The 57120-nt window shown below is 58.1% G+C and carries 54 protein-coding genes (1 of these 54 cut by a window edge); 32 read left to right on the top strand and 22 right to left on the bottom strand.

Annotated elements, in window-relative coordinates; genetic code table 11:
• From ACIOMO_RS06085 to ACIOMO_RS06060, 6 genes are all read left to right on the top strand, one after another.
• Positions 1–1168 carry the end of a glycosyltransferase gene (locus ACIOMO_RS06085; RefSeq protein ID WP_401239008.1) on the top strand. Its footprint begins 4214 nt before the window's first position, so only the last 1168 of its 5382 coding nucleotides appear in the window; the start codon falls outside the window, past its left edge; the stop codon is at positions 1166–1168.
• Entirely contained in the window at positions 1165–1968 is an 804-nt protein-coding gene (locus ACIOMO_RS06080) for a DUF6270 domain-containing protein (protein ID WP_053121073.1), read from the top strand. Before ACIOMO_RS06085 ends, ACIOMO_RS06080 begins: the two co-directional genes overlap by 4 nt.
• A gap of 91 nt (positions 1969–2059) precedes the next feature.
• On the top strand, positions 2060–2449 hold the full coding sequence (locus ACIOMO_RS06075; RefSeq protein WP_053121071.1) for a hypothetical protein: 390 nt from the start codon (positions 2060–2062) through the stop codon (positions 2447–2449).
• A gap of 79 nt (positions 2450–2528) precedes the next feature.
• Entirely contained in the window at positions 2529–4262 is a 1734-nt protein-coding gene (locus ACIOMO_RS06070) for a hypothetical protein (protein ID WP_401239005.1), read from the top strand.
• 12 nt (positions 4263–4274) lie between these two features.
• Positions 4275–5522 (top strand): glycosyltransferase family 4 protein, encoded by a 1248-nt coding sequence (locus ACIOMO_RS06065; protein ID WP_401239003.1) that lies wholly within the window; start codon positions 4275–4277, stop codon positions 5520–5522.
• Positions 5519–6712 (top strand): glycosyltransferase family 4 protein, encoded by a 1194-nt coding sequence (locus tag ACIOMO_RS06060; RefSeq protein ID WP_401239000.1) that lies wholly within the window; start codon positions 5519–5521, stop codon positions 6710–6712. The genes ACIOMO_RS06065 and ACIOMO_RS06060 overlap by 4 nt, the downstream gene beginning before the upstream one ends.
• 13 nt (positions 6713–6725) lie before the next feature.
• On the opposite strand, the gene ACIOMO_RS06055 is transcribed toward ACIOMO_RS06060, so the two are convergent.
• Positions 6726–7502 (bottom strand): NAD(P)H-dependent oxidoreductase, encoded by a 777-nt coding sequence (locus ACIOMO_RS06055; RefSeq protein WP_401238997.1) that lies wholly within the window; start codon positions 7500–7502, stop codon positions 6726–6728.
• Between the two features lie 85 nt (positions 7503–7587).
• On the opposite strand from ACIOMO_RS06055, the gene ACIOMO_RS06050 reads away from it, so the two are divergent.
• The gene (locus ACIOMO_RS06050) at positions 7588–8481 is read left to right on the top strand and encodes a LysR family transcriptional regulator (protein ID WP_401238995.1); all 894 of its coding nucleotides are present in this window, start codon (positions 7588–7590) and stop codon (positions 8479–8481) included.
• A gap of 254 nt (positions 8482–8735) precedes the next feature.
• Positions 8736–9521: a DeoR/GlpR family DNA-binding transcription regulator gene (locus ACIOMO_RS06045; protein ID WP_401238992.1), complete on the top strand. Its 786-nt coding sequence runs from the start codon at positions 8736–8738 to the stop codon at positions 9519–9521.
• A 110-nt stretch (positions 9522–9631) separates the two neighbouring features.
• On the opposite strand, the gene ACIOMO_RS06040 is transcribed toward ACIOMO_RS06045, so the two are convergent.
• From ACIOMO_RS06040 to ACIOMO_RS06025, 4 genes are all read right to left on the bottom strand, one after another.
• Entirely contained in the window at positions 9632–10915 is a 1284-nt protein-coding gene (locus tag ACIOMO_RS06040; protein ID WP_401238990.1) for an NAD(P)/FAD-dependent oxidoreductase, read from the bottom strand.
• 145 nt (positions 10916–11060) lie between these two features.
• Positions 11061–12425: a glutamine synthetase family protein gene (locus ACIOMO_RS06035; protein ID WP_401238987.1), complete on the bottom strand. Its 1365-nt coding sequence runs from the start codon at positions 12423–12425 to the stop codon at positions 11061–11063.
• Positions 12426–13006: 581 nt separating this feature from the next.
• Positions 13007–13891, bottom strand: coding sequence for a LysR family transcriptional regulator (locus ACIOMO_RS06030; RefSeq protein WP_401238984.1), 885 nt, complete (start codon positions 13889–13891; stop codon positions 13007–13009).
• 342 nt (positions 13892–14233) lie between these two features.
• Complete coding sequence (locus ACIOMO_RS06025) at positions 14234–15130, bottom strand: bestrophin family protein (RefSeq protein ID WP_401238982.1); 897 nt, start codon at positions 15128–15130, stop codon at positions 14234–14236.
• Positions 15131–15769: 639 nt separating this feature from the next.
• On the opposite strand from ACIOMO_RS06025, the gene ACIOMO_RS06020 reads away from it, so the two are divergent.
• Entirely contained in the window at positions 15770–16228 is a 459-nt protein-coding gene (locus ACIOMO_RS06020; protein ID WP_401238979.1) for an REP-associated tyrosine transposase, read from the top strand.
• Positions 16229–16663: 435 nt separating this feature from the next.
• Here ACIOMO_RS06020 and ACIOMO_RS06015 read toward each other — a convergent pair whose 3' ends face one another.
• Positions 16664–17506: a CAP domain-containing protein gene (locus tag ACIOMO_RS06015; protein ID WP_401239448.1), complete on the bottom strand. Its 843-nt coding sequence runs from the start codon at positions 17504–17506 to the stop codon at positions 16664–16666.
• 208 nt (positions 17507–17714) lie between these two features.
• Between ACIOMO_RS06015 and ACIOMO_RS06010 the strand changes: the two genes are divergently transcribed.
• Positions 17715–18335, top strand: a complete 621-nt coding sequence (locus tag ACIOMO_RS06010) for a cell wall hydrolase (protein WP_053121048.1) — start codon at positions 17715–17717, stop codon at positions 18333–18335.
• On the opposite strand, the gene ACIOMO_RS06005 is transcribed toward ACIOMO_RS06010, so the two are convergent.
• Positions 18332–19219, bottom strand: coding sequence for a LysR family transcriptional regulator (locus ACIOMO_RS06005; RefSeq protein ID WP_401238976.1), 888 nt, complete (start codon positions 19217–19219; stop codon positions 18332–18334). The two genes, ACIOMO_RS06010 and ACIOMO_RS06005, sit on opposite strands and share 4 nt — an antisense overlap.
• Before the next feature lie 103 nt (positions 19220–19322).
• On the opposite strand from ACIOMO_RS06005, the gene ACIOMO_RS06000 reads away from it, so the two are divergent.
• Positions 19323–20735 carry an MFS transporter gene (locus tag ACIOMO_RS06000; RefSeq protein WP_401238973.1) on the top strand — a complete coding sequence of 471 codons (1413 nt, stop codon included), beginning with the start codon at positions 19323–19325 and terminating at the stop codon, positions 20733–20735.
• Between the two features lie 28 nt (positions 20736–20763).
• Here ACIOMO_RS06000 and ACIOMO_RS05995 read toward each other — a convergent pair whose 3' ends face one another.
• From ACIOMO_RS05995 to ACIOMO_RS05980, 4 genes are all read right to left on the bottom strand, one after another.
• A complete protein-coding gene (locus tag ACIOMO_RS05995; RefSeq protein WP_401238970.1) occupies positions 20764–22179 on the bottom strand; it encodes a heavy metal sensor histidine kinase in 1416 nt (471 codons plus the stop codon).
• Positions 22176–22847: a heavy metal response regulator transcription factor gene (locus ACIOMO_RS05990; RefSeq protein WP_159812423.1), complete on the bottom strand. Its 672-nt coding sequence runs from the start codon at positions 22845–22847 to the stop codon at positions 22176–22178. The genes ACIOMO_RS05995 and ACIOMO_RS05990 overlap by 4 nt, the downstream gene beginning before the upstream one ends.
• A gap of 9 nt (positions 22848–22856) precedes the next feature.
• Positions 22857–23114 carry a DUF2790 domain-containing protein gene (locus ACIOMO_RS05985; protein ID WP_401238966.1) on the bottom strand — a complete coding sequence of 86 codons (258 nt, stop codon included), beginning with the start codon at positions 23112–23114 and terminating at the stop codon, positions 22857–22859.
• A 219-nt stretch (positions 23115–23333) separates the two neighbouring features.
• Positions 23334–24047, bottom strand: coding sequence for a murein L,D-transpeptidase catalytic domain family protein (locus ACIOMO_RS05980; RefSeq protein WP_053121034.1), 714 nt, complete (start codon positions 24045–24047; stop codon positions 23334–23336).
• 150 nt (positions 24048–24197) lie between these two features.
• Between ACIOMO_RS05980 and ACIOMO_RS05975 the strand changes: the two genes are divergently transcribed.
• From ACIOMO_RS05975 to ACIOMO_RS05965, 3 genes are all read left to right on the top strand, one after another.
• On the top strand, positions 24198–25814 hold the full coding sequence (locus tag ACIOMO_RS05975; RefSeq protein ID WP_401238963.1) for a murein L,D-transpeptidase: 1617 nt from the start codon (positions 24198–24200) through the stop codon (positions 25812–25814).
• A 184-nt stretch (positions 25815–25998) separates the two neighbouring features.
• Positions 25999–26907 (top strand): glutaminase B, encoded by a 909-nt coding sequence (glsB, locus tag ACIOMO_RS05970; RefSeq protein ID WP_401238960.1) that lies wholly within the window; start codon positions 25999–26001, stop codon positions 26905–26907.
• A 182-nt stretch (positions 26908–27089) separates the two neighbouring features.
• Positions 27090–28592 (top strand): aldehyde dehydrogenase family protein, encoded by a 1503-nt coding sequence (locus ACIOMO_RS05965; protein ID WP_401238957.1) that lies wholly within the window; start codon positions 27090–27092, stop codon positions 28590–28592.
• A 117-nt stretch (positions 28593–28709) separates the two neighbouring features.
• Here the strand turns inward: ACIOMO_RS05965 and ACIOMO_RS05960 are convergent, their stop codons facing one another.
• Both ACIOMO_RS05960 and cynS read right to left on the bottom strand, forming a co-directional pair.
• A complete protein-coding gene (locus ACIOMO_RS05960) occupies positions 28710–29369 on the bottom strand; it encodes a carbonic anhydrase (protein ID WP_401238954.1) in 660 nt (219 codons plus the stop codon).
• 60 nt (positions 29370–29429) lie between these two features.
• Entirely contained in the window at positions 29430–29897 is a 468-nt protein-coding gene (cynS, locus tag ACIOMO_RS05955) for a cyanase (protein ID WP_401238951.1), read from the bottom strand.
• A 120-nt stretch (positions 29898–30017) separates the two neighbouring features.
• On the opposite strand from cynS, the gene cynR reads away from it, so the two are divergent.
• Positions 30018–30905, top strand: coding sequence for a transcriptional regulator CynR (cynR, locus tag ACIOMO_RS05950; protein ID WP_401238948.1), 888 nt, complete (start codon positions 30018–30020; stop codon positions 30903–30905).
• 231 nt (positions 30906–31136) lie between these two features.
• On the opposite strand, the gene ACIOMO_RS05945 is transcribed toward cynR, so the two are convergent.
• The 3 genes from ACIOMO_RS05945 to ACIOMO_RS05935 form a co-directional block, all read right to left on the bottom strand.
• Positions 31137–31466 carry a hypothetical protein gene (locus ACIOMO_RS05945; protein ID WP_212545945.1) on the bottom strand — a complete coding sequence of 110 codons (330 nt, stop codon included), beginning with the start codon at positions 31464–31466 and terminating at the stop codon, positions 31137–31139.
• Positions 31467–31975: 509 nt separating this feature from the next.
• The gene (locus ACIOMO_RS05940) at positions 31976–32479 is read right to left on the bottom strand and encodes a GNAT family N-acetyltransferase (RefSeq protein WP_401238944.1); all 504 of its coding nucleotides are present in this window, start codon (positions 32477–32479) and stop codon (positions 31976–31978) included.
• 174 nt (positions 32480–32653) lie between these two features.
• Positions 32654–34573 carry a DNA topoisomerase III gene (locus tag ACIOMO_RS05935; protein WP_401238941.1) on the bottom strand — a complete coding sequence of 640 codons (1920 nt, stop codon included), beginning with the start codon at positions 34571–34573 and terminating at the stop codon, positions 32654–32656.
• Between the two features lie 380 nt (positions 34574–34953).
• On the opposite strand from ACIOMO_RS05935, the gene ACIOMO_RS05930 reads away from it, so the two are divergent.
• Positions 34954–35322: a DUF427 domain-containing protein gene (locus ACIOMO_RS05930; protein WP_159815188.1), complete on the top strand. Its 369-nt coding sequence runs from the start codon at positions 34954–34956 to the stop codon at positions 35320–35322.
• Here ACIOMO_RS05930 and ACIOMO_RS05925 read toward each other — a convergent pair.
• The 3 genes from ACIOMO_RS05925 to ACIOMO_RS05915 form a co-directional block, all read right to left on the bottom strand.
• Complete coding sequence (locus ACIOMO_RS05925) at positions 35319–37532, bottom strand: C1 family peptidase (RefSeq protein WP_401238939.1); 2214 nt, start codon at positions 37530–37532, stop codon at positions 35319–35321. The two genes, ACIOMO_RS05930 and ACIOMO_RS05925, sit on opposite strands and share 4 nt — an antisense overlap.
• Positions 37533–37824: 292 nt before the next feature.
• Complete coding sequence (locus ACIOMO_RS05920; protein WP_053121012.1) at positions 37825–39447, bottom strand: MFS transporter; 1623 nt, start codon at positions 39445–39447, stop codon at positions 37825–37827.
• Positions 39448–39606: 159 nt separating this feature from the next.
• Positions 39607–41253 (bottom strand): GMC family oxidoreductase, encoded by a 1647-nt coding sequence (locus ACIOMO_RS05915; protein WP_401238936.1) that lies wholly within the window; start codon positions 41251–41253, stop codon positions 39607–39609.
• 133 nt (positions 41254–41386) lie between these two features.
• On the opposite strand from ACIOMO_RS05915, the gene ACIOMO_RS05910 reads away from it, so the two are divergent.
• The 7 genes from ACIOMO_RS05910 (at position 41387) to dapF (ending at position 46566) form a co-directional block, all read left to right on the top strand.
• Positions 41387–42274, top strand: a complete 888-nt coding sequence (locus ACIOMO_RS05910) for a LysR family transcriptional regulator (RefSeq protein WP_212545940.1) — start codon at positions 41387–41389, stop codon at positions 42272–42274.
• A gap of 138 nt (positions 42275–42412) precedes the next feature.
• Complete coding sequence (locus ACIOMO_RS05905) at positions 42413–42760, top strand: metalloregulator ArsR/SmtB family transcription factor (protein ID WP_159815183.1); 348 nt, start codon at positions 42413–42415, stop codon at positions 42758–42760.
• 20 nt (positions 42761–42780) lie between these two features.
• Positions 42781–43251, top strand: a complete 471-nt coding sequence (locus tag ACIOMO_RS05900) for an arsenate reductase ArsC (RefSeq protein ID WP_401238932.1) — start codon at positions 42781–42783, stop codon at positions 43249–43251.
• Between the two features lie 9 nt (positions 43252–43260).
• Complete coding sequence (arsH, locus tag ACIOMO_RS05895) at positions 43261–43959, top strand: arsenical resistance protein ArsH (protein ID WP_401238930.1); 699 nt, start codon at positions 43261–43263, stop codon at positions 43957–43959.
• Positions 43960–44074: 115 nt separating this feature from the next.
• The gene (locus ACIOMO_RS05890) at positions 44075–45337 is read left to right on the top strand and encodes an MFS transporter (protein ID WP_401238927.1); all 1263 of its coding nucleotides are present in this window, start codon (positions 44075–44077) and stop codon (positions 45335–45337) included.
• Positions 45338–45492: 155 nt separating this feature from the next.
• Entirely contained in the window at positions 45493–45708 is a 216-nt protein-coding gene (locus tag ACIOMO_RS05885) for a DUF4287 domain-containing protein (RefSeq protein ID WP_401238925.1), read from the top strand.
• A 42-nt stretch (positions 45709–45750) separates the two neighbouring features.
• Complete coding sequence (gene dapF / locus ACIOMO_RS05880; protein ID WP_401238923.1) at positions 45751–46566, top strand: diaminopimelate epimerase; 816 nt, start codon at positions 45751–45753, stop codon at positions 46564–46566.
• A gap of 110 nt (positions 46567–46676) precedes the next feature.
• Here dapF and ACIOMO_RS05875 read toward each other — a convergent pair whose 3' ends face one another.
• Entirely contained in the window at positions 46677–47150 is a 474-nt protein-coding gene (locus ACIOMO_RS05875; RefSeq protein ID WP_401238920.1) for a GNAT family N-acetyltransferase, read from the bottom strand.
• Positions 47151–47518: 368 nt separating this feature from the next.
• Between ACIOMO_RS05875 and ACIOMO_RS05870 the strand changes: the two genes are divergently transcribed.
• The 9 genes from ACIOMO_RS05870 (at position 47519) to ACIOMO_RS05830 (ending at position 54551) form a co-directional block, all read left to right on the top strand.
• The gene (locus ACIOMO_RS05870) at positions 47519–48118 is read left to right on the top strand and encodes a hypothetical protein (RefSeq protein ID WP_401238918.1); all 600 of its coding nucleotides are present in this window, start codon (positions 47519–47521) and stop codon (positions 48116–48118) included.
• 61 nt (positions 48119–48179) lie between these two features.
• A complete protein-coding gene (locus ACIOMO_RS05865) occupies positions 48180–48713 on the top strand; it encodes a GNAT family N-acetyltransferase (RefSeq protein ID WP_401238916.1) in 534 nt (177 codons plus the stop codon).
• 437 nt (positions 48714–49150) lie between these two features.
• Complete coding sequence (locus tag ACIOMO_RS05860; protein ID WP_401238913.1) at positions 49151–49510, top strand: DUF6124 family protein; 360 nt, start codon at positions 49151–49153, stop codon at positions 49508–49510.
• Between the two features lie 139 nt (positions 49511–49649).
• Positions 49650–51191, top strand: coding sequence for a DUF2235 domain-containing protein (locus ACIOMO_RS05855; protein WP_401238910.1), 1542 nt, complete (start codon positions 49650–49652; stop codon positions 51189–51191).
• Positions 51191–51850 (top strand): DUF2931 family protein, encoded by a 660-nt coding sequence (locus ACIOMO_RS05850; RefSeq protein ID WP_401238908.1) that lies wholly within the window; start codon positions 51191–51193, stop codon positions 51848–51850. The genes ACIOMO_RS05855 and ACIOMO_RS05850 overlap by 1 nt, the downstream gene beginning before the upstream one ends.
• Positions 51851–51861: 11 nt before the next feature.
• A complete protein-coding gene (locus ACIOMO_RS05845; RefSeq protein WP_401238905.1) occupies positions 51862–52518 on the top strand; it encodes a DUF2931 family protein in 657 nt (218 codons plus the stop codon).
• Positions 52519–52525: 7 nt separating this feature from the next.
• Positions 52526–53182 (top strand): DUF2931 family protein, encoded by a 657-nt coding sequence (locus tag ACIOMO_RS05840; RefSeq protein WP_401238903.1) that lies wholly within the window; start codon positions 52526–52528, stop codon positions 53180–53182.
• Between the two features lie 28 nt (positions 53183–53210).
• Positions 53211–53867, top strand: coding sequence for a DUF2931 family protein (locus ACIOMO_RS05835; protein WP_401239446.1), 657 nt, complete (start codon positions 53211–53213; stop codon positions 53865–53867).
• Positions 53868–53894: 27 nt separating this feature from the next.
• Positions 53895–54551, top strand: a complete 657-nt coding sequence (locus ACIOMO_RS05830; RefSeq protein WP_401238900.1) for a DUF2931 family protein — start codon at positions 53895–53897, stop codon at positions 54549–54551.
• A gap of 592 nt (positions 54552–55143) precedes the next feature.
• Here ACIOMO_RS05830 and ACIOMO_RS05825 read toward each other — a convergent pair.
• Together ACIOMO_RS05825 and ACIOMO_RS05820 are read right to left on the bottom strand one after the other, a co-directional pair.
• The gene (locus ACIOMO_RS05825) at positions 55144–56247 is read right to left on the bottom strand and encodes a DNA alkylation repair protein (RefSeq protein ID WP_401238898.1); all 1104 of its coding nucleotides are present in this window, start codon (positions 56245–56247) and stop codon (positions 55144–55146) included.
• A gap of 2 nt (positions 56248–56249) precedes the next feature.
• A complete protein-coding gene (locus tag ACIOMO_RS05820; protein WP_401238895.1) occupies positions 56250–56855 on the bottom strand; it encodes a glutathione S-transferase in 606 nt (201 codons plus the stop codon).
• Positions 56856–57120: the final 265 nt, after the last annotated feature.

The following is a 57120-nucleotide window of genomic DNA, read 5'->3' as shown; positions in this document are numbered from 1 at the left end:
ACACCGGGATCTGCAGCCTTCGGACATGTTGACCAAAGCCGAACATTTGCTGGTAACGAATCACTATCCCGCTTATGACGACTTGTACCGCAATGGCTTCGTTCACACTCGCGTCCGTGCTTATCAGGAGCGCGGGCTTGAGGTGGATGTGTTCCGCCTGCGCAAGAACGAGTCGGTCAGTTACCACGAGTTCGAAAACATCAACGTGACGACCGGGTCGAAGTCAACGCTGGCGAAGATGCTCGACAAGGGTCAATACAAGTCCGTTCTGGTGCACTTCCTTGACGCGGACATGTGGAAAATCCTGAGTCAGTACTTGCACCAAACCAAAGTAATCGTCTGGGTGCACGGTGCTGAAATTCAACCGTGGTGGCGTCGTGAGTACAACTACAACACCGAAGAACAGCTGCAGCTGGCGAAACTTGACAGCGAAAAACGCCTGGGCTTCTGGCGCGACCTGCTGCAGCCGATGCCGGCGAACCTGAAACTGGTATTCGTCTCCCGTTACTTTGCCGAAGAAGTAATGGAAGACCTCGGTTTCCGACTGCCAGAGGAGCAGTACGAGATCATCCATAATCCGATCAACACAGAGGTGTTTTCCTATCAGGAAAAACCGGTCGAACAGCGCAAGAAAATCCTTTCGATCAGGCCTTATGCGTCGCGCACCTACGCAAATGATTTAAGCGTTAAAGCCATTCAGGAACTCGCCCTTAAACCTTGGTTTAACGAGCTTGAGTTTCTAATGATGGGCGACGGCCCACTGTTCGAAGAGACCCTTTCGCCACTGCGTAAATACCCCAACGTACGCATCGAACGCGGTTATCTGAAACAGGCGGATATCGCCAAACTCCACAAGGAGTACGGCCTGTTCTTCTGCCCGAGTCGAATGGACACACAAGGTGTTTCGCGCGATGAGGCGATGTCGTCGGGACTCGTTCCCGTCACCAATGCGATCGCCGCGATTCCGGAATTTTTGGACAGTAATGCCGGCGTATTGGCTCCGGCAGACGATTACCTGGCCATGGCTGAAGGCGTAACGCAGCTTATCGAAAGGCCTGAGCTGTTCGCTGCGATGTCGAAGTCAGCGCGTCAGCGTGTTGAACAACAGACGGCAATGATGAAAGTTGTTGCGCGTGAGCTGGTTGCCATTGAAGAGGGCGTGCAGTGACTGAGGTCAACGCCCATCCAGCAGTCAGTGCCAAGGCTGCAAATGAGGCCGTGAGGCTTATGATTTTTGGCAGTTGCGTTAGCCGCGATGTGCTGAATTTCGACGTCGAAAAAGCGATTGCATTGGTGGGCTATTACGCGCGCAGTTCTTTTGCAAGCGCGTTTGCAGCGAAGCCTGGTGTTGATACCTATAGCGCGAATTTGCAATCAGGCTTTCAGGCGGCGATTGTCAAAGCAGACTTGGAGAAAAGCCTTCAGCATTCGATACGGGAGCAGTCATTCGATCTGTTTCTGATTGACTTGATTGATGAGCGATTCAATGTCTTTGTTACAGACGAAGGTGCGTTGTTCACGGTTTCCAACGAGCTACGCAGTGCTGGTTTTGATCCGCAGGCTGAAACCGGAACCTTGGTAAAGTCGGGGTCTGAAGAATTTTTTGCTCTTTGGGAGGCAGGGTGGGAACGATTTGTCAGTATTTTGAAAGAGACCGGGCAGCTCAATAAAGTCGTCGTTAATCGAACGCTGTGGAGTTCGCAAACAAGCGCTGGGAATGACTTCAGTCCCCAGTTTCAAGCCGCGTATATCGCTGAGTCCAATTCATTTCTGATGCGCCTGTATGAGCGAATGGCCTGTGACTTGTCTGCGCAGCAGTTTGTCAGCCCGCCTTCAAGCATGATCTGCGGAAACGAACAGCATAAGTGGGGGATCAGTCCGTTTCACTACGTGGATGATTATTACTTGTTTATGTTGCATGAATTGAGGGCGGCTAAATCGAGTCAGTGCTTGCGGGTTGAAACCTAAAACATAAAACAGCCAGCGCTGTCCTGTTGGGCACAGTGGTTCTATAAAGAAATGATGTTTGCATCAATAGTGGAATTATCGAGTTAACAATATGAAGATTAAATGTGTGATTTTGGCGGCCGTGTTGACGCTGACAGGCTGTGGCAATAGTAACTCCGTTGACGTGGCGCTGGGCGAGGGGATTAATTTAAGCGTTGATGGAACCCTGGTCAGGGAATACAGCAAGCCGGGTGAGCAGGGCGCATTGAAAGTCAATAACATCGCGCTGGACTACAGCACGAAAGACGCCGAAAAAATGATCACCAAGGAACTCAATAAACTGGGCTATCGCCGTAAAATCGTCGAGCAGTCTGAGGCCGTGTACAAAGTTCACTACTACAAGAAAAACTGGCCGGTTATCGGTGCGCTCTACACCGCTCAGGCAGACGCCAAGGCGCCAGGCTCGCGAGTTTCCATTTATTGGAAAGTTAACGAGTCTTGAGAATGACTGACGGAATTTCCCGCTCCGGCGATAGGGTGGCAGCGAATATGACCATTTTTTCAAGCCTGGAAACGCTCGAGTGATGGCGAGTCTCCAGAGCCTTATAAAAACTGCGTTGGGCTGGTGTTATTCGCTGGGCGGGAAGTTCGTCAGGGTGGTGCCGTTTACCACCTTGACCGTTCAGGCTGCGCATTTGTTTTCACAAGTATTGTTGCTGCTGACGTTTTTCTTGCCGTTGAAGGTTTTGATTCTTCTTGGCAGCGAGAAAATACCGCACTACTTTCCGCTGTATTTGCAAAATCTGAAAAAAACCCATCTGATCATCGCCTTCAGTGTGTTGGCGTTGATCTGCTACGTTCTGTATGTGATCGCCTGTTTTGTGATTTCCTACTATTCAAAACGCGGCGCCAACAAACTGTTGAAGAACAGTGCCAAACTGAGTCTGTTTGACAATCAGCGCAAAATCGCCGCGCAAGCGTACTCGAAGTTTACACGGGGTTTGGCAGCGGGAACGTTCGTTGCCATTGTTTTCGTTATCTTGCTGTTTATCTATCCTTCGTTGGTCTTCGTGGTGTTGCTCTACAGTGCGGCGGCAGGAAGCGCATTGATTGCCTTGTACAATCGCAAACCCACCGTGCGCAAACTGATTCAGCTTCATCATTCGGACGTCCTGACTACGCTGTCATCCATCGGCTTTCTGATCGCGTTTTTCTGTATGGTCGCCGATTATCTTTATTTCAATCCGCCGAAGATATTTGCCGCGTTAATCGCGCTTTTGTTATTGCGGCAGGGGTTGTCCCGACTGACGACAATGATTCAAGACGTGATTTCGCTGCGGTCGCAGTATCGTCAGATCAATGCGATGTTTTTTCATGATAAACCTTTGGTTTCGACGAGCAGCGTTTATACCCCGGAAATAAAACGCTTATTGACGGAAGATAGTAGAAAAGTCTGGATGGCTGAGGCGATGACGTCGCTTCAAGGTGATTTTCAGAGAATGGTGTCCAGTGCGTGGAGCCAATTGGCGCAGCCCAATATTTATTCTTTTGAAGCGGTGTTCTCCAACGATGACGGTGAACAGAAAAAATTCCTGTTCAAGCTATTCGACAGTTCTACGGTTTTTCTGGCCAAACGCGAACGTGTGCTGCTGCAGAATATGACGGCTATTCCCTCGTTGCGCTTCGTCGGTGCAACCACCGTGCATGAATTCAACTGCCATGTATTCGAATGCGATGGTTTCCGTAAAGTGCTGCAGCACGAACAAGGCCCCGGGTTGATCACGCTCGCGCGAAAACTTATGTCCCTGGAACCGGAAGAAGGGTTGGTTCAGCAGTTTGGCCGTTCGCACACTTATCTTGAGCAACGACTGACCGAGGAGTTGCTGGCCAATTTCTGCATGGTGGTCTCCAAGGACAATGCACCGCTGGTGCGCCAGTTCCAGCATCACTACGCCGGTATCGTTTCACTCATTGCAGGTTTGCCGAGGCAGTTGGTCTGCACCGATATCAATCCCAACACGCTGTTGCTCTCCGACTCGGGCGAGGCGTGCGCCAGTCATTGGCCGAACTGGAAGATTGAGCCGACCGGGGCTAACTGGCTGGTGATTGATCGCGTGAAGTTCCTGCGGGCAATCAATCAGGCGAAGGCATCCCGCGAATCGCTGGCCGACGTGCCCAGTGCGGCAATCATGGTGTGTGCGTTGGCGTATGCCTTTGAGCGCTTGTGCGCGCGGGGCAGCTATGACGATGCATTGGCGCTTCTACCTGACCTGCTTGAACACTTTCAATCGCTTGAAACCACTACTGCCGAGTAAAGGAATTCGCCCGTGTCACGCATTGCAATGATCGTCTGGAACGAATTCCGCAACGACGCCCGAGTGCTCAAAGAAGCACAGACGCTCCAGCGTGCCGGCCATAACGTCACCGTGTTCGCCTTGCACACCCCCGGCGTTACTCAGGAACAGGAAATTCTCGACGGCGGAATTGCGGTTTCGCGAGTGGCCCGCAGCCCGTTGTGGAAATGGCGCAAGGGCAGGGCGGTGTCATCGGCGGCGACCAGCTCGGCGGGTCATACGGCAAAGATCGGTCGCCTGAGCCCGACCAAACAAGTACTGCGCATAGTTGCGCGTTTGTGGACGCACGCGGTGTTGTTCACCCGCATGGCTTTGCACCGCGCCGACGTGGTTCACGCACATGACGTAAATACCTTGCCGACAGCCTGGCTTGCGGCCAAGGTCAGCGGCGCCAAGGTGATCTACGACGCGCACGAAATCAGCACCAGCCGTGAGGGTTACAACAGTTTTCGGCGACTGGTCGGTGTGGTCGAAAAGCTGTTGATGCCCCGGGTTCAGGGGACGATCACGACGACGGATGCGCGGGCGAAGTTTTTCGCCCGGGCTTACTCGATACCACGTCCGGTGGTGTTGCAGAATCGTCCGCGTCTGACCCCTTCGCGGCCGTCGCAGCGAATTCGCGATCAATTGCAGCTCGCCGAGTTGTGGCCAATCATTGTCTATCAGGGTGGTTTGCAGCAGGGCCGCGGGCTGGAACGGCTGGTGAGAATTGCCGCGAAGGTGCCGAATGCCTACTTCGTGCTGATCGGTGGTGGACGTTTGACGCAGTCGCTGATTGCGCTCAGTGAACAACTTGCGCTGACGGAGCGGGTGCATTTCATTCCGACGGTGGCGTTGGCAGACCTGCCGGATTACACCGCCTCGGCGGACATCGGTGTGCAGCCGATCGAAAACACCTGCCTGAATCACTTCACCACCGACTCCAACAAACTGTTCGAGTATTTGATTGCCGGGTTGCCTGTGGTCGCGTCCGATCTGCCGGAAATTCGCCGGATCGTTCGTGCGCATGACAATGGTTTGCTGGTGCGCGAAGGCGATGACGAGGCGCTGGCCAGCGCGCTGCAACGGCTGGTCAACGATCCTGAGCTTCGTGCCGCGCTGGCGGCCAATTCGGCGAAAGCCTCGGCGCACGCCAACTGGGAAGAGCAGGAAGTCTTGCTGACGGATCTCTATCAGCGTGTCTGGTGCGATGAATTGCGCAGCGTCACGGCGCGACCATGACCGTTCGCATTCTGGTTCTGAGCTTTTATTACCCGCCGGATCTGGCCGCAGGTTCGTTCCGTATCGATGCCTTGGTCAAGGCATTGCTGGCCAATGCTGGCGACAATGTTCAGGTCGACGTCGTCACGACTCAGCCCAATCGCTATCACTCGTTCGGTGCTGCAGCGGCGCAACTGCAAGAGTCTCCGCGCCTGTCGGTTCGCCGCATACCGTTGCCGATGCATGAAAGTGGTTTGCTGGATCAGGCCCGGGCATTCGCCTTTTATGCGCTCGGGGTGCGTAAGGCTGTTCAGGGCAAGGATTACGATCTGGTGGTGGCATCGTCTTCGCGGTTGATGACTGCCGCGTTGGGCGCGTGCGTCGGATACTTTATCAAGACGCCGCTTTACCTGGATATCCGCGACATTTTCGTCGATACCTTGCCGGAGCTTTTTCCCAGCCGTTTCGGGCAATTGGCCGCGTGGATTTTCTCCCGAATCGAACGCCTGACGATTGGCCAGGCGTCGCGGGTCAATCTGATTTCTCCGGGGTTTCTGAGTTATTTCGCAGCGCATTATCCCGCGCGCGATTTCTCGACGTTTACCAATGGCGTCGACGAGATGTTCTTCAAACAGTTGCCCGGCAACGTCGCCGTGGCACCGAGCGGGCAACTGATCCGTGTGGTCTACGCCGGCAATATTGGCACCGGGCAAGGGCTGCACCTTATTCTTCCGGAGATGGCGAAAAGGCTTGAAGGGGTGGCGCGCTTCACGATCATCGGCGCCGGCGGTGCGTTGGAAAAACTGCAGATGACGCTAAAGCTTCGTGGTGTCACCAACGTCGAGGTTATTGCGCCGGTCGAGCGCAAGGCGTTGCTTAAGTTTTATCAGGATGCCGACGTGCTGTTTTTGCACTTGAACTCGTTCAAGTCGTTCCGTCGAGTCATCCCTTCGAAGCTTTTCGAATACGCCGCCACCGGCAAGCCAATACTTGCCGGATTGGCGGGGTATTCGGCGCGGTTTACTCAAGCGAAGATTTCCAACGCCTCGGTCTTTGAACCCTGCGACATCGAAGGCGCGGTTCAAGCCTTGCTCAGTTTGAGCCTTGCGCCAGTCACGCGTGAAACGTTCATGCAGGACTATTCACGCGTATCGATCCAGAAGCGGATGGCGATCGATGTACTGGAGACATTGCGACGACGTCCCGCTTAGGCTGTCGAGCAGGCTAGCGTCTGTGCGCGGCAAAACCGTCGATGCCAGGCGCGATATCATCCTTCAACGTCAACGCCGGAATCTCGTACTCTCCGGCATTCTGCTGGCGAAACGTAATCGGCCGTGTACTCCACAATTCATCCAGTCGACGGCCCAATTCGTCGCACGTCTCGGCATAGCGCGCCTTATCCATGCGGCTGGTGCGATACACCACGAACGGCGGCACCACTTCAAAACCGGGGTAATACAGAATCCCGTGCTGGATCGGAAACAGCAGATCGTCCATCGGGCCGTTGATCCCGCGTGGAGCGTAGTGCGATTCCCAGCCGCCGGTGGTGACCATCAACATCGCCCGTTTGCCTTGCATTTTCCCTTCGCCATAACGCTCACCCCAGCGGCTGTCGGAATGTTCGCCAACGCCGTAGGCAAAGCCGTAGGCGTAGACGCGTTCGACCCAGCCTTTAAGGATCGCCGGCATCGAAAACCACCACATCGGGAACTGCAGAATCAGCGCGTCGGCCCACTGCAGTTTTTCCTGTTCGCGAGCGATGTCGGCGGCTTGGCTGCCTTCGGCGTACGCCACTTTTGAGTCGAGCGAGGCGTGGAACGGTTTTGTGGTGTCGCGCTCCGGGGCGTCGTTGGCGTCAAGGGTGGTTTTCCAATTCATCGCGTAGAGGTCGGAGACCTGCACGGTGTGGCCGGCGGCTTGCAGGCGCTGGACGCTGAAGTCGCGGAGCGAGCCGTTGAGGGAAGTCGGTTCAGGGTGGGCGTAAACCAGTAAGACATTCATGTTGTAGCTCCGTTGGCTGAATGACGGCAGGATCGGCGTTCAAGCGGTATATTGGAAATGAATGTCTGATATGTCTGGTATAGCCATGAATAATTTGAGACGCCTCGATATCAATCTGCTGCTCACCCTCGACGTGTTGCTGTCCGAGCACAACGTCACCCGCGCGGCGCAGCGGCTGAACCTGTCGCAGCCCTCGGTGAGTGTGCATCTGGCCAAGTTGCGCGACATTTTTGGCGACCCGTTGCTGCTGCCCGGGCCGCGCGGGATGCGCCCGACGGTGCGCGCCGATGAATTGCGCGAGCCGTTGCGCGAAGCGTTGGAGGCGTTGGAAAGGGCGGTCGCGCCGGCCAGCGCGTTTGATCCGGCGCAGGCGATGCACACCTGGAAAGTCGCTGCCACCGATTACGGTGAAACGACGGTGGTGCTACCGGCGCTCAGCGGATTACGTAAACAGGCACCGGGCACGCGATTGGCCGTGATCGATCTGACACCTGCGCAGTTGGTGAAACAGGCGGAGCAGGGCGTCTTCGACATCGCCCTGCACATCAGCGAAGACGCGCCGCTGGAGTTGCACTCGCGGCCATTGTTCACCGAACGCTATGTGCTGGCCGGTCGCGTCGGTCATCCGGATTTGCAGCGCGTGCCAACGCGCAAACAGTTCTGCGCGTTGGAACACGTCCTGGTGTCGCGGGAGGGCGGAGGGTTTTTCGGGGTGACCGACAAGGCGTTGGCCGAGGTCGGTTTGCAACGAAAAGTGGTGCTGTCGGTGCCGCATTTTCTGATGGCGATGTCGGTGCTGGTCAGCACCGATCTGGTGGCGATGTTGCCGTCACGTCTGGTGCGCGGCAATCCGGCATTGCAAGTGGTCGACGCACCGCTGCCAGTGCCCGGTTACGAAATGGCGATGTTCTGGGGCGAACGCGCGCATCGCGATCCGGCGCACAAATGGCTTCGTGAACACCTGTTGGCGTCGGTCTGAGATGCTGTCAGGCGTGACCGAGAGCCACCGCAAACGACACGACGATCATGCACGCAAACGCAAAATTGAGATTCATGAGGTGTTCATCCTGAGCCTTTTAAAGTCGGGCCATTCTGAACAGGCTGAAAGCAAAGAAAAAATTCGCCTTGTTGATTGCAATGATCGAAGTAATTGATACCCGCCGGTTTGTGTTTGCTCGAGGGTTTCGCTAGTCTCGCAGAAACCTGCAACTACAAGCATAAACAGGCAAATACATGCACGATCATTCCGCAGCCGAACTGCCTTCATTGCGCCGGCAAAAAATTCTCCTGCTGCTCGAACGCGACGGCAAAGTCATGGCCTCCGAGTTGAGCCAACACTTCGCCGTCTCCGAAGACACCATCCGCCGCGACCTCGCCGAGCTGGATAACGCCGGCCTCGTGCAGCGGGTTCATGGAGGGGCGTTGCCGCGTCCGAAAGATTCCGGCAAGGATTACTTCACGCGGCTGGATGAGACCGATGAGGTGAAAATCCGTCTGGCGCAACTGGCGGCGCAGCAGGTCGAGGACGGGCAGATTGTGCTGTTTGATTCCGGTTCGACGACGTTGCAGGTCGCGCGGTCGCTGCGCGCGGATATCCAGATCACGGCAGTGACGGCTGCGCCGATGACGGCGATTGCGCTGGCGGAATTCAAGGGTGTGAAAGTGATTCTGGCAGGCGGGACGTTGAATCCGCGAACGATGTCGGCGGGTGGGCATGAGGCGCTGCGCTTGCTGGCGGGGATCAAGGCGGATCTGGCGATTACCGGCGTCTGCGCGATTCATCCGGAGGTGGGGATTACTTCGCTGCATTTTGATGAAGTGCCGGTGAAGCAGGCGATGCTCGATGGCGCGACGCGGGTGATTGCCGTGACTACGGCGGACAAGTTGGGCGCGGTGGAGCCGTTTGTGGTGGCGCCTTGTACGCGCCTGCATACGCTGATTACCGAACGGCATGTGGCGTCGGGGAGTGTTGAGGATTATCGACGGTTGGGGATTGTTGTGGAGCAACTACAAGACTGAAGCCGCCTCCTGTAGGAGCTGCCGAAGGCTGCGATCTTTTGATTTTGATTCTAAACAACAAGATCAAAAGATCGCAGCCTTCGGCAGCTCCTACAAGGGAAGGTGTTGGTTCAACGCAACTTTTCGAGCATCTGGTAGTACCACATCCCCGCAGCCAGCATCGGGTTCCCGAGCAAATCGCCCATCGGCACACGAATGTGCTGGCAACCCGCAAACGTGTCGAACTGCTCCATCTGCCCGGTGATCGCGCGGCTCATGATTTCGCCCATGATGTGCGTGGTCGCGATGCCGTGGCCGGAGTAGCCCTGGCAGTACCAGACGTTGTCCGAGAGTTTACCCAGTTGCGGAATGCGGTTGATGACGATGCCCATCGCGCAGCTCCACTGGTAATCGATCTGTACGCCTTTGAGCGCCGGGAAGGTTTGCTCGATGCACGGGCGCAGTTCGCCGGCGATGTCGCGTGAGTCCTTGCCGCTGTAGTTGGCGCCGCCGCCGAACAGCAAGCGACCGTCGGCGGTGAGGCGGTAGTAGTCGAGGACGAAGCGGCAGTCGTAGACCGCGAGGTCTTCGGGGTTGATCTGTTTGGCCAGATCACCGAGCGGCGCGGTGGTGACGATGCCGCCCATCGCCGGGAAAATCTTGCCCTTGAGCTTGCCCGGTTCGAGCTTGTGGTAGACGTCGCCGGCGAGCATCACTTGCTTGGCGTCGATCTGGCCGTGAGCGGTTCTTATGCCAGGCTTATCGCCATGAATGATCTCCAGCACTTCGCTGTTTTCGAAGATCAGCGCGCCGAGACATTCCGCTGCCCGCGCTTCGCCGATGCACAGATTGAGCGGGTGCAGGTGCATGTTGCGAGTGTTCTTGATCGCGCCGTGATAGAGGTCGCTTTGCAGCAGATCGCGCACCTGGCTACGGTCGAGCAGGCTGACTTCATCGCCGAGCCCGCGCCGCACGGCTTCTTCGTAGTCGTTGCGCAGATCGGGCATGTGGCTCGGCTTGTAGGCTGCGTGCAGATGACCGTGTTTGAGGTCGCACTGAATGGCGTATTTCGCCACGCGTTGCTTGATGATTTCGTGTCCGCGCCAACGCAGGTGCCAGATGAAATCGTCGACGTCATCGCCGAGTTTCGCGTGCATCTGTTTGCGCATCGCACCGTCGCCGGAGAGGCTGCCGGTGACTTGCCCGCCGTTACGTCCGGTGGCGCCCCAGCCGATTTTGTTGCTCTCGACAATGGCGACTTTGAGGCCTTTTTCGGCGAGCTCGACGGCGGTGGCAACGCCAGTGAACCCGCCACCGATGATCACCACATCGACCGTGTGCCGACCTTGCAGTGTCGGGTAGTCGGTGTCCTGGTTGAGGGTGGCGGTGTAGTAGGAATTGCAGCGTTCGGTCATGTCAGTGTCCACAAATTTCAAGGTCGGTACGCGATCCCTTGTAGGAGTGAGCCTGCTCGCGAAAGCGGTGTGTCAGGCAAATCATTGTTAACTGACAGGTCGCTATCGCGAGCAGGCTCACTCCTACAGGGTTATGGGTGAGGGTTTAGGCTTCGGTCAGGTACCAACGCCAATCCTGCTCACCCACTTCAGCCATGAACTGCCGATACTCGGCACGCTTCACCGCCAGATACACGCCAAGAAACTCCTGCCCCAAGGCATCCCGCGCCCATGCCGATTTCTCCAGCGCCTGCAACGAGGTCAGCCAATCGGTCGGCAGCAATTCCTTCGCCTGCGCATAGCCGTTGCCTTCAACCGGTGCGCCCGGATCAAGGTTCTCGCTAATGCCGCGATGAATGCCGGCAAGGATCGCCGCCGCTGCCAGATACGGGTTGGCATCGGCGCCGCAAATGCGGTGTTCGATGTGGCGGGTATTCGCCGGGCCGCCGGGTACGCGCAGGCTGACCGTGCGGTTGTCGACACCCCAGGTCGGCGCCAACGGCGCGTAACTATTGGCCTGAAAGCGGCGGTACGAGTTGGCGTTCGGGCAGAACATCAACAGCGTGTCGAGCAACGACGCGAGCATGCCGCCAATCGCCGTGCGCAGCAGCGGCGTGCCGGCCGGGTCTTCGGAAGCGAACAGATTGCGCCCCTCGGCATCCGCCAGACTGACGTGCATGTGCATGCCGGTGCCGGCCAGATCATCGAACGGTTTAGCCATGAACGTCGCTTGCATGCCGTGCTTGTGTGCGACCGCTTTGACCAGACGCTTGTAGCGCACCGCTTGATCCATCGCTTCCAGCGCGTCGCCGTGTTCGAGGGTGATTTCCACCTGTCCCGGCGCATATTCGGAGATCGCCGTGCGCGCCGGAATACCGTGCAGTTTGCAGGCGCTGTAGAGGTCGGCGAGGAACGGTTCGATCTGTTCCAGCTCGCGTAAACCGTAGACCTGTGTGTGTCGCGGTCGCCCACCGTCGGCATCCAGTGCCGGTTGCGGACGACCGTTGTGATCGCGTTTGGCGTCGAGCAGATAGAACTCCAGCTCGCAGGCCATCACCGGGTGATAACCCTCGGCCTTGAGACCGTCGATAACCTTGATCAGCAGGTGACGCGGGTCGGCGATGCTCGCTGGCATGCCTTCCTTCGGGTGCATGCTGACTTGCACGGCGGCGGTCGGAATTTGCCGCCATGGCAGGCGCACCAGGCTGCCTTCCAACGGATAGGCACGGCAGTCGATATCGCCGACGTCCCAGACCAGACCGGAGTTTTCAACGTCTTCACCTTGCACGGTCAGACCGAGGATGGTGCTTGGCAGCGGCCGACCACTTTCGTAAACGGCGAGCAGTTCTTCACGGTGCAACAGCTTGCCGCGCGGCACTCCGTTGGCGTCGAGAATGAACAGCTCGATCATGTCGATATCAGGGTTTTGGTCGAGGAACAGGCGTGCGTCTTCAATCGCTGCGAATTTCATGGCAATCACTCAGAGTTGCGCCGCACAGGCGCGCAGATTCGGGCCAAGAGACAGTAATGGGCGAAAGCCCAAGTGTCCTGGCAGGGATATCGAAAGAGAAAAGGCCTACACGTTTTTCAGACGTGATCAGGCAGAAACGCAGACATCCGGCGGGCGTGCGGAGTGACGCAACTTGGAACGGCGCAGGGCCATGGGGAGATTGACGATACGATTCATGCGCGGCCCCTATGACAGAGGGCGCACACAGCGGAGACGTTCAACGATTTTAGTTGTTGTAGATACGTACTCATAACGCGTGTTTCCGTTGGCGGAAAACGTCGGAGACGGGACTGACCCGTCGACCGGTGTGCCCGGATAGTAAGGGGGAATCCGCGGGCGTGTAAACGATCAATGTGAAATATCTTGAACACCTGCTTCTGACAACCCCTCTTGTGCAGGTTTGCCAAAAACCCTGTGGTGAGGGGATTTATCCCCGACGGGTTGCGCAGCAGCCCCAAAAAATCTGGGCCTGCTGCGCAGTCCATCGGGGATAAATCCCCTCACCACAGGTTTTGTATTTGGCCTTGGGTCAGATGTGCACATCAGCCCTCAAGCATCTTCCGCGCTTCAGCAAAACACTTTTCAGCAATCGCCGAACGCGGTTCGGTCTTGCGCATCACCATCCCCAACGGTGCGAGCACACTGGCGTCCGGCAGGGTCATGAACGACAGATGTTCAATCGGCTCCTCCATTCCGCTGTCCAGCGGCATGATCGCGCAACAGAAACCCTGGTGAATCGCCTGTAACAACTGATAGGTCGAATCACTCTCCATGATCGGCTGCGGACTCAAGCCGCGACTGCGAAAACTCAGGTCTATGGATTTGCGGTAATGCATGCCGGTGGTGATCATGCCCAGCGGCAATTGCGCGGCTTCTTCCCAACTCATCTGAGTGCCTTCGAACTGGAAATGCCGGTTGTCGTAGAGCAATCCGACGCGGGTTTGACCGATCTCGAAAAACTCGAAATAGGCCGGATTGACGTGATCGAGATAGCACACGCCCAAGTCCAGTTGATTGTTGCCCAGACTGGCGATGATCTCGTCGGAGCTGAGCGAGGAAAGGCTGAACGTCAACTCGGGATAAGACCCTGACAATCCCTGAATATAATCGACAGGATTGAAGCTGCTCAGCGGCACCAGACCCAGGCGCAGACTGCCGACCAGTTGCCCGCGACAGGCCGCCGCTTCGGCGAACAAGCCATCATGCGCCGCCAGCAACGTGCGGGCCCAGGCCAGTACGCGCTCGCCAGCCTCGGTGAACCCCTCAAAGCGCTGACCACGGTTGACCAGCACCAGATCCAGCTCCTCTTCGAGATTGCGCAGGCGCATCGACAGGGTCGGCTGAGTGATGTGGCAGCGGGCGGCGGCCTGACCGAAGTGACGGGTTTCGTCCAGTGCGATCAGGAATTTGAGTTGTTTGATGTCCACGACGGCACCTGCTCGATGGGATTTCTGGGTGGAGTATTGACGCAGATGCGTACCGCGCACCAAAGGTGCAGGGCGCGACGATCTCATTTGAGGGCGTATTCGTCCAATCGGAAGTGTTTAAAGGCTTATCGACCGCCGGCAAAGTGGCCGATGCGCAGCGTCTGGCGGACAGCAAACTCTTCAAAGCCCTGCAAAAAACACAACTGTAGGAGTGAGCCTGCTCGCGATAGCGGCAAGTCAGGCGACAACGATGTTGGCTGGCAATCCGCTTTCGCGAGCAGGCTCACTCCTACAAGGGTTTTGTGGTGCTCGTCTATATTGGGGGGTTGGGGAAATTTGGGGTCAGCTCAAGACATAGTCCACAGGCTTAAGCGCCGGCGGCATTTCTGCGCCGAGCTCCCAGAGAATATCGCGCTCCAGCGTGCGCACCAGCGCATCCGTTGGCAGATCATTCTCGTCGCGGCCAAAGGGGTCTTCCAGCTCATCGGCAATCGCATCGAGGCCGAAAAACGTGTAGCTGACAATCGCCGTGAACAGTGGCGTCAACCAGCCCAACGGTTCGGCCATGGCGAAGGGCAGCAGGATGCAGAACAGATAAATCGTGCGATGCAGCAACAGCGTGTAGGGAAACGGCAGCGGCGTGGTTTTGATCCGGTCGCACACCGCCTGCGCTTGGGTGAGGCTGGTCAAGTGATTGGCGAGCAGCATGTAGCGCCACTCCGTCAGCTCACCGTTTTGATGCAAGTCGGAACACTGCTGGCCGACCGTTTGCAGAATTCGTCCGCTGTAATCGGGCGTCTGCGGATCAGGCTTGGGCATGACCCATTGGCTGCTGGCATCCGTTTCGCTTTCTTTACGTAACCGGGCGTTCAGCGCATGGGCGAAGCCACACAGGTTGAGCAGCAACGGTTTGCGCTCGGCGGAGTCACGGATGACATGGGTTTCGCGAATGATCGAACGAATGTGCACGATCACCTCGCCCCACGCCTTGCGCGCTTCGTACCAGCGGTCATAACAGGCGTTGTTGCGAAAACTCATGAAGATCGACAGCGACAAACCGAGCAGCGTAAACGGCGTCGCGCTGACACTGGCGAAATAGCTCGGATGGAGGATTTCCACCAGCACAATGGCCGACGCCAACAGCGTGATCATCAGCGCGCGCAAGGCGATGCGTTTGGCGATCGAACCCTTGAGGGTGAACAGGATGGCAATGGGATGAATCTTGGGTCGGACGATCATGCTGTTCTGTCCTGGTTATGCATGGGGGCGTGGCGGATCAACCGGTTGTGCAGCGCCACGCCGATGAGTCTAGTTGGCTGCAATGGCGGCGCAGAGTAAGAGCGCCAGAAAGGCGCGTCCAATCAGTTTGAATGACCGCACGATTGATCAAATTGATGACCCCTGAACCCCCTGTAGGAGCAGAGCTTGCTCGCGAAGGCGTCCGATCAGTCGACATCAATGTTGAATGCGCCGACCTCTTCGTGAGCAAGCCCACTCCCACCTTTGATCTCTGTTATGCCCAAAATCCTCCAAACACCTCAGACCCCCCCTGTGGGAGCGGGCTTGCTCGCGAAGGCGTCCGATCAGTCGACATCAATGTTGAATGCGCCGACCTCTTCGTGAGCAAGCCCACTCCCACCTTTGATCTCTGTCATGCCCAAAATCCCCCATCCACCTCAGTCCCCCTGTGGGAGCGGGCTTGCTCGCGAAGGCGTCAGGACAGTCGACATCAATGTTGAATGCGCCGACCCCTTCGTGAGCGAGCCCACTCCCACCTTTAATCCGGTGTACAGACACATCTTGCCAATAAACATGGCTCCATCACGACCCGTGCTGAACTAGCCTTTTTTTGAACTCAATCATGATTAAGGCAAAGGAATGCCCGAACGTTTTTCATCCCATCGACTCAGAACCGGCCGTTATTGCGAACAAAATCGCATCTATCTTCTAACCGCTAATACCTTGGGAAGGGAGCCTATATTCAAGGACTACAGGCTCGGCAGACTGGTCGTTCATCAATTCAGAAAAGCACAGGAGGAGGGCTTTGCCGAATCGTTGGCGTGGGTGGTTATGCCGGATCACTTTCATTGGTTGATCCAACTGCAGAAAGGATCACTCGGCCAACTGATGTGTGAAGCAAAATCCCTGAGTACTCGATCGATCAACAATGCCACCGGCCGAACAGGCAGCTTGTGGCAACAGAGCTTTCATGACCATGCGCTGCGTAAGGAGGAGGACTTGGTAAAACTGGCTCGATATGTGGTTGCCAACCCATTGCGGGCAGGGTTGGTGGAAAAACTGGGAGATTACCCATTGTGGGATGCTGTTTGGGTATGACCTCTAATTTCGGTCATGCCCAAATCCTCCCACCACCGACAATCCACTGTGGGAGCGGGCTTGCTCGCGAAGGTGTCCGATCAGTCGACATCAATGTTGAATGCGCCGACCCCTTCGTGAGCAAGCCCACTCCCACATTAAATCCCGGTCATGCCCACATCCCCCATCCACCCACAACCCAGTGTGGGAGCGGGCTTGCTCGCGAAGGCGCCGGTTCAGTCGACATCAATGCTGAATGTCTCGACCCCTTCGTGAGCAAGCCCACTCCCACATTAGATCTCGGTCATGCCCAAAATCTTCCGAACACCTCAGGCCCTGTGGGAGCGGGCTTGCTCGCGAAGAGGTCAGGTCAGTCGACATCAATCCTGAATGTGCCGGCCTCTTCGTGAGCAAGCCCACTCCCACATTGGATCTGTGGGATGTTTGAGATTCAGGTTACTGCGCGCCGAACATGGCGGTCCAGTAGATGCCTGCGCTGCTTTTCGGGTCGGTAGCGTAGGCGGCGCCGAGTTCTTTGTATTGTGGGTTCATCAGGTTGGCGCAGTGGCCGGGGCTGGCGATCCAGCCGTCGACGACTTTGCGCACGGTGTCTTGGCCGGCGGCGATGTTTTCGCCGACCAGTTGACCGCTGTAACCGGCCAGTTCAGCGCGGTCGCCGGGGGTGCGGCCGTCGCGATCCTTGTGGTCGAAATAATTGTTGTTGGCCATGTCGCGGCTGTGATCCTGGGAAATCGTGCCCAGCGCAGCATTCCAGGCCAACGGTGCGGCAGCGGCGAAGGCCTGACCACCGCACTGGCGCGGCTGACTGCGGGCGACGTTGAGTTGCTCCAGCAGTTTTTGCCCTTCACTTTGCGCATCGCCGAGTTTGGCCGACAACAGCGGTCGCGCCAGCACAATGCGCCAATCGCGATCGGCGCGGCTGACGCCGACATCGACGAACTGCGGATCGAGCACCACCTGACAAAAACTCTCCTGAATCGCCTGCATCGCCGACGCCGCATCGCGCGGGCCATTCAGCGTGATCGCCTGCACATTGACCATCGGGTAACTGGCGCTGGCCATGGCTTGCTGCAAATCCACCGCGCCACTGGCCGGCAGGCGCAAGCGGGGATCGGCCGACAGCGGCGGCAACTCATTGGAGGCTTGCGAACCGCAGCGTTGCGGCTGGCTGCGGTAGCTGTTGATCGACTCGATCAGCTGCGATTCATCGCTGGCCAGCGCCGGGATGGCCAACACAATGCCGGCGGACAACGCGGCACAACGCAAAACGAATGGCATGAAGCGCATGGAAATCTCCCTTGAGCTGAATGCGCCCATGATGCGCGAAAGGCCCCCGGTGGGTGCAATGTCTTTTTCTTCATTCGGCGGTTTTTTCTGCGCAACTTTGTCTGGCGTTTTGCCGTCTACACTCACCGAAGACCCCGGGATCCGGGCGTCTCACCCACGCAACACGTTGCCCTTAGCGGGCGCTGCCGGAAGAACTGACATGGGATTGAAAGGCTTGGCTGGCTGTATGGTTTGCATCCTGTTGGCGGGCTCCGCATGGGCCACCGATCAGGCCCCGATCAAGGCGAAAGCTGAAGAGAAAGCGCAGGTGCTGGAGGAAAAAGCGGCGGACAAAGTCAGCAGCGCACCGGCGCCGAAAGCCGAAGCGATTACCCCGACCGAAGCGCAAGCGGTCGACCCTGCCGGCGCTGCACCGCTGGATGATCCGCTGACCTGCCTGGCGCGCAGTATCTATTGGGAAGCCAAGGGCAAAGACACCCCGGAAATGGAAGCGGTGGCCAGCGTGGTGATGAATCGTCTCGGCCACGAAGGTTTTCCTGACACCGTGTGCGCGGTGGTCAAGCAGGGATCGGAAACCAAGAGCTGCCAGTTTTCCTGGTGGTGCGATGGCAAGGCCGATCAGGTCAAGGAGGACTCCGAATACGCGCTGGCCAAGGAAATCGCCGGCAAAGCGCTCAACCGTCAGCTCCCGGATCGCACCCGCGGCGCGCTGTACTTCCACGACCGCAACGTCCACCCGAGCTGGGCCAAGGAGTACCGCAAAACCGCCGAAACGAAAAAATTCCTCTTCTATAAACCGGCCGGTGGCGACGCGCGTTAGGCGCAGACCTGACGCACACAATCGCGCAACCAGCGGTGTGCCGGATCAGCGTCCATGCGCGGATGCCAAAGCATTGAGACGCTGATCGGCGGCATCTCGAAGGGCAGAGCGAAACTGTGCAGGCCGCTGCGCAGTTTGCTGGTGTGGCGCTCCGGAACGGTGGCGATCAAATCCGATTCGCGCACCAGCGTCAGCGCCGCGGAAAAACCGCCGAATGAGGTGACGATGTCCCGCGTCAGCCCGAGTGCGAGCAGCGCTTCGTCTACCGGGCCGCTGCTGCGCCCGCGTCGGGAAATCAGAATGTGCTCGCCACCGGTAAAACGCTTGCTGCTGACTTTTCCTGAACTCAAGGGATGCCCCTCACGCACCACACCGATCCAGTGATCCTGAAACAGAATGCGGCTGTGCAGCGTCGGGTCGGTGCTGTCGTCGATCACGCCGGTCTCCAGATCGACGCGGCCCTCGCGCAGCGGCGTGCTGTCCTTGTCGGCCTTCTGCACAAAACGCAGGCGCACACCGGGTGCTTTTTCAGCAATGCGTGCGAGCAGGGCGGCGGCGAAAGTTTCGACAAAACCGTCGGTGTTGCGCAGGGTAAAGGTGCGTTGCAATCGGCTCGGGTCGAGCACGTCGGCAGGGCGCAACACCGCCTCGGCTTCCTGCACCAGATGACTGACGCGTTCGCGCAACTCCAACGCACGCGGCGTCGGCACCAGACCGCGACCGGCCCGCACCAGCAGCGGATCGCCGGTGGTCTCGCGCAGACGGGCCAGGGCGCGACTCATCGCCGAAGGACTCAATCGCAGGCACTTGGCCGCGCGGGCGACGCTGCCTTCGCGCAGCAGCACGTCGAGGGTGATCAACAGGTTCAGATCGGGCGCAGACATGACATGGCGTTCCATGCAGGTATCGAGTGCAAAGCATGCGTCTTGTGCCTTGTATTGTCGAGGCTCAGGCTATGCAGCATCACCTCTGCCAAGTGAGCGAAAGATGCCGCGAGAACCCCTGACCACTTCAGCCCGCTGGGCGCTGACCAGTCTGGCCCTGTCGATGTTGATGCCGTCGCTGGACACCAGCATTGCCAATGCCGGCTTACCGATACTTGCGACGGCGTTTGATGCGACGTTCCAACAGGTGCAGTGGATCGTTCTGGCTTACCTGCTGACAGTCACCACGCTGATTGTCAGCGTCGGGCGACTGGGCGACGGCATCGGTCGGCGCCGATTGCTGTTGATCGGCATCGGCGTTTTCACCGCTGCCTCGTTGTGTTGTGCGTTGGCACCGGGACTGGGTTGGTTGATCGGCGCGCGAGCGGTGCAAGGCGTTGGCGCGGCGATCATGTTTGCCTTGACGGTCGCGTTGGTGGCCGATGCAGTGCCGAAGTCACGGGCGGGCAGTGCGATGGGTTTGTTGGCGACCATGTCAGCGACCGGCACCACCCTCGGGCCGTCGCTGGGCGGATTGTTGATGGCGCATCTCGGCTGGCATTCGATTTTTCTGCTCAACGTACCGCTGGGTTTGCTCAATGCGTGGTTGGTGTTCCGCTATCTGCCGGCAGATCGAGCGATCAGCACACGGGTTGCCTTTGATTATTTCGGCACCGGGGTGTTGGTGTTGACGCTGGCGGCTTATGCGCTGGCGATGACGCTGACAGGTCTGGCCCTGCCGTTATTGCTGGTCAGCGCGTGCGGTGCGGGGCTGTTTGTTTTTATCGAGATGAGGGTTAAGGCGCCGCTTATTCGCTTGTCGCTGTTTGCCGACCGGCGATTGAGCAGCAGCCTCTTGCTGACGTTATTGGTGACTACCGTGATGATGACCACATTGGTGGTTGGGCCGTTTTACTTGAGCCGGGGTTTGGGTTTGAGCAGCACCATGGTTGGACTGGTGTTGTCGATCGGGCCGTTGTTGGCGGCGTTTGGCGGTGTGCCGGCCGGGCGTCTGGTGGATCGCTTTGGCGCGCGCCGGATCGTGCCGGGTGCGTTGCTGGGCTTGGCTTGTGGTTGTGGCTTGTTGGCGTCGTTGCCGATGAGCCTTGGCGTGTTTGCGTACGTGTTGCCGATTGCGATGGTTGCGGTCAGCTATGCGTTGTTTCAGGCGGCCAATAACACCGGGTTGATGGCCGGCGTGAGTCAGGATCAGCGCGGGGTAGTCTCGGCGCTGTTGGGGCTGGCGCGCAATCTGGGCTTGATCACCGGGGCGGCGGTGATGGGCGCGGTGTTTGCACTGGCGGCGGGGGATCCGACGGAGGCGCCGGCGGCAGCGATTGCCAGTGGTTTACACATCACCTTCGCGGTCGCCACGGCCCTCATGCTGACAACCCTGATCATCAGTCGAACCGCGGTCAAATGTAGGAGTGAGCCTGCTCGCGATAGCGGTGTATCAGTCAATGAAGAGGTAGGCTGAACCACCGCTATCGCGAGCAGGCTCACTCCTACAGGGGATTTGTGTTGGTTTGTCGGGCAGGGAAGAACAGTTCGAAGCAGGTCACGCCATCCGCACTGCTGGCGCTGTACCGGCCCTGATGCAACTGCATGATCGTCGCAACAATCGACAGGCCCAAACCGTTCGATTGCGCTGAACGCTCGCGCGACTGATCCACGCGATAAAAGCGCTCGAACAACCGCGCCAGATGCTCAGGCGCAATGGTCGCGCCGTGGTTACGCACCCGCAGATAACTGCCCTCAGGCTCAGCGATCGCTTCAACCTGCACTGTCGAATCCGCCGCACCGTACTTGATCGCATTCGCGCAAAGGTTCGCCAGCGCCCGCCGCAGCAACATCGGCTCGGCCCAGATCACACCGCTGCCACGCGCTTCAATGCACACGCCAACATCCGCCGCCAACCCTTCAAAATAATCAGCAATGCGCTGCATCTCGTCCGCCGCATCCAGCTCCTGACGCTGGCTCAGCGCACTCGCCGGATCAGTGCGCGCAAGAAACAGCATGTTGTCGAGCATCCGCGTCAGCCGTTCCAGCTCTTCGACATTAGAGGCGAGCAACTGCTGATAGGCTTCGATGCTGCGGTTCTGATGCAGGGCGACTTGAGTTTCGCCAAGAAGGTTATTGATCGGCGTGCGCAGTTCGTGAGCCATGTCGGTGGACACCTGACTCAACTGCGCAAAACCTTTGGCGAGGCGATCGAGCATGGCGTTGAACGCATCGATCATCGGCAGCAATTCCCGTGGCGCGCCCTGGCTGTCGAGGCGTTCGCCGAGATTGCCGACACCGATGCCATGAGCGTGCCTGGCCAATCGGCGCAATGGCAGCAAACCGCGATACACCAGCAAACAGCCGATCACTGCGAGCAGCAGCGCCGCCAACGTCGCCAGGCCATAAACGCTCAAACGGTAATTGGCGAGCATCGCCGTGCGTTCGCTCATCAGGCGTCCGGTTGTGACTTGCAGATTGCCCAGTTCACCAGAGTCGATCTCAGCCGCCACCGCCGAAAACGGTACGCCGTTAACGTTCGGCAGATGCTGTATATCGTTCAGCGTCATCGTGTGATTGATCGGCACCGCTGGCAATGTCGGCGTGGTCAGATTGCCCGGATTGACCACCAGCAATGGCGGTTCACCCGGCGCGCCGATGGTCAGCAGTGCCTCGCGGTTGCCGAGCATGTTCTGGAACAGCGCCGGTTTATTCTTGATCAGCTCGAGGGTGTTACTGTCGTTAAGGAAGGTGCGCAACTGGTCGACGCGGCTGACCAGCGAAATGTCGTCGCGGCGAATCAGCTGTTCTTCCAGCTCGCTGTACAGCGCCGCGCCGAGCCCGGCCAGCGACGCGAAGGCGAGCAGGGCGAACACCAGCGCCAAGCGCAGGGTCAGGGAATACGTCCGTTTCGCGCTCATGGCTGCGTGTCGAAACGGTAGCCGATGCCGCGCACGCTGTGGATCAGCTTGAGCTGGAACGGGTCATCGATTTTCGCCCGTAAGCGGCGTACGGCGACATCGACCACGTTGGTGTCGCTGTCGAAATTCATGTCCCACACCCGCGACGCGATCAGCGAACGCGCGAGCACCTGCCCGGTGTGCGTGGCGAACAGTTGCAGCAAGGCGAACTCTTTATTGGTCAGGGTGATGCGCACTCCGCCGCGACTCACTCGGCGTTTGAGCACGTCGATTTGCAGGTCGGCGACTTGCAGTTGTTCATCTTCATGAATCGGCCCGCGTCGGGTCAGGGTGCGCAGACGCGCCACCAGTTCGGCGAAGGAAAACGGTTTGATCAGGTAATCGTCCGCGCCCAGTTCGAGGCCTTTGACGCGGTCGGCGATATCGTCGCGGGCGGTGAGGAACAGCACCGGCGTGTCGGCCTCCTTGCGTAGCCGGCGCAGGACTTCCCAGCCATCCATTTTCGGCATCATCACATCGAGCACGATCACGTCGAAGCTGTGTTCCAGCGCCAGGTGCAAACCGTCGGCGCCGTTGCGCGCCAGGCTTACGCTGTAGCCGAGTTCCTGCAAACCGTTGAGCAGATAATTGCCGGCCTTGGGTTCGTCTTCGACAACCAGAATATTCATCGATCACTCTCAATGGTCATTGATGCAGCCGCTGCCTTGCACGTCATAGTTCAGCACATGTTCGCGGCCCTGATGGTCGAGGTAGTTGAGTTGCGCCGAAACCACACCGCAGGCCTGAGAAATATCGGTGCTGGAGAGGACTTTGTCGACATCCAGATTGACGTAGAAGGCGGATTTGTCATGGATGACGGCGGTGTCGGGCATGTTCGCGGCGAACACGGAACCGGTGGCGAGGAGGGTGGTGAGGGCGAGCAGGAGGGTTTTCATGGTCAGTCACTCAGTGGTTGGTGTTGATCGGCGTTAGCGCCGGGACAACATCAGGCTACCGAGCGATCCGCACGGCAAACCGACAGCTGAATGACAAAGTTGTAATGAAATACACCCCTGTAGGAGCTGCCGAAGGCTGCGATCTTTTGATTTTGTTTTTAACAATCAAAATCAAGAGATCGCAGCCTTCGGCAGCTCCTACAGGGGGATTTGTGTTGGTTAGCTGGCGTGGGTGCTGAGGATGCTTGCCACCTGCTGCGGTTGGCAGTTGAGGTACGGCGAGGATTTCAGCCAGCGCTGATCCGGGTACCAGGAAAACATGAACTGGCCATCCTTCAGTCGATCAATCACTTGCTTGGCAATCTGCGGCCGAACCGCCGGGCAACCCTGGCTGCGGCCGATGCGCCCCTGTTTCTTGCTCCACAATGGATTCACATAACTGGCGGCGTGAATGACGATCGCGCGATCGCGGGCCATGTCATTGAAGCCCGGTTCCAGACCGTCCATGCGCAACGAATAACCGTGGGCGCCGCTGTAACTTTCCTGCGTGCGGAACAGGCCGAGGCTGGATTGGTAACTGCCTTCACGGTTGGAAAACTGCGTGGCGAAGTTTTCGCCGGAGTTGGAACCGTGCGCCACCAAATCGCGTAGAACCAACTTCTGTTTGCTCAGGTCGAAAATCCACAAGCGGCGTTCTGTGGACGGTTGCGAATAATCGATGACGGCCAGATGGCGGGACGGCTTCGCCCCATTGTTGACTGCGCATTGCATGGCGCTTAATGCACCTTTCAGCGCCTGGGGATTGAGTTCTGGCGCGGCGTGGGCGAGGCTGTTGTAGAGAACCGGCGATGGTTTGCCGGCGGCAAAAACTGGACTGGTCACAGCGACAAGGGTCGCGGTGGACAGCAGAAGTCGGCGCAAAAACGTCAACATTTATAAAGTGTCCTCACTTGCTACTCATTTGGCACTTTGGCTCCTGACTCCCAGTCATAACCGCCACGCCCGAAGATCGAGCCTGACTGTTCAGCACACCTGTTGTAAGGTTGACCGTCATCTGGACGGCCATGGATTGGAGTAAAGCAGTTGTTCAAAAAGTACGCATGCTACTTGAGCATTTGTTTGCTCGCTGCGCCGTTTGTCGCTTGTGCCGATGAGCCGCTGCCGCCCTTGCAGACGCTGCCGACGCCACCGGCCGAGTTGCCGGTCGAACCGCAGAGTCCGTTGCAGGCTGTTTTGATCAGTCTGCCGCAGGCCTGTCCGGCGATTGCTGCGCGTCTGAGCGTGGCGGCGTTGACCCAGTTGCAGGCGTTCTATGAACAGCAGGACTGGATGCCAGTGTGGGCCAGCGAATCCGGACGTTTGCAGGCTTTGCAGGCGCAATTGCCGCTGTTGGCCGACGATGGCCTGAATCCAAAGCGCTATCCGGTGGCGAGCATTCCTCCGCAGGATGGCGAACTCTGCGCCGACATCGACATCAGCCGCTACTACTTGCAAGCCCTGCAGGATCTGCATTACGGAAGCCTGTTGCAGTCGCACTTCGAGCCGCTGTGGCATGCCGATGACACCCCGCGTGACCGTCAGGCGGAATTGTTCGCGATTGCCGTGCCGGGCATGCAGGACATTCCCGGCGCCTTCGATCGCGCGCGTCCACACCTCGCGCAATATCAGAGCCTGCGTCACCTCTACGCCGCACAACGTCTCAAGGCTTTGCCGCAATGGCAATCGGTCGGTAATGGGCCGTTGCTGCGTCCGGACATGGAAGACAAACGCGTGCCGGAACTGGCGCAGCGTCTGTACAGCGAAGGCTATCTGGCCCACGCCGGCAGCACGCCGGGCAACGCTTACGAGGGTGTGCTGGTCGAGGCGGTGAAAAGTTTTCAGGCCAATCATTCGTTGCAGGCAGACGGCGTGGTCGGGCCGGGGACAATTGCCGAACTCAACATCAGTCCGCTGACGCGCCGCGAACAGCTGCGGGTCAACCTCGAACGTTTCCGCTGGATGGCGCAGGACATGGAACCGGATGGGTTGCTGGTCAACGTCGCCGCTGCCGAATTAACCCTGTATCAGGGCGGCCAACCGGTGTGGCAGACCCGTACCCAGGTCGGACGCGCCGAGCGGCAGACACCGCTGCTGAAATCTCGCGTCACGCGCCTGACCCTCAACCCGACCTGGACGGTGCCGCCGACCATCTGGAAAGAAGACAAACTGCCGGCGATTCGCAAGGATCAGACTTTCCTCAGCCGTCAGAATCTGCAAGTGCTCGATGCCAACGGCCAGCCTTTGGCTGCGGCGGATGTGGACTGGGACAATCCCGGTAACATCCTTTTGCGTCAGGACGCCGGCCCGCGCAATCCGCTGGGGCAGATGGTCATTCGTTTTCCCAATCCGTTCTCGGTGTACTTGCATGACACGCCGAGCAAGGCGCTGTTCGACAAGGGGCCGCGTGCGTTCAGCTCGGGTTGCGTGCGGGTCGAGCACCCAATGCAACTGCGGGATTTGTTGCTGAGCCCGGCGGAAAAGGCCCGTACCGAAACGCTGTTGGCGACCGGGACGACTCACGAATTTCGTCTGTCTGCACCGGTGCCGATCCTGATGACTTACTGGACGGCGCAAGTCGGCAGCGACGGCCACGTGCGCTATGCGCCGGACATCTACAGCCGCGACAGCGCCTTGCTCGCCGGCCTCGATCGCGCACACTGACTCAACAATTTCCCCTGTAGGAGCTGCCGAAGGCTGCGATCTCTTGATCTTGTCTTTTAAAGGCAACATCAAAAGATCGCAGCCTGCGGCAGCTCCTACACGGGCAACTGTGATCTGATTTGCTCGCGCAGCGTCTAGCCCCAGTGTCCCCGCAATCCCATGGGGCGAGACTTCGGAACCCGGCATGCAAGCGCTGTTGAACGAGATCCTTGACGCTGTCCGTCCTCTGATCGGACAGGGCAAGGTGGCTGACTACATTCCCGCCCTCGGCACCGTGCCGGCCAATCAATTGGGCATCGCCGTGTACGGCAACGACGGCGAAATGTACTGCGCCGGCGACGCCGAAACGCCGTTCTCGGTGCAGAGTATTTCCAAGGTGTTCAGCCTGGTGCAGGCCATCGAACATTCCGGCGAAGCGATCTGGGAACGCCTCGGCCACGAGCCGTCGGGCCAGCCCTTCAACTCGCTGGTGCAGCTGGAATTCGAACGCGGCCGCCCGCGCAACCCGTTCATCAATGCCGGTGCGCTGGTGATCTGCGACATCAACCAGTCACGCTTCGCCGCGCCGACCCTGTCGATGCGCGACTTCGTGCGGCGCCTGTCGGGCAACCCGCAGATCATGATCGACGGCAAAGTCGCCGAGTCCGAATACCAGCACCGCGCGCGCAATGCGGCGATGGCGTATCTGATGCAATCGTTCGGCAACTTTCACAACGACGTCGAGGCAGTGCTGCGCAGTTACTTCAGCCACTGCGCACTGCGGATGAATTGCATCGATCTGGCGCGGGCGTTTTGCTTTTTGGCCAACGACGGTTTTTGTAAACACAGCGGCGAGCAGATTCTCGCGCGGCGGCAGACTCAGCAGGTCAACTCGATCATGGCCACCAGTGGGCTGTATGACGAGGCGGGGAATTTTGCTTATCGCGTGGGTTTGCCGGGCAAGAGCGGCGTCGGTGGCGGGATTGTCGCAGTGGTGCCGGGGCAGTTCACCGTGTGCGTGTGGTCGCCGGAGCTGAATGCTGCGGGTAACTCGCTGGCGGGGATGGCAGCGCTGGAGATGCTTAGCGCCAGAATTGGCTGGTCAGTGTTCTAACCCAAACACCTCAATCTGTAGGAGCAAAGCTTGCTCGCGAAAGCGTCCTGACATTCAACAAACCCGTTGCCTGACAAGCCGTCTTCGCGAGCAAGCTCTGCTCCTACAAGGGTTTTGTGTTGCCTGTTGGGAGGGTGTTCCTATACATTTTCCGGCCGCTCCCTGCATGGTGAATCCGCTTCATGTCTCTTGCACTCGAACGTCTCGTCGCTGGCACCCCGATCCCTTTCGCTGGCAACCGCGTCACCGTGGTCAGCCCCGAACTGGCCGCGCGGTTTCAGCCCGGAGACCACCTGCTGGTCGAGCAGGTGAGTGGCGAGTTGCTGTTGATTCCCGTGGTTGATCAACAAGCCGCCTCGGTGGCGATCGAACGCGCGGCCTCGGCTTTCATTGCGTTGTCGGCAGTCTCTGATGAAGCCATCAGCCAGTTTTTCGACCTGTTCGCACAGCGTCTGGAAACCGCAGAGTGCTGGGCGCAGATCGAAGCGGCGAACCTGGCCGACATTGAACGTGCCAAGTCCCGCGGCCGTTCCACCACCCGATTGCTCGCCGACGAACGCATGCGCCGCGACATGATCGCCGGCCTGCGCGCCTGGCGTGATGCCGCCGCGACGCGCGGCAAAGTCATCAGCAGCGTCGAGCACGACGGCTGGAAAGTTGAGCAAGTGGTCTCACCGCTGGGCATCGTCGCGTTTGTCTTTGAAGGACGGCCGAACGTGTTCGCCGACGCAGCCGGCGTATTGCGCACCGGCAACACCGCCGTGCTGCGTATTGGCAGCGATGCCTTGGGCACCGCGCAAGCCATCGTCACCCACGCCTTGAATCCAGCGCTGGCCGAGGCAGGTTTGCCGGCCGGTGCGGTGTCGTTGGTGGAAAGCGTCAACCACGCCGCCGGTTGGGCGATGTTTGCCGATCGGCGTTTGTCGCTGGCCGTGGCGCGCGGCTCGGGCCGTGCGGTGAGTCAACTGGGTAGCATCGCCCAGCAGGCCGGCACCGCCGTCAGCCTGCACGGTACGGGCGGGGCGTGGCTGATTGCCGATCGCGACGCCGACGCCAAACGCTTCGCCGCGGTGGTGCGTAATTCACTGGATCGCAAAGTGTGCAACACGCTGAACGTCTGCCTGATCCAGCGTGAGCGTGCGGCAGAACTGGTGCCGTTGTTTCTTGATGCGCTGCAGCAGGCCGGCACCGCACGCGGTCAGGGCTGCAAATTGCACATCGTCGAGGGCAGTGAAAGTTACCTGCCGAGTGAATGGCAGAACGCGACGGTCGAGGTGTATCGCGCCGAGGGTTATCAGACTGAAGCCTTGGCTGAACCGCTGGCGCAATCGGCATTGGGCCGCGAGTGGGAATGGGAAGAAACCCCGGAAGTCAGCCTGATGATCGTTGACGATCTGGATCAGGCGATTGCGCTGTTCAACCGCTATAGCCCGCAGTTTACGGTGTCGTTGATCAGTGAAGATGCGGCGGTTCAAGAGCGTTTTTACAACGCGGTGAATGCGCCGTTTGTGGGCAATGGCATCACCCGTTGGGTCGATGGGCAGTACGCGCTGAACAAGCCGGAACTGGGGCTTTCGAACTGGGAGAGTGGGCGCTTGTTCGCACGCAGCGCGATTCTTTCGGGGGATGGCGTGTTCACGGTGCGCAGCCGCATGAGCCAGATCGACCTGAGCGTAAAACGCTAACCCGCATCGACACGATTCGCCTCCTGTAGGCGCTGCCGAAGGCTGCGATCTTTTGATCTTGTTTTTTAAGATCAAGATCAAAAGATCGCAGCCTTCGGCAGCTCCTACAGGGGTGTTTCAGGCTGCGTCAGCGCTGTTTGCGTAAACCGCACACGTCGCCGGCTGTTCCGCCAACGGCACAAACGTGCGCCGATCCGACGACAGCGCATCGATCGATCCCGTCTCGATGTCGTACACCCAGCCATGCAGATTCAGCAGGCCTTTCTCCTGGGCCAGGCGCACGCTCGGGTGCGTCTGAATATTCGCCAGTTGCGCGATCACATTTTCGCGCACCATCGAACTCAACTTCGCCGCATCACTGGCATGCGCTCGCGCTTCATTCACCACTTTCGCCGACTCGGCATGCTGCAACCAGCCGCTGACGGCGGGCAGGTGATCCATGCATTTGCACTGGGCGATCGCGGTCATCGCGCCGCAATCCGAATGCCCGCAAATCACAATGTCGGTCACACCGAGCACGGCAACCGCGTATTCCACCGTGGCCGAAACCCCGCCCGGATGCGGGCTGTAGGACGGCACGATATTGCCGGCATTACGCATCACAAACAGCTCGCCGGGCTCTTGCTGGGTCAGCAGTTCCGGCACGACTCGGCTGTCGGAACAGGTGATGAACAAGGTGCCGGGCTGTTGGGTGGTCGCCAGGTGTTTGAACAGTTCGCTGCGTTGCGGAAAGGCTTCGTGCTGGAATTTCAAGAAACCGTCGATCAGGGCTTTCATGTGCGTGTCCTCTTCAGGGGCGATCGGATGGCCCGCACGCGGGGTGCGGGCCGGGGCAGATCAGAACGGACGCAGCGGCAGGAATTTGCCGTCGAGGGTAACCACGGCGCGAGAACCGCCTTCCGGGTCTTCGACTTTTTTGATGTCGAGTTTGAAGTTGATTGCGCTGATGATGCCGTCGCCGAACTGCTCGTGAACCAGTGCTTTCAGAGTGGTGCCGTAGATCTGGATCATCTCGTGGAAACGGTAGATGGTCGGGTCGGTCGACACACCACTGAGGCTGCCACGCAGCGGGATGATTTGCAGCGATGCAATCGCATCGGCGTCCAGTTCCAGTTTGTCGCCGACGACCTGAGCAGCATTTTCCGGTAGCGGATGCTGGCCGAGCAGGGCAGCGGTGACGTAGGCCAGGCTCAGACCAGTGCCGTCGGCAAGATCCTGCCATGAGAGATTTTTGCGCGCCTTGATGTCGAGAATGCGGGTGGTCAGGGCCAGGCTTGCGTCGTTGTAGGCGTGGGACTGTTGCATGGTGTCACTCCTTTCAGGGTTGGCTTGCTGTGTGGGAGCAATCTTCTGCCGATTGATCCATAGCGTCCAAGACCGATATACAATGCTTCGCATAAGCCCTGCCTATAGATGGTGTGCCCCATGCTGCTGCGACATTTGCGATACCTGCTGGCCGTTGCCGATCACGGCGGCTTTACCCGTGCGGCCGAGTCGCTGCACGTGTCGCAGCCGACGTTGTCGCAGCAAATCCGCCAGTTGGAAGAAACCCTTGGCGTGACGCTGTTTGATCGGACGTCGCGCACAGTCAAACCCACCGATGCCGGCGAGGCTTACATCGAATGCGCGCGGCGGGTGTTGGTTGAGCTGGAGGCGGGGCAGCGCGCGTTGCATGACGTGAAGGATCTGTCGCGCGGCAGCTTGCGCCTGGCGATGACGCCGACGTTTATGGCGTATCTGGTCGGGCCGTTGGTGCGCGACTTTACGGCGCGGTATCCGGGGATTCATCTGCAGATTTTCGAATTGTCGATGGACGACATCGAGGCGGGATTGGCGGATGACTCGCTGGACATTGCGATCGCATTTACGCCGGTGCGCAGTCCGGACATAGAGTGCATTCCGGCATTTACTGAGACGTTGGGGGTTATGGTCGGGCGTGAGCATCCGCTGTATGAGAGCACTGCGGTGCTGGCGCCGGATGACATTGCGCAGCTGGATTTCGCGTTGCTGGCGTCGGATTTCATCACGCGGTTATCGGTGGATGAGTATTTTCGTCAGCACGGGATTACGCCCAAAGTGCGGATTGAGGTGAATTCGGTGAGTACGTTGCTGGAAGTGGTTCGGCATTCACCGATGGCGACGATGTTGCCGGAGGCGATTGCCACGGAGGATCGAGCGCTACGCCGGTTGCGGGTGGCGAGTGAGGCGCCGCAGCGTGGCGCGGCGTTGTTGCGGCGACGGAATAATTATCACAGTGCGGCGGCGGTGGCGTTTGTTGAAATGGTGTTGGAGCGGGAGATGCCCTCACCCTAACCCTCTCCCGGAGGGAGAGGGGACTGACCGAGGTGTTTGTGCAAGTTACGCCGACCTGAAAATGCTGTGCCGAACTCATATTTTGAAAGCACCACAAATCGGCTCCCTCTCCCTCGGGAGAGGGCTGGGGTGAGGGGCTACAATTCCAGTCAAGCCATATCAATAAAGCGAACAAAAAAGCGCCCGCTTCTTTATAAGGAAGCAGGCCCTTTCAATTATTAAAGTAGTGAATCAGCAGAACCGATCAATCACCCGAACTTCGTTCTTGTTCTGCATCGAGTCCCACGCCTGTTTCAGCGTTTGCAGAACATTACCGATGAAGTCCCGATCGGCCGCGGCTTTCTTGCCGACATAGCCGTGGCCGCGGCGGTACATCTTCAGGCGGGCCAGCAGGTTCTGGTTGTTCTGGTCGAACTCGTCTTCACCAGCGTGGGGCGCCAGGCAGTCGATATGCACCTGACCCGATTTGCTGATCCACAGAATGTGGCTGTCGTGGCTGTCTTTTTGCGCAGCGAACATACGAGCCAGTTCTTCGATAGTAGGTTGATTGTTCAGATTCATAATGTTGCCCCTTGACCAGTCTGGTTATCTTTCAAAGTTGATTCGCTAATACAGGTAGCCCATCGGTTAGTTGATCCCTGGCACCGAAACCAGGACGTCAGCGCTCGCCCGTTGAAATGCGGGGTCGTGCATCTGTTGCATGTAGTCGTGTTGAATAACTGCTACGCAATAGCGTCACAACGAGGAGAAGCAGCGAAAACCGGGAGGCTCCTTGCCGACCTGTGCACCGTCGACCACAAGCGTCTTGAGAATTTTCGCCAGCGCTTCTCGTCCTTGTACTGGACGTTCAGGCCAGGTCAGCTTCTTCAATCTGCCTTGTGGGCAGCGTGTATCCGGAAAAAACAACTCGGCGGTCAGACGAGTTTGCTCAAGCGTGTTACCGATGTTCCCGATCGGGGAACGTCTTCATCATGCAAAAGCAAAACGACGCCGTCAACAGTTATGTAGTGATTATTTTTGCTCACTACATATTGTCGGACAAAGCTGTTTTGGAATGAGAAAGGATCCGTTCAAACAACGGAAAAAGGTGCGTGCAGAACGTAAAAGGTGCACGGGTAACCGTCAACTTCACCCTGCTGTCGGGTGAATTCGCCGCCGCTCAATCGAGGGATGAGCCCGGCCCAGAAGCGTTGTGCGGGCAGGTTGGCGTCTATATGGAAAATTTGCCATTGCCCGGGGATCCGTCTCAAGAGGGTGGAGACGACAAACTGGGCGACACCTTGGCCACGCCAGCGTCGGGCGAGGAAGAAATAGCTGATGTTGTATTCGGTGTCGGGGAGGTGGGTCTGGTTGTCGACGATGATGAAACCGGCTAGTTCGTCGTCGACGTGGATCAGGAAGGGTTGGGTGGCGGGGTGGCGCCAGTAGCTTTCTTCGAGTTGGTTGGGGAAAAAGCCGTGGTGGGCGAGTTTTAGCGGGAGCCATTCGCTGAGATCGTGCAGGTAGAACTGCATGAGATTGTTGACGGTGTCGAGGTCGTCGCGTTGGGCGGGGTGGAGGGTGATGGTGGGCATGGCGTCAGCTCTCGGCAATGGCTTCCCATCAGTGTGGACTCAGACCCCTGTGGCGAGGGGATTTATCCCCGATGGAGTGCGCAGCAGTCCCCAGCTTTTTCAAAGTCAAAAGAGGGGCTGCTTCGCAACCCATCGGGGATAAATCCCCTCGCCACAAGGTCGCGGCAAATCAGTTTATTTGGCTGTGCGCTTAGCCGGGCTGCGGGTGGATTTGCGCTTTTTCTTCCACGGTGTCGCCGCTTTGCCGGTCGGCGGTGGGCCGCTGATGGTCAGGCTCAGCGCGGAGCAGCGTGTCACTTGCTTGCTCATCCACGCCGCTTGTTTGGTGACGAATTCTTCCAGACTCATCTCGCCGCTTTGCACCATGTCCAGCGCCTGTTCCCAGATCGCCGTGGTGCCGGGGTCGGCAATCGCGCGGGGCACGGCGTCGATCAGGCTGAACGCGGCGGGTGTGGCGGCCAGCGCCTTGCCGTTCTTCACCAGATAACCACGATCGAGCAATCCTTGAATGATCGATGCGCGAGTGGCCTCGGTGCCAATCCCGGTGGTGTCCTTGAGTTTCTGCTTGAGCAGCGGATCTTCCACCAGTTTGGCGACATTCTTCATCGCCTTGATCAGATCGCCTTCGGTGTAAGGCTTGGGCGGCTGCGTCCACAGATCTTTGAACTTCACGTCGGCCACCGCGCACTCAACACCTTGGCTCAGCGCTGGCAGGGTTTGCGGTGCTGGCGCCTCGCGTCCCTTGGCCGGTGCGAGCGCCTCAGGCAATGCGCGCTTCCAGCCCGGCTCGATAATCTGCTTGCCCACCGCGCGCAGCGCTTCACCGGCGCAATCGAAGTCGGCCTGAGTGCGATCGTATTCGTGGTTGGGCAGGAACTGCGCCAGATAGCGCGCGCGAATCAGCGTGTAGACCGCGCGATGTTTGCCGGTCAGGCGCTCAAGGTTCTTCGCTGCTGCTGTGGGAATGATGCCGTGGTGAGCGCTGACCTTGGCGTCGTTCCACGCCCGCGACTTGCGCTGAGGCTCGAGAAAGCCGTTCAACGCTTCAAGGCTCGGGTCGGCCTGGCGTAACGCCGCAAGAATCCCCGGCGCCTCGCTGTGCTGACTCAGCGGCAGGTAACCGCAATCACTGCGCGGGTAGGTGACGACTTTGTAGGTTTCGTAGAGTGCCTGGGCGATGTCGAGGGTTTCCTGCGCGCCGAGGCCGAGTTTCTTCGAGCAGACTTCTTGCAACGTGCCGAGATCGAAGGGCAGGGGTGCTACTTCGCGCATACGTTCGGTGCGCAGTTTGACCACTCGGGCAGTCGCCGCATTGCCGATGGCCGCCGCCGCTTGCTGAGCCAGCGCTTGATTGAGGCAACGATACTGATCATCACAAGCATCCGACGGCGCCCGCCACTGCGCGGTGAACGGCGTGCCGTTGTGCAGCAGATCCACGTCGATCGCCCAGAACGGCACCGGCACAAAATCGGCGATGCTGCGGTCGCGATCCACCACCAGACGCAGGGTCGGTGTCTGCACGCGGCCGACCGGCAATACGCCTTGATAACCCGACTGACGCCCCAGCAGCGTGAACAGCCGACTCATGTTCATGCCGATCAGCCAATCTGCCCGCGATCGCCCCAGCGCCGAGTGATACAGGCTGAAGGTTTCGGCACCCGGTTTCAGCGCGGCGAGCGCCTTGCGGATCGATGCTTCGTCCAGCGCCGACAGCCACAAGCGCCGAATCGGCCCGCGATAGCGGCAGTGCTCGACCAGTTCGCGGGCGATCATTTCGCCCTCACGGTCGGCATCGGTGGCGATGATCAGCTCGCTGGCCTCGCCGAGCAGACGCTTCACCGCTTTGTACTGGCTGGCGGTGCGCGGCTTGACAGTCATCTTCCATTTTTCCGGAATGATCGGCAGATCGGCCAGCACCCAGCGTTTATAGCGCGCGTCGTAGGCATCCGGCGGCGCGGTTTCCAGCAGATGGCCGATGCACCAGGTCACTGTGACGTCCGTTCCCAGCCAGCAGCCGTCGCCCCGGCGCTTGGCACCGAGTACGGCCGCAATGTCTTTGGCCTGGGAAGGTTTTTCACAGAGGTACAGCCGCATAACCACCATCGTTGATCGTTGTTCTGGAGGTGCACAGGATGGCTTTTGTTGCGCTGGGGGGCAACTTTTATCTGTATGGATATACAGATAAAAAGTGTTGCGGGGTCTGTTGGCCCTCACCCTAGCCCTCTCCCAAAGGGAGAGGGGACTGATTGGGGGATATTGGGGAAGTACACCGACTTGAATGATCGGTTGGGAATCCATAATCGACACAGCACATCCAGGTCGGCGCATGACGCCAGACACCTCAGTCTGCTCCCTCTACCCCTGGGAGAGGGCTGGGGTGAGGGGCTCTTGCCGTTCGGCTGTCCACCACCCGCAAACACATCACTTGGGCTATACCTGAACCGGTCTCTTCGCAGTCCTCAGGAGAAACCTCCATGAAAACCTCCGGCCCCAGCCCTGTCATCAACCTCGAACAACTCGTCGGTTGCCTGCTGGTGAAATTCCACGGCATCCAGGTCGCCGCTTCCTCACACGTGCTGATCCTCAACGAAGCCAATTACCCGCCGGTCTATTACGTCCCCCGCGAAGACATCGACGAAAAATATTTCGCCCGCACTGACCACACCAGTTATTGCCCGTACAAGGGCGACGCCAGTTATTTCAGTCTGCAAATCCCCGGACACGAAGGCGCCAACGCCGTGTGGACATACGAAAACCCCAAAGTCTCGGTCGCGCCGATCCGCGATTACGTGGCGTTCTACCCCGATCAAGTGAAGTTCGAAGTGATCAAGGCCGAGCCCTAGTAGTTCAGGTCGATAAACGGCTGATCCAGTTTCGCATCGGGGCCGAGCCGCAGAATCGTCTTCAGCGTGGTGGTCATCGCGTTCAAGTCATTATCAAAACCACCGTGCGAGGTGTCTGCTTTAGTGCCCGGCCCATAGGTCATTTTCACGTCGTTGTAGAGGTGCAGGGTTTTCGCCGACTCTGCACTTAAGCCGTTGCCGGTCAGGGCAAAACCTGTGGGGATTTTGTTGCCCCAGTAGAAATTGTTCCATTGCACGGTCATGTCCTGCGCGGCGATGTTCCACTCGCACAAATCAGGTTTGCTGAAGTCCTGATACGCGCCGTCGAGACTCTTGGCCATGCCGAGCAACGGCATGCGCTGCAATTCTTCATAGGAGCGCGACACCAGATAGAGCAGCGACTTGTGATAGACACCGATGACGTTGTCATCCTGCTCGCGGTTGTCCGACATCATGTGCAGGTGGAAGTCCTTGCGCTTGAGGCCGCCGCCCTCGATGACTTTGCGGAAGGTCGAGTTGGCGAAGTCGAGCGTGCAGGCTGGCGCGAGCAGCGTTGAAGTCGCAATCGTCAGGCCTCTCGCCCAGAGCAACTGGATCAGGTGGCCATTAATCAGCGAGCCGGCGGAGTGGCCGATCAGGTGCAATTCGATCTCGTTGGCGCCGACATCCGCCGTGAATTTTTTCAGATTGTCGGCCGTTTCAATCAGCCCGCGCGGGGTGAATCCGGCCACCGACGCGGCCTCGGCGTTCTGCTTCATCTGGCTCCACTGATCGCCACCGAGTTTTTTCGTGGCCATTTCCACGGTGCGATCCAGACCTTCGGTGGCTTTGTCCTTGATCACTTTGAACACGTCGCCCAAGCCCCCTGAATCTGGAAACAGGCCGGGCAGGGCGTCTTTGACGATGTCGGTCAATGTCTCCAGCACCCCGGTGCGCCAAGTGATGAACAGCGGATAGACGCCGTTTTCGAGGAAGTACGGCGCCATCGCGCAGATGCGTTTGATCGAATCCTGCTCCGAGTTGAGCCCGCCGTGGGCGTAGATCGCGATGCGCAGAATTTTCGGTTTTTGCCCGGCGGGGAGTTTGTCGAACCAGGCTTTGGGCGATTCGCGGACGATGCGCGCAACGGCGGCGCGCACGTTTTCCACATCGGTCAAGCGTGGGCCGATGCTGCCGTTGTTTTCCATGACGATGGTCAGCCCGTAAGCCTGATCGTTGGTCAGCGCGGCCGGGCCTTTGCGGGCGGCTGTCGGTGCTTCAGCGGAGAACAGCGAGACGCCTTCACGCTTGGCGCTGGAGGTCGGCAAGGCATCACGGAACACCGATTCTCCCTGCGCTTTATCGAGCCGCGCATTGCGCGAAATCGCGCCGTGTCTGATCGGCACGCCAAGTCCCACGGCCCAGGCATCGGTGCCGTTGGCCAGCCAGTCCTCGTAGGTGAGAATTGCAAAACCCGAGTAACCCCAATCGGTCGACCAGGAGTTCTGCACGATAAAACCATCATGGGTGTAGCCGATCAACGCGAAGGCGTGGCCGCCCTGAGGCTTGGCGTTCCATTTGATCACCGGCAACTGCGCCGTGCTCTGGAAGGCTTTGGTGTTGGCCTTGGGTTTCAGCGCCCAACCGGAATGGACATTGGCCGACACGTACAGCGCGCCGGTTTCGTAGAGCGCCGCCATCATCGACGTGATGTCGTCTTTTTCCACACGGTAATAAACCCCGAGCGGGCGAGTGACGGCGTCTTCCGCCCAGTTCGGCGCGGGGGCTTCAAAGTCCGGCACCGAGCCGTCGGCGGCGACGGTGTAGGGCCACAGACTTTTCTCGCAGACGCCGTGCTTGTGCCAGCCCTTGAGCGCGCCACGGCAACTGGAACCGGCGTAATCCTCGCCAGGCCATTCGTCGTAGAGCTTGGCCAAATGGTAGAGCTGGCGCGGGCTGGTTTTCACCGAATCACGATCGCGGCGCCACAGCAAATAGTTGATCACGGCGGACAGGCCGAACCCGGTGCAGGCGCCTTCCTTGCCTTGGTACAGCACCATTTCGCGGCCGAGATAATCGGCCAGTTGGCTGCTGACTTCAGTGTCTGCCGGGAACGAGGCGGGCAGTGATTGCACGCGCGCGGTGAAGATCCGGTCGCGCAGGTCGAGGCGATCAGGACGGGCGTCGAGGGTGATGGTGGTTTGCGCGAGGGCGAAGCGGGAGGCGGGCATGATGGAGTGCTCGATTCGACCCCACGTCACCAACGCAGTCCTGCGCCGCAGGGATTAAAAAGGGTGAGGGTTATCGTAGACGAGATTTGGCGGGTGGGCGCGAAACGCGATGGCCGAGCTGAGCCCCTGTGGTGAGGGGATTCATCCCCGATGGGTTGCGAAGCAGCCCCAATGCCTTCAACTCGGTGTGTCAGGTACACCTTGGTTGCAGGTTTTGGGGGCGCTTCGCACCCCATCGGGGATAAATCCCCTCGCCACAGGTTTTCTTTCAACTGGGAAATAATGGGTGGGGTTAGTTCTTATCGAGGTCGATGTTTTTGGTCTCACGCAAAAAGATCATCCCCACCACCAGGCTCACGCCGGTAATCAACACCGGGTACCACAGCCCATAAAAAATATCCCCGGTGTACACCACCAACGCAAACGACACCGTTGGCAGAAATCCGCCGAACCAGCCGTTGCCAATGTGGTACGGCAGCGACATCGAGGTGTAGCGAATCCGCGTCGGGAACAGTTCAACCATCAGCGCCGCCAGCGGCCCGTAGCACATGGCCGAAATAATGATCAGCGCCACGATCAGCGCGACAATCATCGGCTTGTTGATCTGTTGCGCATCGGCCTGTTGCGGGTAGCCGGCGAGGGTGATCGCGCCGCGCAAAGCGGCTTCGTCGTAGCCGTCGAGCTTCACGTCACCGACGCTGATTTGTATCGCACTGCCAGCCGGCGCAGCGACGCTGGAGTAGGGCAGGCCTTGCTTGACCAGGAAGGTTTTCGCCTTGTCGCACGGACTGTCGAATTTCGCCTTGCCGACCGGATCGAACTGGAAAGTGCAGGTCGCCGGATCCGCCATCACCGTGATCGGCGCCTGACGGCTGGCCTGATCGATGGCCGGGTTGGCGTAGTGCGCCAGCGATTTGAAGATCGGGAAGTACAGCGCCGTCGCCAGCAGCAGGCCGAGCATCAGCACCGGTTTGCGTCCGACCTTGTCCGACAGCCAGCCGAAAATGATGAAGAACGGTGCACCGATCACCACGCTGATAATCAGCAAGGTGTTGGCCACCGCCGGATCCATTTTCAGGAACTGGGTGAGGAAGAACAGCACGTAGAACTGCGCCGCGTAGAAGGTCACCGCTTGCCCGGCGTTGATGCTGAACAGCGCGATCAACACGACTTTGAGGTTTTCCCATTTACCAAAGGATTCGCGGATCGGCGCCTTGGAGGTTTTGCCTTCTTCTTTCATTTTCAGATAGGCCGGCGACTCGTGCAGGCTCAGGCGAATCCAGGTGGAAATGCCCAGCAGCACGATCGACAGCAGGAACGGAATGCGCCAGCCCCACACTTCAAACTGATCGCCAGTGAAGTAGCGGCAACCGAGCACGACGAGCAACGACAGCAACAGGCCGAGGGTCGCGGTGGACTGAATCCAGCTGGTGTGGAAACCGCGTTTGCCGATCGGCGCGTGTTCCGCCACGTAGGTCGCCGCGCCGCCGTATTCACCGCCGAGCGCCAGGCCCTGAAGCATGCGCAGCACCACCAGAATGATCGGCGCGGCGATGCCGATGCTGGCGTAGGTCGGCAGCAGGCCGACGCAGAACGTCGCCACGCCCATCAAAATGATCGTCGCGAGGAAGGTGTATTTGCGCCCGATCATGTCTCCCAACCGACCGAACACCAGCGCCCCGAACGGCCGCACGATAAAGCCTGCGGCGAACGCCATCAGCGCAAAGATGAACGCCGTGGTGTCGTTGACCCCGGCGAAAAACTGCTTGCTGATCACCGCCGCGAGGGCGCCGTAGAGGAAGAAGTCATACCACTCGAACACCGTCCCCAGTGATGAAGCGAAGATGACTTTTTGTGTGTCGTTGCTGGTTGTGGCGCTGCTCGCAGCGGCCAGCGGCTGAGCGTGTTCTGACATATCGGTATCCCTCACAGTGATTGTTTTTGTTGTTCCACTGATGCTCGATGTCCATGAATCAAACGCATATCCCTGTAGGAGCTGCCGCAGGCTGCGATCTTTTGATCCGGTTTTGATTTCAAAAATTCAAAGTCAAAAGATCGCAGCCTTCGGCAGCTCCTACAGGGTTTGGGCCAGTTCCGGTTTTGCGGTGCTGCTCCTGGTGTTGGGGTTGAGAATGAGTTGTGCCGCTTTCTCGGCAATCATCAGCGTAGGCGAACAGGTGTTGCCCGAGGTGATGCGCGGCATGATCGAGGCGTCAGCGATGCGCAATCCGGGCACACCGTGCACGCGTAACTGCGCATCGACCACCGAATCACCGTCGTTACCCATCCGACACGTGCCGACCGGGTGGAAAATCGTCGTGCCGATCGTCGCCGCTGCCTGATGCAATTCCTCTTCACTTTGCAAACTCGCGCCGGGCAAATATTCCACCGGTTTGAACGCTTGCAAGGCAGGGGCGCTGACGATGCGCCGGGTCAGCCGAATCGCATCCGCCGCCACACGCAAATCCTCTGGATGACTAAGGTAGTTGGGTTGAATCAGCGGCGCTTCCTGCGGATCCGCCGAACGAATGTCGATGCGCCCACGACTCTGCGGACGCAAATCGCAGACAGAAGCGGTAAACGCGGGAAAGCTGTGCAACGGCTCGCCAAAGCGCTCCAGCGACAACGGTTGCACGTGATATTCCAGATTCGCCGAGGTCTGCTCCGGCCCCGAACGCGCAAACGCGCCCAACTGACTCGGCGCCATCGACAGCGGCCCACTGCGGTCATACAAATAACGCAGGCCCATGCCCATCTTGCCCCACACACTGCCGGCGATCTGGTTCAGCGTGCGCGCGTTTTCCAGCTTGTAGATCAGGCGCAATTGCAGGTGATCCTGCAGATTGCCGCCGACGCCCGGCAACTCATGAATCACGCCGATACCAAGGCGTTCCAGCAGCGGTCGCGGGCCAATCCCGGAGCGCTGCAAAATGCTCGGTGAACCGACCGATCCCGCGCACAACACGATCTCTTTGCGCGCCTTGAACTGTTTGACCTGACCTTCATGCCGCGCACTGACTTTTGAGGCGCGACCGTTCTCCAGCAGGACACGATCCACCTCAACCCCGGTCAGCACCGTCAGGTTCGCCCGGTCGCGTACCGGTTTCAGAAACGCCTTCGCCGCGTTCCAGCGCACGCCGGATTTCTGATTGACCTGAAAGTAGCCGCAACCCTCGTTGTCGCCCTGATTGAAGTCATCGATGCTGGCGATGCCGCTCTGTTCCGCCGCACTGCGAAACGCATCGAGAATCGGCCACGACAAGCGCTGTTGTTCGACCCGCCATTCGCCTTTGGCACCGTGAAAATCAGCGGCGCCGGCAAAGTGGTTTTCGCTCTGTTTGAACAGCGGCAGCACGTCGTTCCAGGCCCAGCCCGGATTGCCCTCGGCCGCCCAGCCGTCGTAATCATTGGCCTGGCCGCGCATGTAGATCATGCCGTTGATCGACGAGCAGCCGCCCAGCACTTTGCCGCGCGGATAGCTCAGCGCGCGGCCATTGAGGCCGGCTTGTTGTTCGGTTTTGAAGCACCAGTCGGTGCGCGGATTACCGATGCAGAACAGGTAACCCACAGGAATGTGAATCCACGCATAGTTGTCGCGTCCGCCGGCTTCGAGCAGCAACACGCGCTGCTGCGGATCGGCCGACAGCCGATTGGCCAGCAAGCACCCGGCGGGGCCGGCGCCGACCACGATGTAGTCGAATTCATCGAGGGAAGTCTGCATTCCCTGACCTCACTTATTGTTTTTGTTGTCGGACACTCTAGTTGTTAGCTTTCGTCAAAAGAATGTTAGTTTTTGCGCAGCCGCTGTGCGTTTTTAAACAGCCTCACTAGACAATAGCCGACAAGGACACAGCATGTTCGACTGGAACGACCTGCGGTTTTTTCTCGAACTGCAACGCAGCGGCCGCCTGCTCACCGCCGCCCGGCGCCTCAACACCACCCACGCCACCGTCGCCCGCCACATTGAAGCCATCGAAAAAAGCCTCGGCACTGCGTTGTTTGTCCAGCACGCGCAAGGTTATGAAATGACCCCGGCGGGGGAGGCGCTGCTCAAGCATGCGGAGGCGATGGAGAACGTGGCGTTGCTGGCGCAGGAAGAGATCACTCAATCGACGGCGCCGCTGGGCAAGATTCGCGTTGGCGTGACTGAGGGGCTCGGCATCAAATTCCTCGCCAGCCGCATGATCGGCTTGTTCGAGCGCTATCCGGGACTGGAAGTGGAACTGGTCGCCGTGCCGCGTTTTGTCAGCATTCTCAATCGCGAGGCGGAGATCAGTATTCATCTGGAACGGCCGGCGGCGGACATGCTGGTCACGCGCAAACTCACCGATTATCGATTGGCGCTTTATGCCAGCCAAAGCTACCTCGACAAAGCGCCGCCATTGAACAGCCGTGAGGATTTGGGCCGGCATGCGTGGATCGGTTATGTCGACGATTTGCTGTTCAGCCAGGAACTGATGTTCCTCAACAGCTTCTGCCGCAGCCCACGGGTGGTGTTTCATAGCACCAGCGTCATCGCCCAGCAGGAAGCGGCGCGGTCGGGGTTGGGGATTGCGGTGTTGCCTTGCTACATGGCGGCGTCGGATCCTGATCTTGTGCCGTTACTCCCGGATGAGAGCATCGAGCGCAGCTACTGGATCAGCACACGGCGGGAGCTGCACAAGTCGGTGCGGCTGCGGGTGGTTTGGGACTATGTGGTGGGGTTGTGTGAGGCGGAGCAGGGGTTGTTGCTTAACCTGTGAAGATCAAAAGATCGCAGCCGTCGGCAGCTCCTACAGAGATCGGTGTAGGAGCTGCCGAAGGCTGCGATCTTTTGATCTGGGTTGATTAATATATGGAAATCCGTATATTCGGCCTTCCATATGTATCGAGCCCGCCCGATGATCAGCCCCACCGAAGTCTTCAAAAGCCTGGCCGATGAAACCCGTGTCCGCGCCATTCTGCTGATCGCCAATCAAGGTGAGCTCTGCGTCTGCGAGCTGATGTGTGCGCTCGATGACAGCCAGCCAAAAATCAGCCGCCACCTCGCGCAACTGCGCAGCAACGGTCTGTTGCTCGATCGCCGGCAGGGCCAATGGGTCTATTACCGCCTCAATCCGGATCTGCCAGCGTGGATTGGCGACATCCTGCAAGTGACGGCCAAGGCCAACACCGAGTGGCTCAAGGACAACGCCGCACGCCTGCACAACATGGATGGCCGTCCCGTGCGCGACGCCGCGTGCTGCTGAATCTTCTACCGGAGCAACCCATGCGAATCCTGTTTATGTGCACGGCCAACAGCTGCCGCAGCATCCTCTCAGAAGCCCTGTTCAATCACCTGGCACCCGCCGGATTCGTAGCCGTCAGCGCTGGCAGTTTCCCGAAAGGGCAGGTGCTGCCGCGCAGTCTGACCACGCTGCAACAGGCCGGCATCGCCATCGACGGCCTGCACAGCAAAGGCAACGACGCCTTCGAAGATAACCCGCCCGACATCGTCATCACCGTCTGCTACAAAGCTGCCGGCGAGACCTGTCCGGTGTACTTCGGCCCGGCCCTCAAAACCCATTGGGGACTGGAAGATCCGTCCGAAGTGAACGGCGACGAAGCCGCGATCAACGCCGCTTTCCACGCCACCCTCGCGCGCATCGAACTGCGCTGCCAAGCCTTCCTCGAATTGCCCTTCGCCCGACTCCGCCGCGAGCAACTGCAACGCGAGCTCGACCGCATCGGCGCGCTCTAAGGAGAACCCATGTCCGACCATTTGCCTAACCTCGACCCAAGCCTGTTCGACGACGTCAAACCCTCGACCCCAGGCGAACACAAACCGCGCATCCTGCTGCTCTACGGCTCGACCCGCGAGCGCTCCTTCAGCCGCTTGCTGGTCGAAGAGGCCGCACGCCTGCTCGAACACTTCGGCGCCGAAACACGCATCTTCAATCCTTCCGGTTTGCCGTTGCCCGATGACGTCCCCGTCGATCATCCGAAAGTACAAGAACTGCGCGAGCTGGTGCTGTGGTCGGAAGGGCAGGTGTGGTGCTCGCCGGAACGTCACGGCGCCATGTCTGCCGTGTTCAAGGCGCAGATCGACTGGATCCCGCTGGAACTCGGCGCCGTGCGCCCGACCCAAGGCAAAACCCTCGCGGTGATGCAAGTCTGCGGCGGTTCGCAGTCGTTCAACGTGGTTAACCAATTGCGCGTGTTGGGCCGCTGGATGCGCATGTTCACCATCCCCAACCAATCCTCGGTGCCGAAGGCCTACATGGAATTCGACGACGCCGGGCGAATGAAACCTTCACCGTTCTACGACCGCGTCGTCGATGTGATGGAAGAACTGGTGAAATTCACGCTGTTGCTGCGTGGCCAACAAACGCATCTGGTCGACCGCTATTCCGAACGCAAAGAAAGCGCCGAGCAACTCATGAATCGCGTGAATCAGCGTTCGATCTAAGCGCCCGGCCGGCTGAACGCAGCCGGCCCATGCAACTAAGTTCTCGCGCCACAGGTCACTCACTCAGCGGAGGTTGATTCAATTCCCACGACCTCGAACATTGAAGACGCTGCCCGTGGCCACACACCTCGATCGTCGCAATAACCTGTCGCTCGACAGCCTCAACTTTTTCCTCGCGGACGTGCGCGACGGGCTCGGCCCTTATTTGGCGATTTACCTGCTGGCGGTGCATCACTGGGATCCGGCGAGCATCGGACTGGTCATGACCATCGCCGGCATCGCCGCGCTCGTCACGCAAACGCCGGCGGGTGCGCTGGTCGATAACACCCGGCGCAAACGGGCGATCATTGCGATTGCGGCGCTGCTGGTGACCGGCAGTTGTCTGCTGCTGCCGTTCGTGACGTCCTTCAGTCTGGTCGCATTGACCCAAGCCCTTAGCGCCGTCGCCGCCTCGATTTTTGCGCCGGCCATTTCCGCGATCACCCTCGGCATTACCGGCCCGCGCGCCTTCACCCGCCGCACCGGGCGCAACGAAACCTTCAACCACGCCGGCAACGCCTGCGCGGCATTGTTGGCCGGGGTGTTCGCCTACCTGTTCGGCCCGGTCGCGGTGTTCTATCTGATGGCGGCGATGGCGATTGCCAGCGTCATCGCCGTCTCTTTCGTTTCGCCCAAAGCCATCGACCACGACGTCGCGCGGGGCCTCGATCCCGGCGGGGTAGGGCACGGCACACAACCCTCGGGACTGACGGTCTTGCTCAAGAACAGACCGCTGTTGTTGTTCGCCATCTGCTGCGCGTTGTTCCACTTGGCGAACGCGGCGATGCTGCCGCTGGTGAGCCAAAAACTCGCGCAAGCCAATTTGCAGATGGCCACACCGTTGACCTCTGCCTGCATCGTCGCGGCGCAATTGGTCATGGTGCCGGTCGCGTTGCTGGTCGGGGCCAAGGCCGATGTCTGGGGACGCAAACCGCTGCTGCTCGCTGGCTTCTTGATTTTGCCGTTGCGCGGCGTGCTTTACATCTTGTCCGACGACCCTTATTGGCTGGTTGCGGTGCAATTGCTCGACGGCATCGGCGCGGGGATTTTCGGCGCGCTATTTCCGGTGGTGGTGAAGGATCTGACGTTGGGTACCGGGCACTTCAATGTCAGTCTGGGGGCGCTGTCGACCGTGTTTGGATTGGGCGCGGCGTTGAGTAATAGCCTGGCGGGGTTTGTGGTTCAGGCGGCGGGGTACAGTGCGGCGTTTTTGACGTTGGCGGGGGTGGCGGCGGTGGCGTTGGTGTTGTTGTGGGTGGCGTTTCCGGAGACGTTGCAGCGTTCAATGGTTGAAATGAATGATCGGCAAAATGAGAGGCCTCCAGCTACTGTGCCTTGAAGATCAAAAGATCGCAGCCTTCGGCAGCTCCTACATTGATCGTGTGTAGGCGCTGCCGAAGGCTGCGATCTTTTGATTCTGGCGGCCTGAAAGCGCCAGAATCAGGTAGATTCTTCGGCAGCTTTATTGATGAATATTCACAGGGAGGCACCACCATGAGCGAAGACAACAAAGTAAAAGGCCCGGCGTCCTACTTCCCTTCCATCGAAAAGAACTACGGTCAGCCCATCGACCACTGGCTCAACCTGCTCGCCGGCCACACCGACAAAAAGCACATGGAACTGGTCGACTGGCTCAAGACCGAACACGGCATGGGCCACGGCCACGCCAACGCACTGGTCGCGCATCATCTGGCCAACAGCAAAAAATGAGGGCAGTCCTCATTCACACGACACACAGCCAAGGCGCCACCGATGCCGCTCAGCTTCCATAAAATGCACGCCAACGGCGACGACTTCATCCTCGTCGACGCCCGTCACAGCGCCAACCCGATCACCGGCGCAATCGCCCAGCGACTGGGCGACCGCCACCGAGGCATCGGCTTCAACCAACTCGCCGTGCTGCTCGACTGTGCGGACGCCGATGCCCGACTGGAATTCTGGAACGCCGATGGTTCGGTGCTTGATGTCTGCGGCAGCGCAACCCGTGGCGCTGCCGACCGATTGATGCGCGAGGCCAGCCGAAAATCGATCACCCTGCGCACAACGCGCGGCCTGCTCAATTGCGAACGCACATCCAGCGGATTGATCTCGGTTGATATGGGTGAGCCGCTTTTTCACTGGATGGACATTCCGCTGGCCGAGGAACACGACACGCTTGCATTGCCAATGCCTGGCAATCCGGTCGCGTGCAGCATGGGCAATCCGCATTGCACGTATTTCATTGACGACCTCAGTGGCCTCGACATTGCCGCGCTTGGCCCGGCGATTGAAAGCAATCCATTGTTTCCTCGCAAAACCAATGTGCACTTCGTGCAAGTGATTGATCGTCAGCACATTCGCTTACGCATCTGGGAGCGTAACGGCGGCATTCCGCTCGGCTCCGGTTCATGCGCCTGCGGTGCCGCCGTCAATGGCATCCGCAAAGGCCTGCTCGATCACAACGTCGAAGTCGAATGCGACGGCGGTAGCGTTTACGTCCAATGGAGCGGCAAAGGCAACGTCACCCTAAGCGGCCCGGTAGAACCGATCTACTCCGGCACAATTCCGGATGGCCAACTAAAACCCTAAAGCTGCTGCGAAATTGCTGCTTATGCTGGTCGGCCAAACGACGCGGGGGAACACCCTTTGATTATGGGCGAGGTCGTTGACACTTAAGAGCTCTGATCCAACCCGAGCATTCATGTGCCGCGCTTTAGGTTTTTCTGCATGAATGCATTCTGAAGCGTTATACCCCTACGGATCGGAAATCCTCGTCGCACTACATGAAAACCATGCAATTCAAAGAACGGTTCAGCAGTCATGCTTACATCTGACGTGAGTTCGTCAATGCCAAGAAACCTGGCTTCTTCATGAATTCGGTTCATGAGTAAGGTGCCTATTCCTTTCCGAGGATGAGTACCCGACACGAAAAAGTGGTCGATGTAACCGTTCGGTTGAAGGTCGGCATAGCCCACTATTTTTCCGTCTGACTCGGCAACGAACGGGCGAAGATTTCGAAGGTGCTCCGCCCATAGCGCCTGATCAAGATCAGCAGGGGCCCAAGCATCTATTTGATCGACAGTGTAATCGCGTGACGCGATTGTATGAATTGCAGAGTAAAAAACTTGGAACAACGCAATCTCATCCCCGATTCTGAACTTGCGAATCTCCATAGTTTACTCGTGAGGCGTCCGCGAAAAACGAGGAGTCTGCCATACCTGGAAAAAATCGGAAATAAACGATCTCAGGTTCCATAGGAACGAGTGAGTGGTCGCTTTGGATCGCTCTCTACCAGTCATGACCACGCAGCGTGATGGTCAAATAGAATGCAAATGATTGGTCAGATCGAATGCAAATGGTTGGGCAAGTCGGTGCAGTTATTAAGTTGCCAATGGCTGCGATTTTTGATCCTGAACACGATCCCCTGTAGGAGCGAGCCTGCTCGCTATGACGTCGTTTCGGTCAATAGATAAAATCGTGAGTGGCCTAAAACGGCAAAACATCTATCGTTCCAAACGATCCACCCATGTAGTGAGAAAAAATGGACACACTCAACGACAGGAAGCTCGCACCAGAAGTGCATAAGGCGTGGCAATCGCTCACAAACCATATGCTCAACACCCAATCAGTGCACCGTGTCGAACATCTGTTTTCAAAGAGTCACACGACCACCGTACCGCCGAGCGCAGGCGTTTACGCATTCTGGTGGGTTGGATGCCGCGATCAACTAATGCGCGCGAATCGGCATATCATTCTGAAGTGCCCCGGTGGTTCTGACGTCGATGTGCATTACCACGATTGGTGGCCGACTGATGCACCGTACCCTTGTTTATATGTTGGTAAGGCGACCAATTTACGGCGTCGGCTGGGGCAGCATCTTTTGCGCGCGTCCGCTGGCCGCGCGCACCCACCCTTAACAGGGAACAATAAGGCGAAGCCTCGAACGTCCTCATGCCAGTTACGATTTGGCATCGAGCACGTTTTCCCACGTGAAGACGCTCCCCTGACATTGATAAACAACAACGTCGGTTTTTCCTGGTGCGATGAGTTTCCGGATAACGCAGTCGCCGAGCGTTTCTTTGCCGAAGACAGGCTTGTCGGGCATCTTCGTCCGTGGTTCAACATTGACTCAGAGCGTTGACACTATACGACTGCCCTTCTTTAAAAGGCTTGATGAGTCTGTTTTTATAAAGGATAGATTTATGTCAACTACCCCCTCGCGCTTGAATTACAGACAACCCCGGCACGCAGATCTGCCTGCTGTATTCGCGGTTTTCGGCGATCCGCAGACTAACCTGTTCAATCCGGCCGGGCCTATATCCAGCGTCGAACAAGCTCAAGCGCTGCTTGACCGCTGGCTTGATCATTGGGCCAGTGATGGCTATGGCTGGTGGGTCATCAGCAGGATCGACGCCCCTGATCGCATACTGGGGTTTGCGGGCATCGCGGCTCATGACTATCTCGGTAAACGGGTAATAAACCTCGGATATCGCTTCGCCGTCGAGGCATGGGGGCACGGTTATGCGACAGAGGCTGCTCAAGCGGCATTGATCCATGCATTTGAAAACCTTTGTTTGCCAGAGGTCTTTGGACTGGTCAGGCCTGATCATGAAGCGTCAATCAGGGTTCTGGAGAAAATAGGAATGCGCCGCTTCGGTGTGCTGGACGATGTGCCGGGCCAAGCACCGAGCGTGGTGTTTAGGGTTCAACGAACACTGTCTATATCTCGCCAATGATCCATTAGGTGTAGTTGCCGAAGAAACTGCGTCGAGAGTAAGGATCAGTGACGTTTATCAATTGGATCATTCCCCGTTTAAACGGAAAAAGCGCGCCTGTTTAACCGAAGCCTGCGGTAACCAGGTATGCCCTACAACGCCTTGCGCCTTTGCCTACGACTAAGCCAGAATCGCCCGGCTTGTGCGTCTGGCGCTCACTCCGTACCTTGATTCCTGTCACTGCTCATCAGTGAACGGGTCTGCAAGCCCGCCGGAAAATCAGACGCATAGCCCTGCCAAAGGACGCGTGATCGTGTCCACTCAATGGCGGCTTTGTGCGGGAGACCTTCGGGTCTGCCGGGTTCCTGGTTTCCCGGTCTTGCAGACCCGCGCATAGCTGCCACCCATCATCTGCAAGTGATGCCGGTAGCTCCTAGTGAACAATCAGGAGTTTCACCATGTTCAAAGTAACCCCCAACCCTCCCGCAACCGACACCACATCCCCCTACGAATCCCTCGACTCGAAAAAACTCCACGAAGCCGCCGAACGCGCCCTCGACCACTACCTCGGCCCCGCCGACATCATGGCCACCACCAACGAACCCGAATCCATGTTCCTCGCCAACCCGGCGTACGACACCGAATCCCTGCTGGCCAACGCCAGCGAATCCCTCGGCAGCGCCACCACCATGCTCAACGACTTCGCAGCCGTGCTGAACACCTCGCATCGCAAGACATTGCTCGGCATCGCTCAGGTCGTGATGCTCGGTGAACTGGCCGTCAACCAAGCGCTGGACAACGTCGAAATCGCTAAATAGCCAGCCATCCGGTCGAGGAGGAAACCCTCCTCGACACACGGTGTCTCACGGTGGCTGGCACAGGGCCACGCCTTGCGCCCCCCGGCCTCGACTGTCACCCTTCGGGCCGTTCTTCAAGGATCAGAACAAGGAATCATGGATGAGTGGATACGTTCCCAACCCGCCTAAAAACTACCGCTACGAAGAAGCCAAACCCGTCGATATTCATGCCCAGCGTTGGGCTGAGTATGAGAAATATGGGAAAGCGCCTGCGCCCGAACCTGAGAAAATCGGGATCGCGTTGAGGATTGGGGTTTTCTTTGATGGGACGGGTAATAACGCGAATAACACAGCGGCTGGTTTGCTGTGTGGCGCGCAGCATCCGATTGCGCCGCAGGATATTCCTGCGAGTTGCAAACCGTATATGGGGGATCCGGATAGCAGTTATGGCAACGATGTCAGCAATGTGCAAAAGCTGAGTTTGTTGTACTTCGCACCTCAGAAGGCCGAAGGGGATGGTTCACGGAAGCAAGCGTTTCGAATGATCTACGTCGAGGGGATCGGAACTCGATCAGGCGAGGAAGACAGCACCTTCGGTGCCGGAACCGGCCGAGGTGACACGGGCGTCGCCGGGTGTGTGCAACGCTCCTTCACAGACATCAAGCTGCGTATCAAGGACGTGTTGGACAACAACCCCAATAGTGAAATTACTTCCCTGACTTTTGATGCATTTGGCTTCAGTCGCGGAGCTGCCGCCGCTCGGCACTTTGCCAACGAGGTTGTACGCGGAAAACAGGGCCCGCTGGGGGAGATTTTACGCAGCAATGCCAATGCTCTCAGCCGAACCTTCATTGATGAATACAAAAGTAGCATCAACATGGGGTTTATCGGCCTCTTCGATACGGTCGCTTCGATTTCTGGATGGTCGAATTTGGGTGACGTCAAAAGCCCTATCGCTACGGGTATCAAGCTTTACCTTGACCGTCGTTTCTTCACAGATGTAGTTCAGCTATCGGCCCGTGACGAATGTCGGGCGAACTTCGCATTAAGTCGCGTCAAAGCCGATCACTTGGAAATAACCCTGCCAGGGGTTCATTCCGATATTGGCGGTGGCTACCTTGAGGAGATCCGAGAGTGTGTACTCATCAGTCCGATGCAAACGCTAGAGGTCTCGCAGTTTACTGATGTCTCTACGACCTCGATTTACCGTGATGCGGTGACTGTGAAGAGTCAGTGGATCGCCAAAGGCTGGCCAGATGACATGCTAGAGATCGTCACCCCTGATGCACTTCTCTTGCCAGTTGATCAGCAGGATCGGCTCGCCCCACGTAGGAAGCGCGTTTATGCCGCGGTGCAACTCAAACGCCCAGTGAGTGGCACTCTCTCTAGGGTTTATCTACGAGTGATGCACCAATTGGCCAAAGAGAAAGGTGTTCGGTTTGACGACATTCCGGATACCCCAGAGTTGGCTGTCCCCACCGAGCTTAAAGCGCTGTGTGATCGATTTCTTTCAGGGAACTACGAGACGTCTTCGCAAGAAGATCAGATGTTGAAACTCAAGTACATTCATATGTCCGCAAACTGGAACCATCCTCTTGGTAGACGGGATGGCAGTGGTCTGCGCGCCGTTTACATCAATGCTCCCACAGCTGACTCGATTCGCGTACAGCACCCTCACGTAGCTGACTGGAAACTCTGGTAATGAAATTATTTTTTACCCTGCTATGCGCCTTGTTCATTACTGGCTGCCAATCTGCTGATTCGCTTTCAGCGAAAAATGACCCGAAATCTGAATGGTGGGAGCTGGCGTTCACTGAGCCGGACTATATGAAAGTCTGGGTAGAGAACAGCTCTGTGCAAGACATTAATGGCAAGATTTTCTTAAAGGTTGGCGGCGGTACCGCTGCGGGCGGAGAGCCTGAGGACGGTACAGAGTCAGCCCGGGGTTGGACTGGGGGAGTCGGGGGCAGTGGCAGGAGAGTAGTGGGGGCAGATTTGCCCGTTCGGATATGGGTTCGCTGGCAATCGATCGCCGAACAGAAAACGTGGCAAGCCTGGGTAGATATTCCAGAGCAGGCCAGGCAGTTGATGGTGCAATCCGTCAACCAACGTTGTCCGCAAGCCCCTGATCAAGAGGCCAGGTCTATGGCATCGGTCTACTTAGGTCTAGCACCCGGTGGTGTCGTGCAGGTTTGGGTAAGAGACTCTTGTAATCACCCGGTTAAAGTCGCGCGAGGGCAGGCCGAGATCGAGCCATTGGGGCCGAGCCAAGGAAAGAACGAAGGGCGTTACGCATACCCAGTCAGTGAAAAGGCAAAGCGGTATATCGAAAAATACGGAATCCCTTACGGGAGTTGGTGAGTCATCCGCGAATGAAACGGATCCTTACTCTTTTTTGCGCGTTGTGGGTTGCCGGTTGTCAGTCAAGTAATCCGCTATCGGGCGAAAGCGATCCAAAGTCCGAATGGTGGGAACTGGCCTTTACTGAACCTGATTACATGAAAGTCTGGGTAGAGGACAGCTCTGTCCAAGACATTACCGGTAAGGTTTACTTCCGGGCTGGTGGCGGCTCCGCGGCAGGTGGAGAGCCTGACAACGGAAAGGAAACTGCCCGGGGCTGGACAGCAGTGGGTGGTAGCGGGAAGAGAGTGGTGGGTGCCGATCTACCTGAGCGTATCTATGTCCGCTGGCAATCAATTGCAGAGCAGAAAACCTGGCAGGCGTGGGTCGATATCCCCGAGGAAGCCCGACAAATTATGGTGACCTCCACTACTCGGCGCTGTCCAGATACACCAGAGAAAACGGCGCGCTTCATGGCCTCAGTGTATTTAGGGCTCGCTCCGGGCGGCGTGGTGCAAGTGTGGGTAAGAGATTCATGCCGACGGCCAATTAAAGTGGCGCGAGTTCAAGGCGAAATTGAACCGCTAGGCCCCGAACAGGGGAAGAACGGTGGTCGCTATGCCTATCCAGTGAGCGAAAAAGCCAAGCGTTATATCGACCAGTACGGCATCCCTTACGGGAGTTGGTAGCCGTCAAATGAGTCGATTGTTAATCGCGTTTTGCGTGCTGCTAGTGGCTGGTTGTCAGTCAAGTGATCCGTTATCGGCCAAAAATGATCCGAAGTCGCCTTGGTGGGAGCTCGGTTTTGCCGAACCTCATTACATGAAGGTTTGGGTGGAAGACACGTCTGTCGTAGATATTAAGGGCGAGACGTTTCTCAGCACTGGTGGTGGATCCGCATCGGGCGGTCAACCAGAAGATGGAACCGAGTCTGCACGCGGTTGGCACGGTGTAGGAAGTTCAGCAAAAGCAGTGGTGGGCGCTGACCTCCCCAAGCGAATTTTCGTTCGGTGGCAATCCATCGTAGAACCTCAAACCTATCGTGCGTGGATTGATATACCCGAAGAAGCCAGACAACTAATGCTGACTTCGGTCAACCAACGCTGCGCAAAAACTCCAGAGCAAGAGGGACGCTATATTTCCTCAATGTATTTGGGGCTGGCTCCCGGCGGCGTAGTACAGGTCTGGGTAAGAAACTCGTGCCACCACCCCGTCAAAGTCGCCAGGGCTCAAGCCGAAATCGAACCGTTGGGCCCGAGTCAAGGTAAAAACCAAGGTCGTTACGCGTACCCGGTCAATGAAAAATCCAAGCGATATATCGAGAAGTTCGGCATTCCGTTTGGCAGTTGGTAATCAAGAAAACAGATTGGATGCTCTGGTAATGAAAGGAATCGTGGTGCTGCTGAGCGGATTATTGTTGGCGGGATGCCAGACCGGAGACTCAGCGTCTGGCGCAAATGACCCTAAATTCCCATGGTGGGAACTCGGCTTTGTCGAACCTGATTACATGAAAGTCTGGGTTGAAGACACGGCGGTGGAGGACATCAAGGGAAAAACGTTTCTGCGCACAGGCAGTGGATCTGCATCAGGTGGGCAACCGGAGGATGGAACCGACTCCGCCCGAGGTTGGGATGGTGTGGGCGCCTCTGCGAGACCAGTGGTTGGCGCCGATCTCCCGAAGCGAATCTACGTTCGCTGGCAATCTATCGTAGAACCTCAAACCTACCGCGCCTGGATTGATATACCGGAAAAAGCCAGGCAACTGATGCTTACTTCAATTAACCAGCGTTGCGAGAAAACGCCAGATCAAACAGCCACCTATATATCTTCGGTCTATCTTGGCTTGGCTCCCGGGGGCGTTGTGCAAGTGTGGGTCAGAGATTCCTGCCACCATCCAATCGAAGTGGCCAAGGCAAAAGCCGAGGTCGAACCGCTGGGGCCGAGTCAGGGGAAAACCGAAGGGCGTTACGCATACCCCATCAGTGAAAAATCCAAACGCTATATCGAAAAATTCGGGATTCCTTACGGTAGCTGGTAGTCGTTACAAGTTATGGGAAGCTTCGAAATGAAAGGATTCGTGACACTGCTGGGCGCATTACTTCTGGTGGGATGCCAGTTGGCAGGCCCCGAGACTGGCGAAAACGACCCTAAGTATCCTTGGTGGGAGTTGGTGTTCGTGGAGCCGAACTACATGAAAGTCTGGGTCGAGGACAGCTCCGTCCAAGATATTAATGACAGGGTCTCTTTCAGAGCTGGTAAGAGCACTGCTGCCAGTGGACAACCAAGCCTGGAAGCCGAGTCGGCCCGAGGTTGGGGTGCTGTAACTGGTTCCGGAATGCCGGTGATTGGCGCCGACTTGCCCAAACTCATCTTTGCGCGTTGGCAGTCCATAACAGAGCAAAAAACCTACAGGGGTTTCATTGCCATTCCAGAGGAGGCGAGACAACTGATGGTGAAGTCGACGCACCAGCGCTGTCCGGAAACACCTGAGAAAACCGCTCGATTCATGGCGTCGCTTTACGTAGGGCTCGCCCCAGGCGGTGTGCTTCAAGCGTGGGTCAAGGACTCATGTCGAGAACCGGTCGTGGTCGCTAGGGGGCAGGGCGAGATTGAACCGCTAGGCCCGGAGCAGGGAAAGCATGGTGGCCGGTATGCGTATCCCGTCGGTGAAAAGGCGAAGGCATATATCGACAAGTACGGTATCCCGTATGGGAGTTGGTAGTTTGCGCGTTCCTGAATAGAACGCTTTACGAGCTCCCCCCTCATTCGGTTTTCGGAGTGACGGACTATCATCGGTTCACGCTCTGTGAATTCTGAGAAAGCAATTTTGAGAATAGAAAGCACTACACGCTTTGACGATGTCGACCACGAAGTGGGTTATGACTACCGTGGTTTCAACTACGTGATTCGGAATGAAATGGAAGAGTTTGTCGTCAGGATTTACGACGACGAGTCGGATAAGGCAATAGTGGTGCGACCGACTACGATGTCGACAAACAACTGCCTCAGTATGCTGGTTGAATTCTTACAATCAGTGCTCGCCGTGTCTGCGATCTCCCTCTACAAGGGTGAGCGAGGGATTTATGTCGAGATAGATCTCGATAGCTTAAGATTCAAAAAATAAATCTGTTCCCATGTTCATCATGGGAGAAAAAATCATCTGCTAAAAACCGTATCTCTTCACCGATGTCCATCTACGCAAAGACTGTTGATGGCAATGCGATGGTTTGGCTATAGGGGTCGCAGGCTTGAGGTTGCAAGCCATTGGTACATACGGGAGCTGGTTCGGGCGCTCATTTCAATCATGAGTTTCCTTAAACAAGGATTTCAAACTCACTACTCCCCAAAACCGCCCCATTAACCATCACCCAAACCCCATGCACCCCACCAAAATGCTTCCGCGTCGTAAAATCCTTTATCACCTGCCTTCTACCCACAACCACCTCCCCAAACTCAACCAAATCCACCACCTTCAACTTAAAAACCTTCCGCGAAACCCCGCCATTCGCCTTCACATAGTCAATCGCATAATCAATCACCAACCGCTGTTCATGTGCCACCGTCGACTTCACCGAAAACGACAAACCAATCGCATCCCCCAACCGCACCACCCCCGGCTCAACCCGCACATCCACCAACTCAACCTCAGCCTTCTTCCCCGCACCAATTACCGCCAGCGCGCGCATATCCCCCTGCTTAATCAAACTCCGCAACGCATGCTTGGCAATCCACGCCGTATGCTTTTCCTCCAGCGACCACCCCTCAATCACATCCAGCACCCAACCCGGATGTTCCTTCGTTACATCATTCAAATGATTCGCCACGGACTTGCGGACGTACAAACTCTCGTCCGCCTTCAACCGATCCAATATCCCCGCCGCTAAATTTGGATTCGCCTGCACCGCTTCCAGTCGAAACGACCAGGGCAGGCGAGGGCGGCTGCCTTCGCTGGCCAGGCGGCGTACATGGTGATTCTCATCCAGCGCCCACTCATGCATCAGTTCCAGCGAGCGTTCCAGGTCTCTGCGCAGAAAGTGGCGGATGGCGAATTCAGAAGAGCCAAACGTGGTGAAGTACTTCAGCGCATCCATCGAGGTATCGAACGCATGTCCGCCATAGCTGGCGACATAGTGCGGCAGGCACATGCTGACGAATCCGCTGTTCAGCCTCGGAGCAAGTTCAAACAGCACTTCGAGGGAATCTTCATACCCGAGCGGCAAAACAGCGTGCAGGCTTTCGCTGACGCGCGCCATGCGCTGCATCACCGATAATTCGGCGAGTCCTTGATTGGCATGTTTGAGAAACGCTTTGGCTTTGAACGCGGGGTACACCGCGCTCATTTCGTCGGCGATATGTTGCAGGCGTTCGGCGTTGAAGATTTCTTTGAGCGCGGGTGCGGCGGTGTCGGTTGTGCTCATGGTCAGGTCATCGGGGTGTTGATGAAGGCTTCGAGGCTTTCCGCGTAGGCGGTGTATTGGGCGATGCGCGGGTAGCGGTGGTTGTCGATCTGGTCGGGTACGACGAGGCCGGTGAAGCTCCACGCGACCGCGAGGCTGATGCCATCCTGGGCGAGCGTGCCGTCGGTGGGCAGGTGGTAGGTTTCAAGTTGTTTTTCGAGGGCGGTGAAGGCGGCGGCGAGTTGGCTTTCGACGCGTTCGACCCACGGTTGGTATTGGATGTCGGCCGGGCGCAGGTTGCGTTCGTAGTAGAGCTGCACGGCTTTTTCGCAAGCGGCGAGGCTGAGGCCGATCAGGCGCAGGGCTTGGGCGCGTTGGCTCAGGTCTTTCGGCAGCAGGGTTTTGCCGGTGGCGGCTTCGAGGTAGTCGAGGATGAGCGTGGAGTCCATCAGTACGACGCCGTCGTCGAGGATCAGTGTCGGCGCTTTGACCACCGGGTTGATCTGCTGGAATTGTTCGAAGTGGCGGAACACCGAGACCGACTCGTGTTCGAGGTCGATGCCCAGGCGCTTGGCGGAGATCGCCACGCGCCGCACGTAAGGGGAGTCGAGCATGCCGATCAGTTTCATGACGCGTTCCTTCAAGTCGAACCGGTGGGAAGGCATAACCTAGCCGAGCTTGAAGCAATTGTCAGTCGTCGAAGTCTACCTGTTGGGGAATTTCGTCGACCCTGATCCGCTCGCTCTGCGGGCGCCTGTCGCTGGCGATGCGTTTGGTGCAGATCTGTACTGGACATGGGTAATCCTTCAGATCTGTTCTTTTATATGGACGGCAGCGCCCCTGAATCCGGGGGGATGCGAAGGCTACAGGGCAGTTCTGAATGAAAACTCTGGC

The organism is Pseudomonas sp. NPDC087804 (assembly GCF_044742965.1).
Taxonomy (GTDB): Bacteria; Pseudomonadota; Gammaproteobacteria; order Pseudomonadales; family Pseudomonadaceae; genus Aquipseudomonas; species Aquipseudomonas rustica.
This window is presented reverse-complemented; position numbering and strand designations above follow the sequence as displayed.

What these genes read in the sequence shown, in the direction of transcription:
- ACIOMO_RS06075 (WP_053121071.1), top strand. Translation starts at nt 2,060, where the DNA reads ATGAAGATTAAATGTGTGATTTTGGCGGCCGTGTTGACGCTGACAGGC.
- ACIOMO_RS06060 (WP_401239000.1), top strand. Translation starts at nt 5,519, where the DNA reads ATGACCGTTCGCATTCTGGTTCTGAGCTTTTATTACCCGCCGGATCTG.
- ACIOMO_RS06055 (WP_401238997.1), bottom strand. Translation starts at nt 7,502, where the DNA reads ATGAATGTCTTACTGGTTTACGCCCACCCTGAACCGACTTCCCTCAAC.
- ACIOMO_RS06050 (WP_401238995.1), top strand. Translation starts at nt 7,588, where the DNA reads ATGAATAATTTGAGACGCCTCGATATCAATCTGCTGCTCACCCTCGAC.
- ACIOMO_RS06045 (WP_401238992.1), top strand. Translation starts at nt 8,736, where the DNA reads ATGCACGATCATTCCGCAGCCGAACTGCCTTCATTGCGCCGGCAAAAA.
- ACIOMO_RS06040 (WP_401238990.1), bottom strand. Translation starts at nt 10,915, where the DNA reads ATGACCGAACGCTGCAATTCCTACTACACCGCCACCCTCAACCAGGAC.
- ACIOMO_RS06035 (WP_401238987.1), bottom strand. Translation starts at nt 12,425, where the DNA reads ATGAAATTCGCAGCGATTGAAGACGCACGCCTGTTCCTCGACCAAAAC.
- ACIOMO_RS06025 (WP_401238982.1), bottom strand. Translation starts at nt 15,130, where the DNA reads ATGATCGTCCGACCCAAGATTCATCCCATTGCCATCCTGTTCACCCTC.
- ACIOMO_RS06020 (WP_401238979.1), top strand. Translation starts at nt 15,770, where the DNA reads ATGCCCGAACGTTTTTCATCCCATCGACTCAGAACCGGCCGTTATTGC.
- ACIOMO_RS06015 (WP_401239448.1), bottom strand. Translation starts at nt 17,506, where the DNA reads ATGCCATTCGTTTTGCGTTGTGCCGCGTTGTCCGCCGGCATTGTGTTG.
- ACIOMO_RS06010 (WP_053121048.1), top strand. Translation starts at nt 17,715, where the DNA reads ATGGGATTGAAAGGCTTGGCTGGCTGTATGGTTTGCATCCTGTTGGCG.
- ACIOMO_RS06005 (WP_401238976.1), bottom strand. Translation starts at nt 19,219, where the DNA reads ATGTCTGCGCCCGATCTGAACCTGTTGATCACCCTCGACGTGCTGCTG.
- ACIOMO_RS06000 (WP_401238973.1), top strand. Translation starts at nt 19,323, where the DNA reads ATGCCGCGAGAACCCCTGACCACTTCAGCCCGCTGGGCGCTGACCAGT.
- ACIOMO_RS05995 (WP_401238970.1), bottom strand. Translation starts at nt 22,179, where the DNA reads ATGAGCGCGAAACGGACGTATTCCCTGACCCTGCGCTTGGCGCTGGTG.
- ACIOMO_RS05990 (WP_159812423.1), bottom strand. Translation starts at nt 22,847, where the DNA reads ATGAATATTCTGGTTGTCGAAGACGAACCCAAGGCCGGCAATTATCTG.
- ACIOMO_RS05985 (WP_401238966.1), bottom strand. Translation starts at nt 23,114, where the DNA reads ATGAAAACCCTCCTGCTCGCCCTCACCACCCTCCTCGCCACCGGTTCC.
- ACIOMO_RS05980 (WP_053121034.1), bottom strand. Translation starts at nt 24,047, where the DNA reads ATGTTGACGTTTTTGCGCCGACTTCTGCTGTCCACCGCGACCCTTGTC.
- glsB (WP_401238960.1), top strand. Translation starts at nt 25,999, where the DNA reads ATGCAAGCGCTGTTGAACGAGATCCTTGACGCTGTCCGTCCTCTGATC.
- ACIOMO_RS05965 (WP_401238957.1), top strand. Translation starts at nt 27,090, where the DNA reads ATGTCTCTTGCACTCGAACGTCTCGTCGCTGGCACCCCGATCCCTTTC.
- ACIOMO_RS05960 (WP_401238954.1), bottom strand. Translation starts at nt 29,369, where the DNA reads ATGAAAGCCCTGATCGACGGTTTCTTGAAATTCCAGCACGAAGCCTTT.
- cynS (WP_401238951.1), bottom strand. Translation starts at nt 29,897, where the DNA reads ATGCAACAGTCCCACGCCTACAACGACGCAAGCCTGGCCCTGACCACC.
- cynR (WP_401238948.1), top strand. Translation starts at nt 30,018, where the DNA reads ATGCTGCTGCGACATTTGCGATACCTGCTGGCCGTTGCCGATCACGGC.
- ACIOMO_RS05945 (WP_212545945.1), bottom strand. Translation starts at nt 31,466, where the DNA reads ATGAATCTGAACAATCAACCTACTATCGAAGAACTGGCTCGTATGTTC.
- ACIOMO_RS05940 (WP_401238944.1), bottom strand. Translation starts at nt 32,479, where the DNA reads ATGCCCACCATCACCCTCCACCCCGCCCAACGCGACGACCTCGACACC.
- ACIOMO_RS05935 (WP_401238941.1), bottom strand. Translation starts at nt 34,573, where the DNA reads ATGCGGCTGTACCTCTGTGAAAAACCTTCCCAGGCCAAAGACATTGCG.
- ACIOMO_RS05930 (WP_159815188.1), top strand. Translation starts at nt 34,954, where the DNA reads ATGAAAACCTCCGGCCCCAGCCCTGTCATCAACCTCGAACAACTCGTC.
- ACIOMO_RS05925 (WP_401238939.1), bottom strand. Translation starts at nt 37,532, where the DNA reads ATGCCCGCCTCCCGCTTCGCCCTCGCGCAAACCACCATCACCCTCGAC.
- ACIOMO_RS05920 (WP_053121012.1), bottom strand. Translation starts at nt 39,447, where the DNA reads ATGTCAGAACACGCTCAGCCGCTGGCCGCTGCGAGCAGCGCCACAACC.
- ACIOMO_RS05915 (WP_401238936.1), bottom strand. Translation starts at nt 41,253, where the DNA reads ATGCAGACTTCCCTCGATGAATTCGACTACATCGTGGTCGGCGCCGGC.
- ACIOMO_RS05910 (WP_212545940.1), top strand. Translation starts at nt 41,387, where the DNA reads ATGTTCGACTGGAACGACCTGCGGTTTTTTCTCGAACTGCAACGCAGC.
- ACIOMO_RS05905 (WP_159815183.1), top strand. Translation starts at nt 42,413, where the DNA reads ATGATCAGCCCCACCGAAGTCTTCAAAAGCCTGGCCGATGAAACCCGT.
- ACIOMO_RS05900 (WP_401238932.1), top strand. Translation starts at nt 42,781, where the DNA reads ATGCGAATCCTGTTTATGTGCACGGCCAACAGCTGCCGCAGCATCCTC.
- arsH (WP_401238930.1), top strand. Translation starts at nt 43,261, where the DNA reads ATGTCCGACCATTTGCCTAACCTCGACCCAAGCCTGTTCGACGACGTC.
- ACIOMO_RS05885 (WP_401238925.1), top strand. Translation starts at nt 45,493, where the DNA reads ATGAGCGAAGACAACAAAGTAAAAGGCCCGGCGTCCTACTTCCCTTCC.
- dapF (WP_401238923.1), top strand. Translation starts at nt 45,751, where the DNA reads ATGCCGCTCAGCTTCCATAAAATGCACGCCAACGGCGACGACTTCATC.
- ACIOMO_RS05875 (WP_401238920.1), bottom strand. Translation starts at nt 47,150, where the DNA reads ATGGAGATTCGCAAGTTCAGAATCGGGGATGAGATTGCGTTGTTCCAA.
- ACIOMO_RS05870 (WP_401238918.1), top strand. Translation starts at nt 47,519, where the DNA reads ATGGACACACTCAACGACAGGAAGCTCGCACCAGAAGTGCATAAGGCG.
- ACIOMO_RS05865 (WP_401238916.1), top strand. Translation starts at nt 48,180, where the DNA reads ATGTCAACTACCCCCTCGCGCTTGAATTACAGACAACCCCGGCACGCA.
- ACIOMO_RS05860 (WP_401238913.1), top strand. Translation starts at nt 49,151, where the DNA reads ATGTTCAAAGTAACCCCCAACCCTCCCGCAACCGACACCACATCCCCC.
- ACIOMO_RS05855 (WP_401238910.1), top strand. Translation starts at nt 49,650, where the DNA reads ATGAGTGGATACGTTCCCAACCCGCCTAAAAACTACCGCTACGAAGAA.
- ACIOMO_RS05850 (WP_401238908.1), top strand. Translation starts at nt 51,191, where the DNA reads ATGAAATTATTTTTTACCCTGCTATGCGCCTTGTTCATTACTGGCTGC.
- ACIOMO_RS05845 (WP_401238905.1), top strand. Translation starts at nt 51,862, where the DNA reads ATGAAACGGATCCTTACTCTTTTTTGCGCGTTGTGGGTTGCCGGTTGT.
- ACIOMO_RS05840 (WP_401238903.1), top strand. Translation starts at nt 52,526, where the DNA reads ATGAGTCGATTGTTAATCGCGTTTTGCGTGCTGCTAGTGGCTGGTTGT.
- ACIOMO_RS05835 (WP_401239446.1), top strand. Translation starts at nt 53,211, where the DNA reads ATGAAAGGAATCGTGGTGCTGCTGAGCGGATTATTGTTGGCGGGATGC.
- ACIOMO_RS05830 (WP_401238900.1), top strand. Translation starts at nt 53,895, where the DNA reads ATGAAAGGATTCGTGACACTGCTGGGCGCATTACTTCTGGTGGGATGC.
- ACIOMO_RS05825 (WP_401238898.1), bottom strand. Translation starts at nt 56,247, where the DNA reads ATGAGCACAACCGACACCGCCGCACCCGCGCTCAAAGAAATCTTCAAC.
- ACIOMO_RS05820 (WP_401238895.1), bottom strand. Translation starts at nt 56,855, where the DNA reads ATGAAACTGATCGGCATGCTCGACTCCCCTTACGTGCGGCGCGTGGCG.